The 57,671-nt window shown below is 50.1% G+C and carries 54 protein-coding genes and 1 tRNA gene (1 of these 55 running past the window's edge); 20 read left to right on the top strand and 35 right to left on the bottom strand.

The annotated features are described in order from the left end of the window. A protein-coding gene (locus tag B156_RS29150) for a cation:proton antiporter (protein WP_018620120.1) crosses the window boundary here: on the bottom strand, positions 1-802 show its 5' portion. It extends 482 nt beyond the left edge of the window; the window shows 802 of its 1,284 coding nt (coding positions 1-802); the start codon lies at positions 800-802; the stop codon falls past the left edge of the window. Between the two features lie 88 nt (positions 803-890). Here B156_RS29150 and B156_RS0112780 point away from each other — a divergent pair, with 88 nt between their 5' ends. Further along, the gene (locus B156_RS0112780) at positions 891-2,297 is read left to right on the top strand and encodes a DUF389 domain-containing protein (RefSeq protein WP_026260804.1); all 1,407 of its coding nucleotides are present in this window, start codon (positions 891-893) and stop codon (positions 2,295-2,297) included. 17 nt (positions 2,298-2,314) lie between these two features. Here the strand turns inward: B156_RS0112780 and B156_RS0112775 are convergent, their stop codons facing one another. The 13 genes from B156_RS0112775 to B156_RS0112715 form a co-directional block, all read right to left on the bottom strand. Then, a complete protein-coding gene (locus B156_RS0112775) occupies positions 2,315-2,521 on the bottom strand; it encodes a hypothetical protein (protein ID WP_018620118.1) in 207 nt (68 codons plus the stop codon). Positions 2,522-2,626: 105 nt separating this feature from the next. After that, positions 2,627-3,991: a sensor histidine kinase gene (locus B156_RS0112770; protein ID WP_018620117.1), complete on the bottom strand. Its 1,365-nt coding sequence runs from the start codon at positions 3,989-3,991 to the stop codon at positions 2,627-2,629. A gap of 1 nt (position 3,992) precedes the next feature. Next, positions 3,993-4,670 (bottom strand): response regulator transcription factor, encoded by a 678-nt coding sequence (locus tag B156_RS0112765; RefSeq protein ID WP_018620116.1) that lies wholly within the window; start codon positions 4,668-4,670, stop codon positions 3,993-3,995. A gap of 82 nt (positions 4,671-4,752) precedes the next feature. Then, positions 4,753-5,412: a beta/alpha barrel domain-containing protein gene (locus B156_RS0112760; RefSeq protein ID WP_018620115.1), complete on the bottom strand. Its 660-nt coding sequence runs from the start codon at positions 5,410-5,412 to the stop codon at positions 4,753-4,755. A 12-nt stretch (positions 5,413-5,424) separates the two neighbouring features. Further along, the gene (locus B156_RS0112755) at positions 5,425-6,447 is read right to left on the bottom strand and encodes a sugar kinase (protein WP_018620114.1); all 1,023 of its coding nucleotides are present in this window, start codon (positions 6,445-6,447) and stop codon (positions 5,425-5,427) included. A 149-nt stretch (positions 6,448-6,596) separates the two neighbouring features. Further along, complete coding sequence (argB, locus tag B156_RS0112750; RefSeq protein WP_026260803.1) at positions 6,597-7,379, bottom strand: acetylglutamate kinase; 783 nt, start codon at positions 7,377-7,379, stop codon at positions 6,597-6,599. Positions 7,380-7,432: 53 nt separating this feature from the next. Beyond that, on the bottom strand, positions 7,433-8,407 hold the full coding sequence (locus B156_RS0112745; protein ID WP_018620112.1) for an N-acetylornithine carbamoyltransferase: 975 nt from the start codon (positions 8,405-8,407) through the stop codon (positions 7,433-7,435). Between the two features lie 221 nt (positions 8,408-8,628). Then, positions 8,629-9,765 carry an aspartate aminotransferase family protein gene (locus B156_RS0112740; protein ID WP_018620111.1) on the bottom strand — a complete coding sequence of 379 codons (1,137 nt, stop codon included), beginning with the start codon at positions 9,763-9,765 and terminating at the stop codon, positions 8,629-8,631. A 288-nt stretch (positions 9,766-10,053) separates the two neighbouring features. Then, the gene (locus tag B156_RS0112735; RefSeq protein ID WP_018620110.1) at positions 10,054-10,662 is read right to left on the bottom strand and encodes a hypothetical protein; all 609 of its coding nucleotides are present in this window, start codon (positions 10,660-10,662) and stop codon (positions 10,054-10,056) included. Between the two features lie 280 nt (positions 10,663-10,942). Beyond that, positions 10,943-11,569, bottom strand: coding sequence for a hypothetical protein (locus B156_RS0112730; RefSeq protein ID WP_026260802.1), 627 nt, complete (start codon positions 11,567-11,569; stop codon positions 10,943-10,945). A gap of 156 nt (positions 11,570-11,725) precedes the next feature. Further along, positions 11,726-11,902 carry a hypothetical protein gene (locus B156_RS31395; protein ID WP_018620107.1) on the bottom strand — a complete coding sequence of 59 codons (177 nt, stop codon included), beginning with the start codon at positions 11,900-11,902 and terminating at the stop codon, positions 11,726-11,728. A gap of 259 nt (positions 11,903-12,161) precedes the next feature. Continuing rightward, positions 12,162-13,394: an ATP-dependent Clp protease ATP-binding subunit ClpX gene (clpX, locus tag B156_RS0112720; protein WP_026260801.1), complete on the bottom strand. Its 1,233-nt coding sequence runs from the start codon at positions 13,392-13,394 to the stop codon at positions 12,162-12,164. 215 nt (positions 13,395-13,609) lie between these two features. Next, a complete protein-coding gene (locus tag B156_RS0112715) occupies positions 13,610-14,302 on the bottom strand; it encodes a ClpP family protease (protein WP_026260800.1) in 693 nt (230 codons plus the stop codon). A gap of 134 nt (positions 14,303-14,436) precedes the next feature. Between B156_RS0112715 and B156_RS0112710 the strand changes: the two genes are divergently transcribed. Beyond that, entirely contained in the window at positions 14,437-14,865 is a 429-nt protein-coding gene (locus tag B156_RS0112710; protein WP_018620104.1) for a helix-turn-helix domain-containing protein, read from the top strand. A gap of 35 nt (positions 14,866-14,900) precedes the next feature. Here B156_RS0112710 and B156_RS30300 read toward each other — a convergent pair whose 3' ends face one another. From B156_RS30300 to B156_RS30830, 3 genes are read right to left on the bottom strand one after another with little or no spacing between them, the layout of a single operon-like run. Beyond that, positions 14,901-15,896 carry an ImmA/IrrE family metallo-endopeptidase gene (locus tag B156_RS30300; RefSeq protein WP_018620103.1) on the bottom strand — a complete coding sequence of 332 codons (996 nt, stop codon included), beginning with the start codon at positions 15,894-15,896 and terminating at the stop codon, positions 14,901-14,903. Continuing rightward, positions 15,893-16,201 (bottom strand): hypothetical protein, encoded by a 309-nt coding sequence (locus tag B156_RS0112700; RefSeq protein ID WP_018620102.1) that lies wholly within the window; start codon positions 16,199-16,201, stop codon positions 15,893-15,895. The genes B156_RS30300 and B156_RS0112700 overlap by 4 nt, the downstream gene beginning before the upstream one ends. Next, positions 16,194-16,424: a colicin E3/pyocin S6 family cytotoxin gene (locus tag B156_RS30830; protein ID WP_084757726.1), complete on the bottom strand. Its 231-nt coding sequence runs from the start codon at positions 16,422-16,424 to the stop codon at positions 16,194-16,196. The genes B156_RS0112700 and B156_RS30830 overlap by 8 nt, the downstream gene beginning before the upstream one ends. A 260-nt stretch (positions 16,425-16,684) precedes the next feature. Between B156_RS30830 and B156_RS0112695 the strand changes: the two genes are divergently transcribed. Genes B156_RS0112695 through B156_RS0112685 form a run of 3 tightly spaced genes read left to right on the top strand, consistent with a single transcriptional unit; the run spans position 16,685 to position 19,438 of the window. Then, positions 16,685-17,755, top strand: a complete 1,071-nt coding sequence (locus tag B156_RS0112695) for a M42 family metallopeptidase (RefSeq protein ID WP_018620101.1) — start codon at positions 16,685-16,687, stop codon at positions 17,753-17,755. A gap of 58 nt (positions 17,756-17,813) precedes the next feature. Continuing rightward, positions 17,814-18,197: a nuclear transport factor 2 family protein gene (locus B156_RS0112690; RefSeq protein WP_018620100.1), complete on the top strand. Its 384-nt coding sequence runs from the start codon at positions 17,814-17,816 to the stop codon at positions 18,195-18,197. A gap of 50 nt (positions 18,198-18,247) precedes the next feature. Next, positions 18,248-19,438: an MFS transporter gene (locus tag B156_RS0112685; protein WP_018620099.1), complete on the top strand. Its 1,191-nt coding sequence runs from the start codon at positions 18,248-18,250 to the stop codon at positions 19,436-19,438. Positions 19,439-19,508: 70 nt separating this feature from the next. Here the strand turns inward: B156_RS0112685 and B156_RS0112680 are convergent, their stop codons facing one another. From B156_RS0112680 to B156_RS31390, 3 genes are all read right to left on the bottom strand, one after another. Next, on the bottom strand, positions 19,509-20,717 hold the full coding sequence (locus B156_RS0112680; protein ID WP_018620098.1) for an OmpA family protein: 1,209 nt from the start codon (positions 20,715-20,717) through the stop codon (positions 19,509-19,511). Between the two features lie 86 nt (positions 20,718-20,803). Next, positions 20,804-22,666: an ABC transporter ATP-binding protein gene (locus tag B156_RS0112675; protein WP_018620097.1), complete on the bottom strand. Its 1,863-nt coding sequence runs from the start codon at positions 22,664-22,666 to the stop codon at positions 20,804-20,806. A 74-nt stretch (positions 22,667-22,740) separates the two neighbouring features. Continuing rightward, entirely contained in the window at positions 22,741-22,932 is a 192-nt protein-coding gene (locus tag B156_RS31390; RefSeq protein WP_157627026.1) for a hypothetical protein, read from the bottom strand. Between the two features lie 73 nt (positions 22,933-23,005). Here B156_RS31390 and B156_RS0112670 point away from each other — a divergent pair, with 73 nt between their 5' ends. Continuing rightward, positions 23,006-24,037: an NAD(P)H-binding protein gene (locus B156_RS0112670; protein ID WP_018620096.1), complete on the top strand. Its 1,032-nt coding sequence runs from the start codon at positions 23,006-23,008 to the stop codon at positions 24,035-24,037. 70 nt (positions 24,038-24,107) lie between these two features. Next, positions 24,108-24,452, top strand: coding sequence for a DUF4260 domain-containing protein (locus B156_RS0112665; protein WP_018620095.1), 345 nt, complete (start codon positions 24,108-24,110; stop codon positions 24,450-24,452). 1 nt (position 24,453) lies between these two features. On the opposite strand, the gene B156_RS0112660 is transcribed toward B156_RS0112665, so the two are convergent. Together B156_RS0112660 and B156_RS0112655 are read right to left on the bottom strand one after the other, a co-directional pair. After that, a complete protein-coding gene (locus tag B156_RS0112660; protein ID WP_018620094.1) occupies positions 24,454-25,476 on the bottom strand; it encodes an AraC family transcriptional regulator in 1,023 nt (340 codons plus the stop codon). Between the two features lie 5 nt (positions 25,477-25,481). Continuing rightward, entirely contained in the window at positions 25,482-26,225 is a 744-nt protein-coding gene (locus tag B156_RS0112655) for a helical backbone metal receptor (RefSeq protein ID WP_018620093.1), read from the bottom strand. Between the two features lie 121 nt (positions 26,226-26,346). Here B156_RS0112655 and B156_RS0112650 point away from each other — a divergent pair, with 121 nt between their 5' ends. Next, positions 26,347-27,183 (top strand): GLPGLI family protein, encoded by an 837-nt coding sequence (locus tag B156_RS0112650; RefSeq protein ID WP_026260799.1) that lies wholly within the window; start codon positions 26,347-26,349, stop codon positions 27,181-27,183. Between the two features lie 49 nt (positions 27,184-27,232). Then, positions 27,233-30,211 carry an outer membrane beta-barrel family protein gene (locus tag B156_RS0112645; protein WP_040585577.1) on the top strand — a complete coding sequence of 993 codons (2,979 nt, stop codon included), beginning with the start codon at positions 27,233-27,235 and terminating at the stop codon, positions 30,209-30,211. Positions 30,212-30,323: 112 nt separating this feature from the next. Here B156_RS0112645 and B156_RS32155 read toward each other — a convergent pair whose 3' ends face one another. Together B156_RS32155 and B156_RS0112635 are read right to left on the bottom strand one after the other, a co-directional pair. Further along, positions 30,324-30,479 (bottom strand): type II toxin-antitoxin system HicA family toxin, encoded by a 156-nt coding sequence (locus B156_RS32155; RefSeq protein ID WP_018620090.1) that lies wholly within the window; start codon positions 30,477-30,479, stop codon positions 30,324-30,326. Further along, positions 30,476-30,685, bottom strand: a complete 210-nt coding sequence (locus B156_RS0112635; RefSeq protein ID WP_018620089.1) for a type II toxin-antitoxin system HicB family antitoxin — start codon at positions 30,683-30,685, stop codon at positions 30,476-30,478. The genes B156_RS32155 and B156_RS0112635 overlap by 4 nt, the downstream gene beginning before the upstream one ends. Before the next feature lie 190 nt (positions 30,686-30,875). On the opposite strand from B156_RS0112635, the gene B156_RS0112630 reads away from it, so the two are divergent. From B156_RS0112630 to polA, 3 genes are all read left to right on the top strand, one after another. Next, positions 30,876-31,727 (top strand): sterol desaturase family protein, encoded by an 852-nt coding sequence (locus B156_RS0112630; RefSeq protein WP_018620088.1) that lies wholly within the window; start codon positions 30,876-30,878, stop codon positions 31,725-31,727. A 404-nt stretch (positions 31,728-32,131) separates the two neighbouring features. Beyond that, positions 32,132-33,130 (top strand): fasciclin domain-containing protein, encoded by a 999-nt coding sequence (locus tag B156_RS0112620; RefSeq protein WP_018620086.1) that lies wholly within the window; start codon positions 32,132-32,134, stop codon positions 33,128-33,130. 270 nt (positions 33,131-33,400) lie between these two features. Beyond that, complete coding sequence (gene polA / locus B156_RS0112615) at positions 33,401-36,493, top strand: DNA polymerase I (protein WP_018620085.1); 3,093 nt, start codon at positions 33,401-33,403, stop codon at positions 36,491-36,493. A 100-nt stretch (positions 36,494-36,593) separates the two neighbouring features. Here polA and B156_RS0112610 read toward each other — a convergent pair whose 3' ends face one another. Beyond that, a complete protein-coding gene (locus tag B156_RS0112610) occupies positions 36,594-37,265 on the bottom strand; it encodes a response regulator transcription factor (RefSeq protein ID WP_483852519.1) in 672 nt (223 codons plus the stop codon). Continuing rightward, the gene (locus B156_RS0112605; protein WP_018620083.1) at positions 37,252-38,826 is read right to left on the bottom strand and encodes a sensor histidine kinase; all 1,575 of its coding nucleotides are present in this window, start codon (positions 38,824-38,826) and stop codon (positions 37,252-37,254) included. Before B156_RS0112605 ends, B156_RS0112610 begins: the two co-directional genes overlap by 14 nt. A gap of 84 nt (positions 38,827-38,910) precedes the next feature. Between B156_RS0112605 and B156_RS0112600 the strand changes: the two genes are divergently transcribed. Next, positions 38,911-39,405 carry a hypothetical protein gene (locus tag B156_RS0112600; protein WP_018620082.1) on the top strand — a complete coding sequence of 165 codons (495 nt, stop codon included), beginning with the start codon at positions 38,911-38,913 and terminating at the stop codon, positions 39,403-39,405. A gap of 119 nt (positions 39,406-39,524) precedes the next feature. Here B156_RS0112600 and B156_RS0112595 read toward each other — a convergent pair. Then, positions 39,525-39,598, bottom strand: a tRNA-Ala gene (locus B156_RS0112595). 167 nt (positions 39,599-39,765) lie between these two features. Here B156_RS0112595 and B156_RS0112590 point away from each other — a divergent pair. Further along, the gene (locus tag B156_RS0112590; protein ID WP_018620081.1) at positions 39,766-40,020 is read left to right on the top strand and encodes a GIY-YIG nuclease family protein; all 255 of its coding nucleotides are present in this window, start codon (positions 39,766-39,768) and stop codon (positions 40,018-40,020) included. Between the two features lie 76 nt (positions 40,021-40,096). Here B156_RS0112590 and B156_RS29135 read toward each other — a convergent pair whose 3' ends face one another. The 3 genes from B156_RS29135 to B156_RS0112575 form a co-directional block, all read right to left on the bottom strand. Further along, a complete protein-coding gene (locus B156_RS29135; RefSeq protein WP_040585564.1) occupies positions 40,097-40,720 on the bottom strand; it encodes a C40 family peptidase in 624 nt (207 codons plus the stop codon). Positions 40,721-40,787: 67 nt separating this feature from the next. Beyond that, positions 40,788-42,947, bottom strand: a complete 2,160-nt coding sequence (locus B156_RS0112580; protein WP_018620079.1) for a Tex family protein — start codon at positions 42,945-42,947, stop codon at positions 40,788-40,790. A gap of 104 nt (positions 42,948-43,051) precedes the next feature. Next, on the bottom strand, positions 43,052-43,243 hold the full coding sequence (locus tag B156_RS0112575) for a cold-shock protein (RefSeq protein WP_018620078.1): 192 nt from the start codon (positions 43,241-43,243) through the stop codon (positions 43,052-43,054). A 262-nt stretch (positions 43,244-43,505) separates the two neighbouring features. Between B156_RS0112575 and B156_RS0112570 the strand changes: the two genes are divergently transcribed. After that, positions 43,506-44,324 carry a M23 family metallopeptidase gene (locus B156_RS0112570; protein WP_018620077.1) on the top strand — a complete coding sequence of 273 codons (819 nt, stop codon included), beginning with the start codon at positions 43,506-43,508 and terminating at the stop codon, positions 44,322-44,324. Positions 44,325-44,500: 176 nt separating this feature from the next. Here the strand turns inward: B156_RS0112570 and B156_RS29130 are convergent, their stop codons facing one another. Together B156_RS29130 and mutS are read right to left on the bottom strand one after the other, a co-directional pair. Then, positions 44,501-45,295 (bottom strand): hypothetical protein, encoded by a 795-nt coding sequence (locus B156_RS29130; protein ID WP_018620076.1) that lies wholly within the window; start codon positions 45,293-45,295, stop codon positions 44,501-44,503. A gap of 28 nt (positions 45,296-45,323) precedes the next feature. Continuing rightward, positions 45,324-47,984, bottom strand: a complete 2,661-nt coding sequence (gene mutS, locus B156_RS0112560) for a DNA mismatch repair protein MutS (protein WP_018620075.1) — start codon at positions 47,982-47,984, stop codon at positions 45,324-45,326. Between the two features lie 133 nt (positions 47,985-48,117). On the opposite strand from mutS, the gene B156_RS0112555 reads away from it, so the two are divergent. The 3 genes from B156_RS0112555 to B156_RS0112545 all read left to right on the top strand — a co-directional run bounded on the left by B156_RS0112555 (position 48,118) and on the right by B156_RS0112545 (position 50,339). Next, positions 48,118-48,657: an RNA methyltransferase gene (locus tag B156_RS0112555; protein ID WP_018620074.1), complete on the top strand. Its 540-nt coding sequence runs from the start codon at positions 48,118-48,120 to the stop codon at positions 48,655-48,657. 21 nt (positions 48,658-48,678) lie between these two features. Further along, positions 48,679-49,257 carry a hypothetical protein gene (locus tag B156_RS0112550; protein WP_018620073.1) on the top strand — a complete coding sequence of 193 codons (579 nt, stop codon included), beginning with the start codon at positions 48,679-48,681 and terminating at the stop codon, positions 49,255-49,257. Between the two features lie 176 nt (positions 49,258-49,433). Continuing rightward, positions 49,434-50,339, top strand: coding sequence for a sensor histidine kinase (locus B156_RS0112545; protein WP_018620072.1), 906 nt, complete (start codon positions 49,434-49,436; stop codon positions 50,337-50,339). A gap of 106 nt (positions 50,340-50,445) precedes the next feature. Here the strand turns inward: B156_RS0112545 and B156_RS0112540 are convergent, their stop codons facing one another. The 3 genes from B156_RS0112540 to B156_RS0112530 are packed head-to-tail and all read right to left on the bottom strand — an operon-like array spanning position 50,446 to position 56,305. Next, positions 50,446-54,246 (bottom strand): PVC-type heme-binding CxxCH protein, encoded by a 3,801-nt coding sequence (locus B156_RS0112540; protein WP_018620071.1) that lies wholly within the window; start codon positions 54,244-54,246, stop codon positions 50,446-50,448. A gap of 13 nt (positions 54,247-54,259) precedes the next feature. Then, positions 54,260-55,372, bottom strand: coding sequence for a Gfo/Idh/MocA family protein (locus tag B156_RS0112535; RefSeq protein ID WP_018620070.1), 1,113 nt, complete (start codon positions 55,370-55,372; stop codon positions 54,260-54,262). A gap of 45 nt (positions 55,373-55,417) precedes the next feature. After that, entirely contained in the window at positions 55,418-56,305 is an 888-nt protein-coding gene (locus tag B156_RS0112530) for a sugar phosphate isomerase/epimerase family protein (protein WP_052635758.1), read from the bottom strand. A 135-nt stretch (positions 56,306-56,440) separates the two neighbouring features. Here B156_RS0112530 and B156_RS0112525 point away from each other — a divergent pair, with 135 nt between their 5' ends. Further along, positions 56,441-57,313 (top strand): AraC family transcriptional regulator, encoded by an 873-nt coding sequence (locus B156_RS0112525; protein WP_018620068.1) that lies wholly within the window; start codon positions 56,441-56,443, stop codon positions 57,311-57,313. A gap of 131 nt (positions 57,314-57,444) precedes the next feature. Beyond that, a partial coding sequence (locus B156_RS0112520) for a transposase (protein ID WP_018618896.1) occupies positions 57,445-57,671 on the top strand: 227 nt, incomplete at its 3' end.

The following is a 57,671-nucleotide window of genomic DNA, read 5'->3' as shown; positions in this document are numbered from 1 at the left end:
CAAACAGGCCCGTAACCACCATGGCCAGCGGCCCTGAAATGTGAAGTTTCTGCGCCAGCAGATAACCTCCCATAACCCCCGCAATGGTAATAATAACTTCTGTCTGGTAATGATTGATAGTGCGCAGAAGCCAGAACATGCCGTACCCCAGTGCCAGTCCAAACAGGATTCCTCCGCCGGCTTCTTCTAAAAATAACAGGGCAATTTCGCCCGCACTCACACTCTCCGGGCCATTTACCACAATGCGATAGATAGACGCGAATAAAACGACACCCACGCCATCGTTGAACAGCGACTCGCCCACAATGTTGATTTTAACGTTTTCGGGTAGCTTGAATTTGGCCAGAATCCCCAATACGGCAATAGGGTCGGTAGGCGAGATTAAGGCGCCAAACAGCAGGCAAAGCGGGTAAGTAAGTGTAAAACCAAACAAACTGGCCATAAAATACAAACCCGTACCGACCATAGCTGTGCTGAGCAACACCCCAACGAACGCAAAAAGCATGACCGACCGCCGTTCCACCTTCAGCCGGGACGAGTCGGTATGGAAGGCTCCGGCAAACAACAGAAAGCTCAGCATAACGTCGAACAATACCCGCCCGAAATCAATCTGTTCCAGCCCCTCTTTAAGCAGGGTGAATCGGGCCGGATAAATGGCGTTCACCCCAAGGATCAGTACCGAGAAGATGAGTGACAATACCATGATACCAATGGCGTCGGGTAACTTAAGCAGGCGCGTGTTGACGTACGAAAAAAAAGCAGCAACAACAATAAGAAAGGTAATGAGGGTAAATAAGTCCATTGAAAAAAGAAGAATTATACAAGATTGCACTAAATTTCGTTTGAAAAAAACTGCGACAGTCGACACCGCTAGCAGGCTCTACCCTTTTATGATCGTCAAAGACCCTAACAAACCTCGTACACCTCCCCCTAAACGTTCGGCTGTGCTTGTCCGCATTAGTGAGTTCCTTCAGGATCGTTTTAGTCTTGAAGAAGACCGGGAGGATGAAGCAGGCGTAATTCAGTCCATTAGTCGCGGTATTGAATTCAGAGGTATTAGCCTCTGGACCCTCATTTTTGCCATATTTATCGCTTCTATCGGTTTAAACGTTAACTCCACCGCCGTTATCATCGGTGCCATGCTCATTTCTCCCCTGATGGGGCCCATCATGGGTATTGGCCTGGGCGTTGGCATCAACGATTTAACCATGATTGGGCGGGCTCTGAAAAACTTAAGCCTGGCCGTTTTTATCAGTATACTTACCTCAACAGCCTATTTTTTAATTAGTCCCCTGCACATTGCCCAATCTGAGTTACTATCCCGCACATCGCCCTCCGTATGGGATGCCTTCATCGCTTTTTTCGGTGGGCTGGCGGGCATAGTAGCTGGCTCCAGTCGGGATAAAGTTACCAATGTTATTCCGGGGGTAGCCATTGCTACGGCCCTTATGCCACCCCTTTGCACGGCAGGCTACGGCTTGTCTACGGGTAATCTGTATTACTTCGCCGGGGCATTTTATCTGTTTCTTATCAATAGTGTCTGTATCAGTTTAGCTACGCTGCTCATGGTACGCTTTCTGGGTTATCACCAGAAAGAATATCCCACGCCCGAAATTGAACGGCGGGTACGCAGCACCATCTGGATGGCGGTACTAGTAGTAGTGGTTCCCAGTAGTTACCTGGGGGCTCAACTGGTTCGCAAAACTATCTTCGAACAGGAAGCAAAGCAATTTATCACGAACGAATGTAATTTTCAGTATCGGCAACTTATCAACTACACCGCCCATTTTAATCAGGGAAAGGGAAGCACACTGGAACTCTCGCTGGTGGGTGAGTCACTACCTAAGGACTCCATTAATTTCCTGCGGTCAAAAATGCCTACCTATGGCCTGGAGGACACCCAACTTATTGTTAAACAGGGAAACTTCAAAGATGCCGAAGTGGATGTGGATGCCATAAAAACCACCGTTACCGATCAGGTTATCAAATACAGTCAGGCATCCATTGCCCGCAAAGATCATGAGATTGATTCGTTAAAGCGGTATATTGACCTTACCCAAACCTCGCGCCTGTCGGTGGCTGATTTACGAAATGAGTTAAAGACACTTATGCCCGATGTACAGACGTTTACGGCTTCCCGGTCATTAGTGATGACCGGAAACAAAGCGACACCCGATACGGTCATGCTGGTTTACGCTAAATTTTCCCGAAGGCACACACGAGCCGAACGTCAGCGGATTGAGAAATGGTTGCAAAGCCGAACAAAAAGTAAGCGCATCAAGCTGCTCATTGAGTAATCCCGTATTCACTTTTTCTATCGGAACAAGGTAGGGATATCAGCCAGCCACGCGATTAGTAGGGTCAATAGGAAAAGAATACCCACCAGTATCAGCAGCCAGTCGGGTTTGCGGGGTGGCTCTTCATCCGGTGGGCGATGAGCCTGCTTGTGTAGGACATCCCGGCTTGTAATACCGGGGGTAGAAGTGGAAGCGTTAACATAGTCCGTTTTTTTATAGGTCATGGTACTGGTGGATTTTGTACGGGGCAGACTTTATCAATGCCGAAAGTGGCACAGACGACTTAACATTCGCTGATAAACTCCTTAGAATATGCTTAGAGTTGCCCACTATCGGGGTAGTTCTACCCGAAACACGGTTGTCTGACCCTCCTGCGAGAAGACACTTATCTGTCCTCCGTGTAGCCGAACAATTCGCTCTACCAACGATAAGCCTACCCCGTAGCCCCGTACCTCGGCGGTTTGGCGGCTCCGGTAAAACGGCTCGAAAATATACGGCTGGTCAACGGCAGGAATAGCCTGCCCGTTATTCTGAATACGAACCGTTATCCGGTCATCCCCAAAAGCAACATCAATCAGCGCCCGGCCGTCATCAGAAAATTTACAGGCATTCTCTATCAGGTTTTTCAGGGCTGTGCACAGTAGGGTTTTATTGCCATGCAAGGTTAGCTTATCCGGGTCGTCGGGCAGGGTGCCCAGTTCAACGATTACCTGATAGCGGGGGTTGATGGCGGTTACTTCCTGACGGATATCCCACACCACTTCGTCCAGCCGCACTACATCGGTCAGCAAATCCGTTGCATCCTCCTGATTGACCTGAGAGAGTTGCAGCAGCTCCCGGGTCAGTGAAGCCAGATCCCCAACATCGTCCAGCACCGACCGAATGGTTTGCCGATACGCTTCGGGCTGGCGCTGATTCAGGAGACTCACTTCCAGTTGTGAACTGATTTGTGTCAGCGGGTTTTTGAGTTCGTGCGATACATTGGCTACAAACATGCGCTGCATCCGAAAAGACTCCACGACCCGGTCCAGCAGGCGATTAATCGTAGCCGACAAGCGACTTATTTCGTCGCCCTCCCGATTGACTACTAACCGCTCATCCCGATTGTGTGGAAAGATATCGTTTACAATCCGGTCAATCTTCTGCATTGGTTCGAGGGCATCTCCCGCAAAAAACCAACCCGAAAAGGCGGTAATACCGGCAATCAGGCAAAATAAGCCGGTAAGTGCCCAGATAAGTCGCCGTAAAAACGCGTCGCCATACGTATTCTCGGCACTGGCAATCACCACAAACTGGCCCGAAGCAGTCATAAACCGAATGCCCGAAACGTAATATTTCTGCTGTTGAAAATCCTTTCGTTTACGCTGTCTGATTTCCGTTAGTATTTTGGCGGATAGGGGCAAAGACAGCCCTTCATTCGTGGTCAGTATAAGCGAGTCCCGATTGTTAAAAACGCTGATTTTCTGGTTGGGTAACTGGTCCCTCCGTATCCGACTTAGTTGCTGAATAAGAGGGGCGTCCAGACGATGCCGAATGAGCATATCGCCCATTGTGTTGGCTTTGTTATCGAGCCGCCGGTAGAAATCGGACGAAATAAAGTAGGAGCAAAAGGCGTAGATGCTGACAAAAGCCAGCAGGATAATGCTGGATACCAGCCCTGTGAAGCGTAACGCCAGTCGGTTGCGAATTGTCATTTCACTCCTCCTTGAACATATAACCCATACCAAATTGCGTATGAATCAGCTTATTAGGAAAGTCTCTGTCAATCTTTTTACGCAGGTAATTGATATACACCTCCACCACATTCGTCCCCGTATCGAAATTTATATCCCAAACGTGTTCGGCAATGGTTGGCTTCGACAAGACACGTCCCTGATTACGCATCAAAAACTCAAGGAGGGCAAACTCGCGGGCCGTCAGTTCAATTGGTTTATCATCTCGCCTGACCGTTTTGGCATCCAGGTCCATTTCGATACCGCCATACCGTAACGTCTGCGCCGTCATGGATACCTGGGTACCCCGCTTGGTCAGGGCCCGTACCCGCGCCAGCAGTTCGGTAAACTGAAAGGGTTTGGTCAGGTACTGGTCTGCTCCGGCATCGAACCCCATAATCTTATCGTCGGTTTCGCCTAGGGCTGTCAGCATCAGGATAGGGGTCGTTATACCCTCAGCCCGCAATTGTCGACAGAGTTCGTAGCCATTGAGGCCGGGCAAAATAAGATCGGTGATGATGGCAGCGTAATTATTTTTCAGGGCCAGCCGCTTGGCAATCAGTCCATCGTAGGCAATATCGACTTCAAACTGACTTTCTTCCAGTCCCTGCTGGATAGCCTGTAGCGTCTTCGGCTCATCTTCAACGATCAAGAGTTTCATACCGGTAAAAGTACGCGTATTGCTATCAAAATCGAATCCTGTTTATCCGATGCCTTATCAACCAAAAATACCCGTCAGGGGGTCATTTAATGAAGGGCTTCACCTCTTCCATGAGCATAGCCGTGCGTTCTTTCAGCGCGGCATAGTCGCTGCTCTCTCCCGAGAATAGTTGCGACCCGATACCTACCGCCGTAACGCCTGCCTTGAACCAGGTATTCAGGCTCTCACTGGTCGGTTCTACGCCCCCCGTAACCATCAGCTTCAACCAGGGCATTGGTCCCTTGATTGCTTTTATAAAGCCCGGACCGACTACATTGCCGGGAAATACTTTTACCAGATTGGCCCCCAGCAGGGTGGCCTGATAAATTTCGTTCAGGGTGGAACCAGCGGGCATCCAGGGTACGCCCTGTACGCGGCAAACGGCTCCAACAGCCGCTGTAGTAACGGGTTGCACCACAAAATCAGCACCAGCTTTTATGAAATCCCCGGCCTCATCGGCCGTGAGAATTGTACCAATACCCAGCGCCATGCCGTGGCAGTTTTCCCGTACGTACGTAACGAGCTGACCAAAAACAGCCAATGCCTGATCGCCCCGATTGGTGAACTCAAATACGCGTAGTCCACCATCGTAGCAGGCCTGCACAATTTGTTGCGCGTGGTTAATATCGGCATGGTAAAAAACGGGAACGATAGGATGATCGGTTACCAGGGCAAGGATTCTGTCGGGCGAAAATAAAGACATGTTTCAGGAGTATTATAAGGTTATCATAGACGAATTAGCCAGTACATCGGCTACCGTCTGTCGGGTAGCATCACCCAGTTCCTGCAACTTACCAAAAGCTGCGGTAGCGGCAAAATCAACGACGGCCTGTGGAGCGTGCTGGTTATACAATCCATAAATCAAACCGGCCATAAAGCAGTCTCCACTCCCAACCCGGTCAATGACGGAGTTTGTCCGTAACTCCGGGGAAACATACTGCTGTCCATCCACATACAGGGTGGTATAGTAGCGAAGTCCGGTGGGCGGCACATCGAACCGGAATGTATTGGCCACCACCCGGCAGCGGGGAAATCGTTTCTGAATGGCTTCCGCAGTGGTCGTAGCGTGGGCAAGATAATCGGCCTTCTGTCCCTTTTGATGAATAGATTCATCGACCGGAATGCCCAGCAGGGCGTTGGCGGCCCAAAGATTACCCATAACTACATCGCAGTGCGCCAGTATAGCAGGCATAACATCAGTAGGCACTTTGCCATACTGCCATAACTGCGCCCGGTGATTCAGGTCTATGGACACCGTAATGCCCCGAGCGGATGCAACAGTTACCAATTCCAGGCAGGCCGCTGCTACGTTGGCATTAAGTGCCGGACTAATGGCGCTGATATGCAGCCAGGTTACGTCCTGCAACACCACAGCCCAGTCGACCTGGCCAACGGTCAGTTCCGAGAAAGCGGAGTAAGCACGGTCGTAAATGACGCCCGCGTTTTTGAGGTCGGTACCCTGTGGTAAAAAGTAACTGCCTATGCGCTGACCAGACCGGGCGATTCCCGACGGGTTAATGCCTAAATCGGCTACGTACCCAATAACATCATCGGCCAGGGAATTTCCGGGTAATACTGTACTGTAGCTGACCGGAACGCCCCACTTTGCCAATGCCGTTGCCACATTCAATTCTGCCCCACCCACAAAAACGGGCATGGATGCCTGCTGAATCCACTGGCCATTAGCCACGGGAGAAAATCGCAATAGTAATTCGCCGAAGCAACAAACGCTGGTCATAAATGAACGATGTATAGAAGGATACAGGTTCTCGCTGCTTTACTGATTACTTCCACTACGGGACCTGCTTAGAAAAGAGCAGCTTCGGCTTATTTTATACCCTTCTAAAAAGACGAACGAACAGGCAGGTAACCAGTATCCCTTTGCACTCACAGCATCAACGTCGTACCGGCTCCCTGATTAACAGCCGCAGCAACTTCATCAGCATGGCAGATGATGACCTTAGAAACTCCTTTTTTCAGGGCACTGAAGGCATTATCCAGTTTGGGAATCATGCCTTTGCTGATTATTCCGGCCGTTTTGTACTCGTCATACAGGGCAGGGGTGAGTTTGTCGATAACGCTGTTATCGGCTGCCGGGTCTTTTAAAACGCCCTTCTTCTCGAAGCAGTAAATTAGTATTACCTCATTGTGCGTCACCATATCGACAGCAATGGCCGATGCCATGGTATCGGCATTGGTATTCAGCAAGTCACCGGCACTATTGTAGGTAATGGGGGCAAAAACCGGGGTCAGGTCCTGACGAAGAAAAAACTGGATTTGCCCGGAATCTACCTCCTCAATATCCCCCACCATGCCATAATCAATATCCTTAACGGGGCGTTTTCTGGCCAGTACCGTACTACCGTCGGCTCCAGTCAGGCCGATGGCGTTTACATCCAGCGCCTGAAGTTTGGCCACGATTTGCTTGTTCACCAGGCCACCATACACCATTGTCACTACATCGAGCATGGGTTGGTCGGTAATGCGCCGACCGTCTACCATATTGGTTGGGATACCCAGTTTTTCAGCTACCTGCGTGGCAATTTTCCCTCCGCCGTGGATGAGGATTCTGGCTCCTTTCAACCCGGAGAAAGCCGTTAGAAAGCGTTTTAATGCCGTGGGGTCGTCAATGATATTTCCCCCGATTTTGATTACCAGTAAAGTAGCCATGTTGAAAGCTGAACGGTAAAAACACAGGCACAAAAGCCCTGTTGCCTTTCCTTTTATAAACTCGTTAAAATCTCTTTCAATACCGCCTGTGCCGACCATTCTCGGTTGGCCGCCTGCTCAATCACCAGCGATTGCGGACTATCCAGTACCGCATCGGAAACTTTCAGGTTACGCCGAACTGGCAGGCAGTGCATAAACTTTCCGTTGTTGGTCCGGTTCATGTGCTCCATTGTAACCGCCCAGGAGGGGTCCTGCGTAAGCACTTGTCCGTACTGCGTGTAGGATGACCAATTTTTGCCGTAGATAAAATCGGCCCCGTCGAACGCTTCCTGCTGATTATAAATCACCGGAGCCGTACCCGCAAATTCGGTTGCCAGTTCGTACCCTTCGGGGTGCGTGATAACAAACTCGATCTGACCAGCCTGCGCACGGGCGTTCATCCACTCGGAAAAGGAATTACCAACGGCCTGCGGCAGTGGTTTGAAATGCGGGAGCCAGGTGAGCACTACCTTCGGGCGTTTGGGCAAGCTGACGTCGGCTCTCCTTACTTCCTCAATCGTAATACAATCGGCCAGCGATTGCAGCGGGTGCCGTGTAGCCGATTCCAGGTTTACGATGGGGACGCGGGCATATTTGGCAAACTGATGCATCACCTGCTCACGGTAATCTTTGTCGCGATCCTGCAGTTCGGCAAAAGCCCGGATGCCGATGATGTTGCAGTAGCGCCCTATTACGGCAGCCGCTTCGCGGATATGCTCTGCCTTATCGCCGTTCATTAGAACGCCCTCTTCCATTTCAAGCCCCCAGCTATCCTGCCCAACGTTCATGATCATCACGTTCATGCCAAGATTTTGAGCCGCCTTCTGCGTACTCAGACGCGTTCGCAAACTGGAATTGAAGAAAATCAGTCCGATAGTTTTGTTTTTGCCCAGGTGCTGACTGGCAAACGGATTTGCCTTCGCATCAAGGCCGGACTGGATGAGCGCGTCGAGGTCGGTAACGTCGGCGAGGGAAAGGAAATTAGTCATTTTATGATAAAAGGCAGGGGTAGTTCGGATAATCGGACTTATTCGGGAGTAATTTTCAGATAAGGCCGTTTAAACTTTCTAAACTCGAACGAAGCGGAAGCTTTTTCTGTCATTTCGACCAGAGGAGAAATCTCACCATTACGTGTCAGTCAAGCATAAGATTTCTCTTCTGGTCGAAATGACAGAAATGGTCGTTGACTATATCTACCGAGTCATAGCTATCATGCGTGTTGCAGGTGCAAAACCCTTTGCAGGGCTTCCAGAAACTGATCAGCTTCGTCAGTACCTATGGCCAGCGAGGGCAACAATCGGATGGTGCTTTTACCGGCCACTCCCGTAAACTGCTTATGTCCGAACAACAACGTCTTCCGCAGTTCATCAACCGGGAAATCGTATTCGATACCAATCATCAGACCCCGGCCGCGTAACTCTTTGTAGCCGCCCACCTGCCGGATGCCATCCATCAGATAATTTCCCATGCGCGTGGCGTTTTCGAGTAAGCCTTCGTCACGCATGATATCCAGTACCGCAATACCCGCCGTGCAGGCCAGATGATTGCCGCCGAACGTTGTACCCAGCAGGCCGTAACTGGCTTTGAATTTGGGCGAGATGAGAATACCTCCAATCGGGAAGCCATTACCCATGCCTTTTGCCATCGAAATAATATCAGCTTCGATACCACTGAACTGATGGGAGAAAAACTTCCCCGACCGTCCGTAGCCGCACTGAACGCCATCCAGAATCAGCACCGCTCCGGTTTCATCGCACCGCTGACGGAGGGCTTTTAGAAAGTCGTCGGTAGCCACTTGAATGCCTCCTACGCCCTGAATACCTTCCACAATGACCGCACAGGTATCCGGCGAAATGCCAGTCCGGGCCGCTTCGGGGTCGTTATAGGGCAGAAACGTGACGTGCTCTTTGTAGTTGATGGGTGCTACGATGGATGGATTGTCCGTAACCGCAACCGCCCCGGCGGTACGACCGTGAAACGATTTTGTAAAGGCAACCACCTTTGTGCGACCGGTATGAAATGATGCCAGTTTCAGCGCATTCTCGTTGGCTTCGGCACCGGAGCTGCACAGGAAAAGGGCGTAGTCGGGATGGCCGGATAGAGTACCCAGTTTATCAGCCAGTTCCTGTTGCTGCGGAATCTGGACGGAGTTGGAATAAAACGAAATTTTATGCAGTTGATCCGTCAGTGCCTGCACATAACGAGGGTGCGTGTGTCCAACCGAAATAACGGCATGGCCACCGTACAGATCTAAATAACGGGTGCCATTGGCATCCCATAAGTAGCTGCCCTGCGCCCGAACAGGTTCGATGTCGTAAAGCGGATAAACATTAAAAAGCGATGCCATTGGAATATGTCGTCAAAAGTTATCAGGAACCAGCGATTCCTGACCTTGAATGAGGTGCAAGTTTACGGATAATCAGGGTAAAAACTGGGCTTAAAATGTAAAAAGGAAGCCGGGTGACTTCCTTCTTTAAGCACTAACCGCTACGTATGCTCCATCAAAAACAGGGTTCACAAAGCCAGCATACGTTAGTATCGGGGCATCAAAAACCAGATCAGCGCAGACGCTATTCCAACTGGAAGTGTCTGCGCTGATATGGTTTCAACCTTATAGGATCACCTTGCCTAGATGTTACCCATTGATAATACCGAGCAGGATAAGTACCAGGCCGGCAACAAACCCAACCAGACCGATAACACCCAGTACGCTTCCCCCGCCGAGAACAAGGAGTAGAAGACCAATGATACCAACAATAAGGCCCAACCGAATATTGCTGTTCATAGCATCCGTTTTATCGGGGGCTACGTGGTTCTTTATTTTTTTGTCCATTTTCTTGAGCATCGTCCGCTCCATGAGCGTCATCTTCCGGGTAGAAGCCGCCTTCGTCGAAACGGTTGCTTTATCGGTAGCCGTTGTCAGCAGTTTGTTCAGACGAGCCATGCGTTTGTTCAGCGCCTTGTTAGTAGCCAGTTTGCTGTCGTTGCGTACGTAGGCTTCTACCTGGCTAACGGCCTGCTTAACCTGGTCTACCTGCACGGCGGTTACAGCAGGCGTTTCATGGGCTACGGCTACCGGTTCAACTAGCACTTTTGCCGGGGCGGTTACGACAGCTTTTTCAGGCTTATTTGCCGTAAACTGCTCACGGGCTGTTGGCTGAAAATAAGCAACTGGACGGCTACAGGAAGCCAAAAGAGCGGTGCCTAACAGGGCCGCGAAAAGATGGTTGGTACGTGTTCTCATAGATGAGATGGTTAGAATGATAAAAGGTGAGTTTTTAACTATTATTATCAATGGATGCAACTTTATCAGTTTATTCGGGAAAAATCAACTTTATTTTGAACTGGGCAGGCAAATTATACAAAAACAGCCAATACAGACCTGAAGATGCCCGGTTCGGATATCGTTATTGACACCACTGGTATGCAGGGCGCACCAAAAAGTCAATCGGCGCAGTGCATCCTGACTGGATGTATCTGCGCCGATTGACTTTTGTTGATTATCAATGAATAGGTTACTGAACTTATCGAAGTAGATCGACCAGAACAAGGGCTAAGCCAACAATCAGGGCAATAATACCCAGCGGAGAAGCCACGTTCAGCAGAAGCAGGATCAGACCGGCAACACCCACAATCAAACCAATCGTCAGCAGTGACTTGGCCATGGTCCGTTCGGGCGATAAGTGATTCTTTATTTTCTTATCCATCCGGTTCAGCATTACTTTCTGGATAAGCGATGTTTTCTGAGCGGATGTCGCTTTCAACGACGTAGCGTCATTAGCTGACGTGTTCGACAGCAGTTGTTTCACGCGATCCATGCGCTTCACCAGCTTCTTGTTCGACGCCAGTTTGTTGTCGTTACGAACGTACGCTTCTATCTGACTTACGGCTTGCTTAGCCTGAGCAACCTGCTCGGCAGGCGTAGTAGTTTGTACTACTGGAGCTGCTTCCGATACCGCCACTTTTTCCGATACTGGTTGCATGGTCGAAACGGGTGCTACTGCAACGTCCGTTGAGGCAACGGTTTCCGATTGAACCGATTTGAACTGCTCACGGGCTGTCGGCTGGAAATAAGCAACTGGACGGCTGCAGGAAGAGATAAGAGCAGTGCCTATCAGGGCGGCCATCAGGGACTTGGAAAGCATTCTCATAATAGAAGAAAGATTAAGTGAAAAAATAGAGTAAAGTGAGCAATTGGTATTGTCATCATCAACAACTATAACCCAATTAATTTGTTAAAAAAAATTTTGAATTAAGTTAGTTGTTAGTAACCAAAACTACTGATTGTACAGATTTACAGCTAGTTATTAAACGTAAAAAAAATGGTGGAGAAGGGTAAAAAACGGTAAGGCATTAACTAATAAAAGTCCGATGAGTAAGAGAGCTAATCCATCCATAACGCCAACAACACCACTAGTAGCCCCCGTTGCACCGACAAAACAAATCAGCAGGATAATAATACCCGCCAGCAACTCAACTGCCATAATGCACTTTATGTCCGTTGCGTTTTCCGGATTAGCGGGCGCCAATTGCTTGCTAACGGTTCCGTTTCGTCACCATCAATCGCTGCATCAGTCTGTTAAGCTACACTGCTGGGCGGCTACAGGCCGTAAACGACGTAGCCTTTTAGAGAACCGAAAGCGTATCGTTTTGTTAACAGCCAGATAAAAAACGGATGCGCAAAAAAAGTGTCGGCAATTTCAAACTGAAATTGCCGACACTTTTTTTGCGCATTTAGCTAAATCAGGCTACTGATCGCAGTTGTACCGTACTGGATTTGCCAAACTTCTCACGGGCGTATTCCAGACTAACGGTTAGCTCTTTGATGCCCGTTTGGGAGGGCATTTCAAACATAGCGTCGGTAATAATAGATTCGCAGATGGAGCGCAGACCACGGGCACCCAGGCCATACTGTAATGCCTGGTCAACAATGTAATTCAGGGCGGTGGAATCCCAATGGAGCGTAATGCCCTCCATCTGGAAGAGCTTGTCGTACTGCTTGGTGATGGCATTTTTCGGCTCGGTCAGTATCTGCATCAGGGCATCTCTATCCAGTGGTTCCAGGTGCGTCAGGACGGGCAGACGGCCAATCAGTTCGGGAATCAAGCCAAACGACTTCAGGTCGAGGGCGGATATATACCGCATCAGGTGCCCCTTCTCAAACGTATCGTTCAGCCGACGATCCCCCGAAAAACCAATAGGGCGCGTATTGATGCGCTTGGTAATATGGCGTTCGATACCGTCAAAGGCTCCTCCGCAGATAAATAGAATATTTTCGGTATTCAGCGCGATGAGTCGCTGATCGGGGTGTTTGCGTCCGCCCTGTGGGGGTACGTTCACGACGGAGCCTTCCAGTAACTTTAACAGCGCCTGCTGAACGCCCTCTCCGCTCACATCGCGGGTAATGCTGGGATTATCCGACTTACGGGCAATTTTGTCAATCTCGTCGATGTACACAATACCCCGTTCGGCGGCTTCCACGTTGTAATCGGCGGCCTGGAGAAGTCGGGTTAAAATCGTTTCTACATCCTCGCCCACATACCCGGCTTCGGTAATGACAGTAGCATCGGCAATACAGAAAGGGACTTCAAGGATTTTGGCAATAGACTTGGCCAGATACGTTTTCCCGGTTCCGGTTTCACCCACCATGATAATGTTCGATTTCTCAATCGTAACGTCATCATCCGTCTTGGCCTGCATCAACCGCTTATAATGATTATAAACGGCTACGGTAATGGACTTCTTGGCATCATCCTGACCAATAACATACTGATCGAGGTGCCGTTTCATATCAACGGGCTTGATAAGGTTGATTTTTATTTCAGCCGGTTCGCTGCGTTTTGGGCGCATTTCTTCCAGCACCACCTGATGTCCCTGCTCAATACAGTAATTACAGATATGTGCGTCGATGCCGGACAGCAGCAGCATCACTTCGTTTTTGCGTCGTCCACAGAAGGAGCAACTGATTTGTGGCATGAAGGGTTGCAGGAGAGTTGATTGGTTTTCCCGGGCTTCAGAACGGACAGTTCGTGTTCCCCGGTTTTGGTTAAACGGTTCATTGTATTTTTTGTTGAGGTTTCATTCAACAAAAAAAATGACTCAGGCGAACCCGAGTCATTCGTTACTAGCAAAGTTATCCATTACCGGCCAAACGGTCAAATCCGTTTAATCGGTTATTTCTTGGGTTTCTCTTATTTTTCCCGACGAAGTACCTCGTCAATCATACCATATTCTTTGGCTTCTTCGGCACGCATCCACTTGTCGCGGTCCGAGTCTTTTTCGATTTCCTTAACGGTTTTGCCCGAGTGCAGCGCCAAAATTTCGTACAGTTCTTCGCGGAGTTTAACGATTTCGCGGGCGGTGATTTCAATATCGACCGACTGCCCCTGCGCACCACCTGATGGCTGGTGAATCATAATCCGGGCGTGGGGCAACGCCGAGCGTTTGCCCGCAGCACCACCGGCCAGCAGTACAGCGCCCATCGATGCCGCCAGGCTGGTACACACGGTAGCCACGTCGGGCCGAACGTACTGCATGGTGTCATATATACCCAGACCGGCATAAACCGAACCGCCGGGGCTATTCAGGTACATCAGGATATCTTTCTTGGGGTCGGCCGATTCCAGAAACAGCAACTGTGCCACAATGATGTTGGCAATGTTATCATCAACGGGAAGGCCCATAAAGATGATACGGTCGGCCATGAGCCGCGAGAACACGTCTACCTCCCGGAAATTCATCGGACGCTCTTCAATAACCGAGCGGGTCATGTTCTCAACCGTATGGTGGTTGTTGATGGTGTGGTTTACGTAACCATCTACTGTCAGGCCATTCAGGCCCATGTGGTGGACAGCGAAATTGCGGAATTCTTTTTCGTAATTCATAAGTAAGTTTACTTCGTTCCTATAAAAACCAATAGTGTTTGGTGTAAGTTCGAGAATTGTTTCGATACAAAATTGCGTTATCATCCCGAAAAACCCTGTCGGTTTTAATTAATAATTTATCGTTGCTACTTGATATGAATACGTCCAATGCGAATCGCGGACCGGCAGAACGAATCCGTTTAGAGCGACTACAGCGTGGTTTATCGCAGGAAAACATGGCCGATTTGCTCAATCTGTCCACCACGGCCTACGGCGACATCGAGCGAGGAAAAACCGATTTGACCCTCTCCCGCCTGACCCAGATTGCCGAGGTACTGGGTGTTTCGCCCCTCGCTTTGCTGTCCGACGAAGCCCTTCCGGCACAGGTTATCGAACCCAAAACCGACGAGTTAGTCAGTCACGAACTGGAAACGCTTCGGCTTACGGTGGAGAAGCAACAGGTTGAGCTGGACAAACTACGACTGGAAGCCGATTACTGGAAACGCAAACACGACGACCGCGTAGCGATGGAAGTACTTCGTTCTATGGGCGTAGAGCAGAAACGCGAGCGGATTGGGTTTTAGGGGGGAGAGGGGATAATCCTGGACGTTGCCCTGATTCACTCAGATTTGTTCTGATATATCTCATATACAGGAAGCAATTCTATTAATCGTAAGTTTAGAAATTCGTCAAAGTCAGGGTGGTTTCTTAGTAATGCGTGTCGCTCTACATTAAATCGTTGGTGACACGCTTCCAAGAGGTGAGGGAATGTATGATTGCCTTCTATACGCTTTCTGCCATTTGCATGGGCAATGATCGCATTGACTGATAGTTTGTACCTATCTTTTTCCTCCTTTATATCAATCGAGGACACTATATCATCCAAAATTTTTCTCCAATCCCTTTTACTCTTTGCGGTAGTCGATGTCATGTCGTCTGTCATTTCCCACCAATGAATTGACAATCCGTTAATATTCCAGGATGAGTGCTTTCGCGCCCTTGGATACCAATCTTCGTTAAAAATTTCGTTCCTGAACGGTTTGCTTTCGGATGTACCCGCAGTACAACCAGAATAAACGACTGTTCCGTCTTCAACAGCGCAATAGATTGCACCCGGTGGAAATGTATTTCCAACTTGAAGGGCTGCTGCTTGAGGTGATACTCTAAGCCGTCTACAAGTCTCTTTGTGCGCTTTGGCCATATCAGTATTATTAGCAGCAATTTGTCGAATGATGGAAGACGGCATCAATAACTCTGCAGCAAATCGATTGGCTTCCATTTCAAAAAGAGAATATGATTCTCCTGACTCAAACTCATACTTGTCTTCGTCTATACGTATGCCGATATGCCAAGGGATTACAAGGTGTCCCAATTCATGGGCCATTGTGAATGTCTGCCGTGTCTCCGATGAGTTCTGGTTAACAATTACCGTTGGTGTTTTACCTAGTACTTTAATGTTGATTGCAATGCCATCGACTCCATCGATCGGAATAGCTTCTGTAAGTACAGTAGCGTGCAATTCAAGAAGATGGCGAACTTTGAAAGGCGGTGTTAACTTGTGCCTATCCAAAATCCGGCGGGCCAGTTTAACTTCTGGATATTCATTCCAAATCATCTGTCGATTCCTTTTTCGTCAAGCCAGCGTTCAATTTCAGGTAGTTTACTCATCGACAGCGAACGTGCTGCCATAGTAGCAGCACTGCTAACTGCCTCTAGATACGAAATATTGAATTTGCGGGCTGCCACTATATATACTAAACTATTGGGCGACTCAATCCAAATAGCATATTCGTCCCAACTCATACCCAAATAAGCATGTAAAGGAATTTCAAAATCCCCATCATGCCACTGATCAATATAATCATCTATCTCATCAGGCAGTGCATCGCCAACAAGACAGTCCTGGATGAAATTAGACATCTATCTTTCTTCCTTTTACGGCTTCCTTTATAAAATCTCCTTGAGCGTTCATCACGCCAATGTGCTTGCCTCGTTTATTAAACACTTCAATTTCACCATGTAAAGCATCCCAGGTAAATAATCTGTCATCATGTATATTTCGCCATCTTTTTACACCGTTGATTGCCCCTAAAGACTCGCAGCCGTCTAAAAAACAAGGATTTGGAATTGGTTTACCCGCCACAAATAAAGTTTAAATAGTAATCCAACACATGACAATTGATATGGGGCAAGACCGTTTTTTTGTTCACACACCTCATTTACAAAGCTACCGAAATTCAATGAATCGATAATCGATTCCCTTTAATATGCCCACTATGTAAATGCAGTCAATGAGTAGCTGTCCGCAAAATTATTGGGTTTATTTTTGCGGAGACCTTCTTAGTCAGCCCACCCGCCTTTACAACCACTAAAAGTTTTCTTAGACCAATTTTTTAGCACCCAATGAACGAGCAGAGTAAAGAATTTCTGTATAAATACCTTAATAATGCCTCCCCCACTGGTTTTGAATCGTCGGGGCAGCAGATCTGGCTGGATTACCTCAAGCCCTACACCGATGAGTACATCGTGGATACCTACGGCACCGCCGTTGGGGTTATCAAAGGAACTGGCGACTATAAAGTCGTTATTGAAGCCCACTCCGACGAGATTTCCTGGTTCGTCAATTATATTTCCGATGATGGTTACCTGTTCGTTCGGCGTAATGGCGGTTCTGATGCGCTCATTGCGCCGTCTATGCGGGTAAACCTGCACACGAAAAAAGGCGTGGTAGAAGGTGTATTCGGCTGGCCCGCCATCCACGTCCGCGACTTAGCGAAAGATGCAGCCCCTAAAGTGACCGACCTGTTTATCGATGTGGGTGCCGCTACCAAGCAGGAAGTGCTGGATATGGGTATCCACGTGGGTACGGTCTGCACATTTGTGGATGGACTGCGGGAAATGAACAACCGTTACTTTGTGGGCCGGGCACTGGACAACCGAATGGGCGGGTTTATGATTGCCGAAGTGGCCCGGCTCCTGAAAGAAAATAACATCACGCTGCCTTTTACGCTGTACATCGTGAATGCCGTGCAGGAGGAAATTGGCCTGCGTGGTGCCGAGATGATTGCCCGTCGGCTTCGCCCCGACCTGGCTATTTGCACCGACGTAACCCACGATACGCAATCGCCAAAGTACGAGAAAAAAGAGCAGGGCGACCTCAAATGTGGCGACGGACCCGTACTCTGCTACGGGCCGGCGGTGCAGAACAATGTGCTGGAATACGTCATTGCCGTAGCCGAACAGAATGAGATTGCTTTTCAGCGGCAGGCCGTGAGCCGTTCCACCGGCACCGATACGGATGCTTTTGCCTACGCCACGGAAGGTATTGCCTCAGCCCTGATTTCGCTTCCCCTCAAGTACATGCACACCACGGTCGAAACCGTACATATGGACGATGTGCAGAACGTTATCAAGCTGATTTATTCAACCCTGCTTTCCCTGAAAGGCAACGAGGATTTCCGGTACATCAAATAGAGACATTGATGTGTGGTCAGGCTCTTGAACCTGACCACACTAACAACTAGATATTCCCATGATGACCCCTGCCCAAAATAAGCAAAATGCCATTGCATTCTATGACCTGATGTTCAATCTGTGCCAGCCCGAAGCAGCGATTGAGCAATACACAGGTGATGTGTACATCCAGCACAATCCGCACGTGGGCGATGGGAAGGAAGCATTTATCAACTATTTCAACCGCATGGCCAGCGAATATCCCGGCAAAAAAGTAGACGTCAAACGGGCAATTGCTGAAGATAATATGGTGGTGCTACATTGCTACCAGACCTGGCCGGGCGATAAGGATTACGCCGGTATTGACATTTTTCGGTTCGACGATAAGGGCAAAATAGTAGAGCACTGGGATGTGCTTCAGGTGATACCAGATGAGTCAGCGAATGAAAACACGATGTTTTGAGGGGAGCACCATCGTGTAAAATCAAGCCCGTACCGGTGACTCAGCAACCTATGGAACAAGTAACGACCTCGAAGTGGGTGCTGCCGGTAATCGTTATTTCGCAGTTTTTCTGCACATCCCTTTGGTTCGCGGGGAATGCCGTCATGCCCGACATCCTGTACCGTTTTCAGCTTGAACCGGGTTTTCTGGCGCATTTAACCAGCGTAATTCAGTTTGGTTTTATTACCGGTACGTTCATTTTTGCCCTGCTGGCCATTGCCGACCGCTTTTCTCCTTCACTCGTTTTCTTTGTCTGCGCTGTTTTAGCGGGGTTGTTCAACCTCGGAATTGCTGCACCCGATGTTGGTCCGACGGGGATTCTGTTCTTCCGGTTTTTGACCGGTTTCTTTCTGGCCGGCATTTACCCGGTTGGCATGAAAATAGCATCGGATTACTTTCAGAAAGGCCTCGGCAAATCGCTGGGGTTTCTCGTTGGCGCGTTGGTCCTCGGCACGGCCTTTCCGCATTTACTCAAGAACATAACCACGCATTTTCCCTGGGTATGTGTTGTGTACCTGACAACTCTCCTCTCGATAACGGGTGGCTTGTCAATCTGGTTGCTTGTTCCCGACGGCCCTTTCCGAAAAGCAGGGCAGCGACTAATTTTCCGTGAATTTTTATCGGGGTTTAAAAGCCAAAACTTCCGGGCCGCTTCGTTCGGCTACTTTGGCCACATGTGGGAGTTGTACGCGTTCTGGGCGTTTGTTCCCGTCATGGTAACCGGTTACGGAGCCCGATATCCGGAAGCGGGTCTGAACACCTCCCTTTTGTCTTTCCTTATTATTGCGTCGGGTAGCCTTGCCTGCGTGAGTAGCGGTTACTTATCGGGTTATTTTGGCGTAAAAAAGGTGGCGGCCATTTCACTGGCATTATCCTGCCTGTGCTGTCTCGTTTCGCCGTTTTTTTTATCCCGCCCATCACCATCATTTTTTGTTAGTTTCCTGTTTTTCTGGGGCGTAGTGGTTATTGCCGATTCACCTTTATTCTCAACGTTGGTAGCTCAAAACGCACCGGAGCAGTCGAGGGGGACATCACTTACTATTGTGAACTGTATTGGTTTTTCCATCACCATCATCAGTATCCAGTTCATCAATCTATTGTCAGAAAGCATAGACGGTCGGTATGTGTATATGGCGCTGGCACTGGGGCCGGTATTGGGGCTTGTCAGCTTACTTAAAAAGCGGACATCACCGGGCGTTTAGCAATGCATCGCCCTGAATCGACCATTTATACTCATGAGTTTCCACGTTTCCGGGCGGGAAGCGTAACTGGCTAGAGCACCAAGAACTCGACCCGCCGGTTTTTCTTTCGGTTTTCCTCGTTATTGTTTGGGGCTACTGGGTCAATAGGGCCGCGCCCAACGGCCTTCAGGTGATTTTTGGCGATTCCTTTATTAACCAGGTAATCAACAATAGCCAGGCATCGGTCGCGGGAGAGTTTTACGTTCAGATCGAAATCTCCCTGGTTATCTGTATGGCCGCGAATTTCAATTATCAGACCTGGATTCGTTTTCAGGACATCCGCTAACTGGTTGAGTTCGGTATAGGATTCCGGGCGCAACACGGGACTGCTCTGGTCGAAATAGATGTTTGGCAGGGCAATTGGCCTGCCTTTCTCAAGCAGTGCCACGGGTTTGGCGGCTGCAACTGGTGCGGATGCGGCATTCGTCGCTATGGGCGCGGAAACAGGTTTTTTTGCAGGAGACGATATTACCGGAGCTTCCCTGACTATGGCTTCCCGGACTTCGGGTTTCACCCCGACCGGCATCCGTTTTGCGGTTAAAATAACCCGTGCTTCGTTTTGAGCACTATCCAGCTTTATGGATTTTGCGAAATCGTCGTAGCCGTTGGCCGCGCAGCTTAACGAATAGATGCCTTTACCCGGCAACTCTACCCTGACCAATCCGGTAGTGGAATCGGGGACGAGTTTGATCGATTTATTACCCGTATTTATGCCGCTGATCGTGAAATGAACACCCGGTATCACTAGGCTGGTTTGTCGGTCAACGGCCAGAATAGTCAGGCTAATTTTTACTCGGTCCAGCTCGGCATCAAACTCATAGCGATTACCCTGTGGGGATACCGGTATGGTCATTTTGCGATTGACCGATGTGTAGCCCGGCGCACTGATGTCGATGGACAACTGGTCGGCCTTTGTAAACGTGCAGTAGATCTGCCCCGTAGGCAGGGCAAACCGTTCGACTTTACCGGTGAGGGTGGAGGTGATGACCGCCGTAGCTGACGTAAGGGGCGTTGTAATATTATTAGCAAAAACTTTGATAACCAGCGTACTGGGCTTTGTTTTCTGCGCTGAATCCCCGACAAAAACGGGTATAGTACCCTGATTAAAAACCGAGCGTTCGTTAGGCAAATCACTATTGCCGATACCCGTATTATAGATAAAAAACAGACAATACCAGGTAAAAAAGAGTACCACAAGCCTGTGGCGGTCAATAGATTGACTTGTCAGGCCGTTAGTCATGAATACAAAAGGTTGACTTGTGCACTTACTAACGCATGGGTACGAAAAAAATGGCTGATTACAGCTAATTTCTGCCAGCAAATGAGTTACTGATATCCCCGCGCCTGCAAGCCAAACAACTCGGCGTAACGACCATCTTTCTCCAGTAATTCATAATGACTGCCAATTTCGAGCAGGGTGCCGTTTTCCAGCACCAGAATACGGTCGGCCATACGAACGGTGCTGAACCGGTGCGAGATGATGACTGACGATTTGCCCTCGGTTAACTGGGCAAAGCGCTGAAACACTTCGTACTCGGCCCGGGCATCGAGGGCGGCCGTGGGTTCGTCCAGAATGATAAGCTGGGCATCACGCATGTACGCCCGCCCCAGGGCAACTTTCTGCCACTCCCCTCCCGACAGTTCGACGCCTTTACCGAACGAACGCCCCAGCTGCTGGTCGTACCCTCCAGCCAGTTTGGCAATAACGCTGTCGGCCAGGCTACGCTGCGCGGATACCTCGATGCGCGGCTGATTGGTACGTTCGTCGATATCCCCAACGGCAATGTTTATCCCGGCCGACATTTTGAAACGGGTGTAGTCCTGAAAAATTACGCCGATGTTACGCCGGAGTTCGAGCAAATCATACTCCCGCAGGTCGTACCCGTTGAGCAGAATCCGGCCCTCGGCGGGGTCGTAAAGCCGGGCCAGTAGTTTGACCAGCGTAGTTTTTCCGGCCCCGTTCTCGCCAACCAACGCCAGTTTTTCGCCCGGTTCGAGGGCGAACGATAGATTGCGCAAGGCCCACCGTTCGGAGTTAGTGTACTTGAAACCGACATTCTCAAACTCGAATCGGAGTGCCGCTTCCCCTTCTCTGATGGGCTGGGGAAAGGGGCGGGTTGTTTTGGCCGAATGGATAAGGGGTTCAATGGCAAAGTAATCGAACAGATCCTGCAAATAGATGGCTTCCTGCGTCAGGCTGCTGAACTGCAACAGAATGCCTTCCAGCGAACCACGCACCTGCCGGAACGACCCTGCCAAAAACGTTAGGTCGCCAAGGGAAATTTGGCCCGTTGTAGCCCGTAGCACAATCCAGACATAAGCTCCGTAGTAACCCGCCGTGCCGAGGGCCGTGAGTAACACACCCCATCCCGCCCGGCTCAGCGCGAGCGCTTTGTTCTTCTGGTAAAACCCATCCGACAGGGTCCGAAACCGCTCGACCAGAAACCCCGACAGACCGAAAATTTTGACCTCTTTCGCCGTTTCATCACTAGCCCCCACGTAGCGCAGGTAATCCAGTTCCCGCCGTTCGGGCGTCCAGGAGCGGGACAGGGAGTAACTGCGCTGATTAAAATAATTATCGCCGATAAACGAAGGGGTCACCGCGACCAGAATCAGAAGCAGCAGCCAGGGATTGTAAACCGCCAGACCAGCCGCCAGGAAGGCGACAGAAATAAGCTCCTGTACCTGGCCAAACACCCCCGACAGCAATACCGTACGGCCCGTCGTCTGCCGCCGGGCGCGTTCGAGTTTGTCGTAAAACGTAGCGTCTTCAAACTGTTCCAGGTCAAGCGTGGCTGCGTGTTCCATGAGCCGGACAGAGGTGCTGTTGGCAAATAAATCGCCCAGCAGCCCATCCATGAGCGAAACGGCCCGGGCCAGTGCCGTTGACAGAATAGCCAGCCCGAATTCAGCAGCTACCAACTCCCACAAAAAAGTCGTGTCTTTGTCAGTTTGCCCGGCCAATCGCACCACTTCGTCGATAAGCAGCTTGCCAATGTACAGCACCGATGCCGGAATAGCCGCCCGCACTAACCGCAGGGCTGCGTTGCCTATAAACAGGCCCGGCGAAACGGCCCAGACCAGTTTGAAAAAAGCGGGCAGATTACTCAGTGCTGCAAAGCGTTCGCGCCAGCTTAGCTCGTCTTTTGCATTGGCGACGCTGCTCCGCGCATTTTCAGATTTTGCCATATTTGAAAGGACAAGACGAGCGGGAGATTAGTTCATTGGTCGGAGCCCCTTGAACACGCCTGAAAGGGGCCCTATCAGTACTTTTTCGCTCCATCCCGCCGGGCGTAAATGTAGCGTAACGCTATGTCGCCCCCCATCCGGAGCCATTGGCCGTAAGGGTACTTTTTAGTTTCGGATGCATTATTTGAGGTGTAGACCCTATCGGAGCGAACAACAACCTTTCTGGCTACGGAAACACGCCGATTTTCGTTATTCGTCACTCCCATTTTCGTCGTTCGTCAGTAACTGAATAAGCGGGTAGCCTGACCTTTGTAGCGTACTAATCAACGCAAAAACATAATGAACACCACCAACCCTACTGTCCTTATTCTGGGCGCTACCGGCAGCATCGGCTATGCCGTAACGGCCAATCTGCTGGCCCGGCAATGGCCCGTTACCATCCTTGTCCGCAATCGGGCCAAAGCTGAAAAACTATTTCCAAATGCGCCAACGCTCACGATTGTGGAAGGCGATGTGCAGGATGCTACGCTGCTCGACCACCTTGCTGCCGATAAACAGTTTATTTTTCACGGCATCAACTATCCGTACAATCAGTGGTTTGGGAATATGGATACGGCCACGCAGAAAATTATCGACGCTGCCAGTCGAAGCGGATCCAATTCGGGCGGGACTACCATCATTTTCCCCGGCAATGTGTACAATTTCGGTAATACCAAAGAGCCAATTCGGGAGGATAGCTCTGCCCGACCCTGTACTCGAAAGGGACAGTTGCGGGTCGAAATTGAAACGATGCTGGAGCAGGCTGCCGAAGCCGGGAAGTGCCGCGTGCTCAACGTACGGTTACCGGATTTTTGGGGGCCAAATGTTCTCAACGACGGCGTACGTCCTATTTTCGAAAATGCCCTGACTGGCAAGGCACTCCCCTGGCTTCTAACTACTGACATACCCCATCAATCCGTGTATACCAATGATGCCGCTGAACTTATTGCCCGGCTGATATTGCGGGACTGGAACACGAGGGGAACCGTAAAATCGAACCCCTACGAAGTCTGGAATTATGGCGGAACAACACTACCATCCATGCGGGCGTGGTTTGGGCATATTAGCGGGCTGACGGGAAAACCTCTCAAGATTCAGGTGTACAGCCGGTTTCTTATTAACGCATTGGGACTATTCATGCCTGTGCTTCGGGAAGTAAAAGAGATGCTCTACCTCTACGAAAACACAATTGTGCTGGATGACCAAAAAGTACGGTCACTCTTCCCCGATTTTCAGCCAACCCCCATGAAGCAGGCCCTGAACGACACGCTGACCTGGTTTTCGGAACGCCAGCTGAAAAAGCCATTTACGCCCGTCGAGAACAAACGTTAACCGCAAAGAACGCAGAAGGTAAAGGCGCAAAGAGCACAAAGTACATTATAAACGACAAACTATTAATCCAATGAAAACGCTATTGAAGTCCGAAGAATTAATTCAGTTTCTGGGTGCTATTTTCCTGTTCTCCCGCCTTGATTTCGCCTGGTGGTGGTTTCCGGCCCTCATTCTGGTACCTGATATAAGTATGATTGGCTACCTCATCAATCCTGCTGTGGGCGCGGTTTTGTATAATATTGCGCATCATAAAGGATTGGGCATCGTCATTGGTTTACTGGGCCTGATGATAGGTAGCCAGATACTGATCCTGATGGGTGTTATCCTCTTCGCTCATTCGAGTATGGACCGTATCATGGGCTACGGCCTGAAATATCCGGATAGCTTTAAACACACCAGTCTGGAAAGTTTATGAATCAGGCGGTTGCCTGCGCCAGCCGAAAGGCACCCGGCGTTTGCCCCGCCCACTTCTTGAATGAGCGAAAAAAGACACTAGGCTCGGCAAAACCCAGCAGGTAGGCAATGTCTGTGGTACTCATGTGCTGTTCACGCAGGTGGCTGACTGCCAGTTCATAGCGGGTTTCATCAAGGATGTGCTGATAGGAGGTCCCCAGTTCCTTCAGGTGTAACTGCATTGTACGGACACCCATAGCCAGCCGGTCGGCAACGGTGGCCAGGGTTGGTTCTTCTCCCCTCATGAGCAACATGATCTCCCCCTTCACCCGCGACGGTAAGGTTGGCGTTTTGAGCTGTTTAAGAATGGTATCGGCGTGTTTCTCAAACAGTATCGATAAGCTTGGATTGGCATTCAGAACGGGGATGTTCAATAGACTGACATCGAGAATCATGGCCGTTTCGGGCGCATCGAAGGTAAGTTTGGCAGGCGCAAATACGCGCTCATGTTCCCGGGTATCAACCGGCTTTGGGTATGCGAAGTGAATAGCATCGGCCGTGATTCGCTGCCCCGTCAGGGCCCGCATGGCGGATAGGTATATGGATAGTTCGGAGTTGAGCGTGTGTTGCGGATAAATGATATCGGCACTGATGATGTGTAGCGACAGAACGAACTGATTACCAGCCGGGGTCAACTGTCCGGTTGTGCGGATCCCCTCACAAACAATGTCCTGGTACCGGCACAGTTTTTCGAAGGCACCACCCAGTGTAGGGCTATGCATCATGACATACGCCAGCACACCGATGGAAACCGGATTGACCAGTTCACCCAGTTGCAGGGCAATATTCGGGTCGCCGGTGGCGGCAGTGATCTCCCGCCAGAGAGCCTGTATCTGCCGGACAAGCACGCGCCCGTCGGGGTCGCGCAACTGTTCGGAACTGATGCCCACAGCACGGGCCAGCGCATCGGCATCGACCCCGCGTTGCCGTGCGACAAAAAGCAGCAGATTGACCGAAGCAATGGAGAGTGTATCGTTGGTTTTCACTTGAGTTATACAGTAACAATTCCGGTACGCAAGTTCCTGAAATAGTCCGAAGCCCGCAACAGCCGACTCCCGTACCACGAAAATACTTCGCCATCCACCAGCCGTATCCGCGCCGACGGGCAAATGGCTTGTAACTCCGCTACATGTTTTTGACCAAATGGATACGGCTCCGACGACAGAAAAATAAGGTCGGGCTGAGCCGATTTCAGCGCATCGGCCGACACAACCGGGTAGCGCGTTTGTCCCGCAAAGGCATTCTGGAAACCTGCCTGTTCGAGCATGGCGTGGATGAACGTACCCGCAGCCGCCACCATGTACGGCTTTCGCCAGATGAGGTACGCCACTGTAAGACCGGGGACCGGCGGAAACGGAAGCAGGGCATTTTCAATTTGGTTTGCCAGTGCTTCGGCTTCGATACGTTTCCCAACCAGCGTTCCTACTTCCCGAATCATAGCCAGCGCATCGGGCAGGGTGTTTACATCGGTAACGTGTACGGTGTACCGTTGCTGGAGTGCCTCTATCTGTTCCCGCGTATTCTCCTCCTTATTGGCCAGGATAAAATCAGGATTCAGCGTATGAATAGCGTTGATATTCAGTGTTTTCGTGCCACCAACCAGCGTCTTTTGTTTAACTTTATCGGCCGGATAAATACAGAACCTGGTAATGCCAATGACTTCCTCATCTAACCCCAGGTCGAAGAGCAATTCGGTCTGCGAGGGCACTACGGAAATAATGCGTTTTGGAGCCATACGAATGTAATTCAACGGCTAAAATTCGCCATTGGATTACTAGTTAACCGCATTTAACAAAATTTTAACGGTGAGTTAAATAAAATGTGCAACGTTTACTAACACAAGCCCTCATTCAACCATGAAACAAGTTCTTTGCCTCACATTGGCCGCTGGTTTGTCGCTGACAAATTTATTCGGCCAATCGCCCACATCGGGCAAAATCACTTACGAAGGTATGCGCCAGATTGACCGTTCGCAGATGCGGATGGTCATCAACGGACAGGAGGTTCGTCCGGGTAGCCCCGGTGCACCCGATGCCCCGGAAGGTACACCGGAAGTGATGTCATTTACGCAAAAACTGGTCTTTTCCGGGACGATGGCCAAGGAAGAGCGCGACCGGCCGCAGAATATGATGATGACCCGGACGGTTGGCGGGCCGGATGGCGCGGGTAGTCCTGGTGGCGGAGACCGGCCCCGTACAACGCGGAGGACACCCCCATTTGAGCAGCAGACATACCTGGATTTGGCGAACCGACAGCACATCGATGTACTGACGGTAAAGAAAGATTCGACGACGCAGGTCTACCGTTCCGAAAAACCAATGCCGGAGGCAACCGACTGGCAAACCGCATCAAAGACGAAGAAAATTGCGGGATACACCTGCCAGAAAGCCACCGCCACGCGACGCAAACAACCGTACACCATCTGGTACACCACAGAACTGCCCTTCACCTACTCGCCCGTGGCCGACCTGACCCCGCCAAAAGGTGTAGTGCTACAAATTGAGTCGGACACGGAATCCTTTAAGGCAACGGGCGTCTCGACGGAAGCCGTTGCCGAAACGGCCGTTCAACCACCTAAAGATGCCAAAGTTGTATCGGCCGATGAACTGGAAGAAATGCGCCGAAAGGGCATGGCCGATTTTCGGCAGAAAATGATGCAGGAAGGCGGATTTCAGCGACGGGGTAACAACTAATAAAATGCACCATGAAGAATGTATAGTGTACGGTGAAAAACTACTTACGATGAAACGCCTGCTGTTGAGCACATTATTCATTGTGCATTGTACATTTTTTGTTAATGCGGCTTTCGCGCAGCGTATCAGTGGAACGGTGGTCGATTCGCTGACCCGAAAGCCACTGATGGAAGCATCGGTGTCACTACTGTCAGCCCGCGATTCGTCGCTGGTAACGTTTGGCATTACCGATGGGGACGGCAGGTTCGTTTTTCCAAAACTAGCGGTCGGTCAATACCGGGTGTTGGTCACCTACGTGGGTTACAAGAGCCGCGCCAAACGAATATCGGTTACCACCGAAAGACCCGATGCCGATGCCGGAACAATTGACCTGGTGTCGCAATCACAGACCCTGATGGAAGTAGCGGTACAGGGGGAAAAAGCACCCATTGCCGTAAAGGGCGACACGCTGGAATTTAATGCGGGTTCATTCAAAACCCGGCCCAACGCGCAGGTGGAGGACTTGCTCAAGAAACTGCCGGGCGTGGAGGTAGACCGTGATGGGAACATAAAAGCCCAGGGGCAAAGTGTGCAAAAAGTACTGGTCGATGGCAAACCCTTCTTTGGCAATGACCCAAAAATGGCTACCCGTAACCTTCCTGCCGACATCATCGACAAAGTACAGCTCTTCGACCAATCCTCGGAACAATCGGCTTTTTCGGGCGTGGACGATGGCGATCGGGAGAAGACAATCAACATCACCACCAAAAAAGACAAGCGTAAAGGCTCCTTTGGGCAGCAAACCATCGGCGCCGGACCAAAAACTGGTGACGATTTGCGCTATTCCGGCCGGGTGAGCCTGAACCAGTTCAATAACGGTCGGCAGATTTCGATGCTGGGCATGGCTAATAATATCAATCAGCAGGGTTTTACGGCTCAGGACCTGGGTTTGGGCAGTAACTTCGGAGGGGCCGGGCAGGGTCAGGGCGGTGGTAGAGGGGGCGGTGGAAACGTGGTGCGCGGTGGACCGGGTGGCGGAAACGTCAGCAATCAGGGGCAGGTGGGCAGCAACGCCATTACCCAGTCGTGGGCGGCTGGTATCAACTACCGCGACGGCTGGGGCAAAAAAATTGACGTGGTGAGTAGCTACAACGCCAGTAATACCAACACACTCACAAGCCAGAGCAGTCGCCGGCAAAACGTGTTGCCCAACGTCGGTACTGCGGGAACACCCGCCCGTGTCGACTCCTCCTTCGTGACAAACAGAACCAATGGCTCCGATAATACTAACACCAACCACCGGGTCAACCTGCGGCTCGATTACCGGCTCGATACGCTGACTACCATTCGGGTCATTCCGAGTCTGTCGTGGCTGAACGCTAACTACAGCAACCAGAGCCAGTCGCAAACCGTGAGTGCCGAGGGCGTACAGGCCAACTCCAGTATAACCAACTACAACTCGACGGGCAACGGCTTTACGGGCAATAACTCGCTGCTGCTGTTCCGGAAGTTCCGAAAAGCGGGACGGACGTTTTCGGTGAACTGGAACGTGGCGATGAACAACCAGAACAACGACGGCATCAATCAGTCGGAAAACAGATTTGCCCGGTCCAACGCCCCCATTTCCAGCACTGCCGGTTCAGGAACGGCCGTTACCGGTGCGGATAGCAGCGGTTTGTTTACCCAGCGTATCAACCAGCTAAACAATCAGCTAACGCGCTCCATGACGAACAGCGTCAACATCAGTTATTCCGAACCCCTCTCGCTGCGGCAAACACTGGAATTTCACTATACCCTCTCTAATAACCACAATACCTCAAACCGGGCCGTCAACGATTTTAATGAATCAACCCGGCAATACGACGTACTCAACACGACCCTTACCAACCGGTTTGTGAACGACTACGTAACCAACCGGGCGGGGCTAACCTGGCAAACCAAACGGCTGAAATACACCTATGCGTTTGGGGTAGATGGGCAGCAGGCAAGCCTGAACTCTAACAACCTCAGCCGCGAAACCAACCTGAACCGGGCGTTCACCAACATCCTGCCCAACGCCCTGTTTACCTACAACTTTGGCAAGAATCGCCGACTGCGGCTCAACTACCGTACCCGCGTCAATGCACCATCGGTCAGTCAGCTACAACCAGTTCCGAACAATACGAATCCGCTAAATATTCAGCTTGGCAACGAGGCTTTACAACCCGAATACAGCCACAATCTCTCGCTGAATTTCAATCGGTTTGAGCCCTCTACGTTCCGGAATCTGTTTGTCTTTCTGAACGCCAGCCGGACAGATAACAAGATTGTTAACTCAACCACATTTACCCCGTCGGGTGCCCAGACGACCCGGCCCGTCAATACCGATGGTTATTATACCGTCAATGGCTCGTTTGTGATCGGGCAACCCGTTAGGTTCAGCGAGCAGAAAGCAAACCTGAACCTGACGACTAACCTGACCTACAATACAGGTACGAGCTTTGTGAACAGTCAGTCGAACCGGGCCAAAAACTGGCTTATTGGGCAGGGGGTGAGCATAAGTTCCAATTTTACGGAGAAACTGGACCTTAATCTGGGGGGAAACATCAACTGGCAATCGGCGAAGTATTCGCTGCAACCTCAGCAAAACACGACGTTTTTAAATCAGACTGTTACGCTGGATGTGTATTACCAGCTCCCGCTTCATTTTACATTCTCCACCAATGTGTATTACAACCACTACGGCGGCAGTTCAGCTAGCTATAATCAGTCGTTTACGCTCTGGAATGCTACTTTGGCCCGGCAGTTGTTCAAGCAGAATCAGGGGGAGATACGCTTTCAGGCGTTCGACTTACTGAACCAGAATCAGAGCATCGTACGGAACGTAACCGACACCTATACGGAGGAAGTCAGAAGCCGGGTACTGAACCGGTATTTCATGGTAAGCTTCGTGTACAACCTGCGCAAATTCGGTGCGGGCATCACCCCTCCCCGCGACCCCTTTCAGGAACGGAATAGGGGTAATGGCAATGGCCGGGGACAGGGGGGCGGGTACCGGCGGAATGGCTAACGATTTTAAAAAACCGCCCCGCTTTTTATCCAAATAATTCATTGGCCAATGCATCTTTGCTTAAACCAAGATGCTCGGCTATATTTTTCAAAATATTGTTTAGCGTACCAATCTAGATGGGGTCGTGCCGGGGTATCGTTTCATAATGTTGCCCATTTTGCAAGGTCTGAATTCGGATATGACTACCCGTTTGTCGAACCACTTCGTAGCCAAACGGTTTTAGCCGTTTTATTAAGTCCAGCCCGGTCAGACTGCGTGGAATTTTCATAACGCGAACACTTCCTCTTTCACAAAATGCAATCGTATCAAGGTAGGTTGTTGTTCGGTTGAGTCATAATGGCAGGTTACTGCGTCTCGAATCATGGATTTTAGTTCAGCCATCGTTTCTCCCTGCGTAAAGATGTTCTCTCCAACAGCTTGGGCAGTATAGCCCCCTTCAGGATCTTCTTCGACTAAAAAAAATAGTTCTTTCATCGGTACGCTTCGGTCTGAACGGTTTGTTGTCAAACCTACTAAAATATAGCCGAAGTTATGACAGCAGTGGAGCGATGAGTATGGCCAAACGTGAACACTGTAAGTTGCCATGACTCATCACTTCCCACAAAATAATCTCTGTACAACTGCGTATATTTGTACAATAGCCAGAAAAAACAACACAACGTTTATGGAGAAGATCATAGACTATTTTGGGCATATTCCTTCATTGCACCGGAGTTTGATTCTGGTGGGAGGCATCACTATTTTCTGGCTGATTGAAAGTGCAATTCCCCTGTTTCGATTCAACTATCATAAGTTTCGGCATGCGGGTATCAATATCTTCTTTACGCTGACGACTATCGTTATCAATTTCGCCCTGGCTTTTATCCTGCTCAAAACCAGCGACTGGGTCGTTCAGCATCGGGTGGGGTTATTACAGTGGGTCAGGCTGCCGCTGTGGGCTGAGATGCTGACTGGCTTGCTGGCGCTGGATTTTGTAGGCGCGTGGCTGGCCCACTGGACGCAGCATAAGGTTACGTTTTTGTGGCGTTTCCACCTGATTCACCACTCCGATGTGCATATGGATACGACCACGGCAAACCGGCATCACCCCGGCGAAAGCGTTGTCCGGTTTATTTTCACGACGCTGGCTATTTTGCTCACGGGTGCGCCCATGTGGCTGGTGTTTATGTATCAGGCCCTGTCTGTATTGCTGTCGCAATTCAACCACGCCAATATTGAACTTCCCCGCTGGGCTGATCGGGTGCTCAGTCTGTTTATCGTAACGCCGAATATGCACCACGTTCATCACCATTACGTATTGCCGGTTACGAACACCAATTACGGCAACATTTTTCCGTACTGGGACTGGCTGTTTGGTACGTATCACGAAATGGCCGGTATGGACCTGCACTATGGCATCGACACCCACCCCGAACCGCACGAGCACAACCACATTGGCAGCTTGCTCAAAATGCCGTTTCAGCCCTATCGACCACCCGTTGGGGAGCGGGTTCCCGAAAAGGAGCTACAGCAATGAAGTAGCCGGACAATCAATTTTGTTAAGCGTATGCTGGTAGTTTATGTCATGGTCTTCCAGTTTTCATTTTCCCTGTTGCTCAATGCGTTCACCCTCCTACCAGAAAATAGTATCGCCGTTTATGGTGAGGTCAAGTGTATAAGGTCAGGCAAACAGCAGCGTAAGGATAGAAAATAGTAAATGGGCAACACTGGGATAAAGGTGTTTTCGGGGAAAACAGCGAACAGATCGTTTATTCATATCGGGCATCTTTCCTTGTCTCACAGCATTTTGACTGAATAGTTGTCCCGGATATTCTGGTATTCAGCGTTACTCACGAAAGTGGAAAACAATACCATGATTAGGGCGTTCTCCAATCAATCGGTTTCTTCTTCCATAATACACAAAACAACCTGTAATTAATCATGCCTAGTAATCGGTATACCCTGATGCTGCAAAAACGTGGCTTGTTCGTCCTCCTGCTGACTGGTTTAACCATCACCTTTTCAGCCTGTAGCAAGCAGGACAGTACAACCCCAACCCTAACCTCAATTACTGACCTAATTAATGGTGGAAGTAAGTTTACATTACTCAAAGCGGCACTGGTCCGGGCCGGTCTGGATGGCACACTAAGTCAACCCGGAACCTACACCGTGTTTGCCCCAACGGACGACGCGTTCAGAGCTTTCGGCTACGTTGATGCGGCAGCCGTTAATGCTGCCCCTGTCGATTTGCTGAAATCCGTTTTGCAATATCACGTACTTGGCAGCCGGATTGGGTCAACTGATGTACCACTGGCCGTGAATACCGTACAAAATACGTTATTACCCACCGGGGTCATCTATATCTCGAAAGTGGCATCGGGAACGTCCACAAACGCCACTAAATTATCCGTCAACGGCGCGCACGTGGTACAGGCCGACGGACAGGCCAACAATGGCGTAGTTTATGCCATTGATCGGGTGTTGATACCGCCTGTTTTTGGCAACATTGCAGCTACGATTCAGAGTATCCCCCTTTTGCTACCTACAGCTTCGTTTAAGCTATTACAGGCTGCCGTAACCAAAGCGGGCATTGGCAGTTCGCTGACGGCCACAACACCGTTAACCGTTTTCGCGCCAACGGATGCCGCTTTTAAAGCCGTCGGGTATGATTCAACGACTATCGCCAATGCGTCTGTACCGGCTCTGACCAGTCTACTAACCTACCATGTACTGAACGGCCGGACCTATACGCCGTTGATTACCGCTGGTTCCAGCCTAAGTACATTACAGGGTGGAACAATTACTGCCGGTACCAGCACCACGGCCTTAACGGTTACGGGGAAAGGGAACAGTACTACACCCTCCAACATTATTGGGCCGGACATTACAGCCACGAACGGGGTGGTCCATATTATCGACAGACTGCTGCTGCCACAGTAAGCACCTTACAAGGTCTATTAACCCACGACAAAAAACAGGCCATCCTTAGCAGGGTAGCCTGTTTTTTGTCGTGATTCCAGAACCGTAGTATTGATTTCAAGAACCCCACACTACGGAGACTCTACGACAGGGCAGGAATCAAAAGCCCCCGGGTTCTGTTCTATTTAGACAGGAATTAGCCTGTTTAAATCCTCAATTTGTCGGGTCAACAATGCGTGATTGTCCGTAAGACTTTCGACCTTTGGCCTATCGACCTGTGACTACTTTCGAATGGCTAAACCACAAAAAAAACTGTTTTTGTTAGACGCGCTGGCTCTTATCTACCGCGCTCATTTTGCCTTTAGCAAATCTCCCCGCATCTCCTCACGTGGCATCAATACCTCGGCCATCTTTGGCTTTATGAATGCCATGATGGAGGTATTGACCAAAGAAAAGCCTACCCATATCGGCGTAGCATTCGACTCATCGAAGAAGACGTTCCGGCACGAGCAGTTTCCGATGTACAAGGCCAACCGGCAGTCGCAGCCAGAGGATATCAGTGTGGCCATGCCCTACATCAAGAAAATTGTGGAAGCCATGCACATTCCCATGCTGATTCTGGATGGCTACGAAGCTGACGATATAATCGGGACCATCGCAAAGAAGGCGGCATTGGCTGATTTTGAGGTGTATATGATGACCCCCGATAAAGATTACGGGCAATTGGTAGAAGAGCATATTCACATCTACAAGCCCGCCTTTATGGGTAAACCCGCCGAAAAACTGGGAGTGACCGACATACTGGACCGCTGGCAGATTGAACGCATCGACCAGGTAACGGACATGCTCGGCCTCATGGGCGATTCGGTCGATAACATTCCGGGGATTCCGGGTGTGGGCGAAAAAACGGCTCAAAAGCTTGTTGCTGACTTTGGCTCGGTCGAAAACCTGATTGCTCGCGCCGACGAACTCAAAGGGAAACTCAAAGAAAACGTGGTCAATTTCGGACAGCAGGGATTACTGTCGAAACAACTGGCAACTATCCACCTGGACGTGCCCATTCCGTTCGATGAAAATCATCTGCGGCATACCGAATACGACAAACCACGGCTGGCGGCTTTGCTGGATGAACTGGAATTTCGGCAAATAAAAACCCGGCTGCTGGGAGCTGGTTACGACGAAAAACCATTGCCCGATGCTTTCAAAACCGGACAGGAACGGCCTGCTTCGGCCCAGATGAATCTATTCGATTCTCCAGATGCGCCCGCTTTCCTGCCGTTTCCCAATATGGGAGCAGTTAACCCGTCGGGAGCGGAGGATTTGCCGTTCGATTTTGGGTCAGACAGTGCGCCCGAAAAACCGAAGACGGCAAAGAAAACGCCGGTTCGTGTACCGGTAGCTTCCGCATCTCAGGCGACACCCACCCAGGTAACCGACACCGTAACGACGGACGATGGCGTTGGGCAGGAACGATCCGTCGTTACGGCGACCGAAGCACCGGACAGTGGTACCCCCGCGTACCTCGATGTTTATCCCGACTACGAACTAGACGAGGTGCAGCCGGAGCGACGCAAAACGATTTTATCCGTCAAACACGATTACCGGCTGGTCGACACGCCCGAACTGCGGGCTAGTCTGGTGCATTACCTGAGTCTCCAGACCAGCATCTGTTTCGACTCCGAAACAACGGCCATTGACCCCGTTGAAGCCGATTTAGTAGGCTTATCGTTCGCCTACCGGGCCGGGGAAGCCTTTTATGTGCCCGTACCCGAAAACAGGGAGCAAGCACAGGCTATTGTTGATGCGTTCAAGCCCGTATTCGAGAACCCGGCCGTTGGTAAAATCGGGCAGAATCTAAAGTATGACCTGCTCATGCTGAAAAAATACGGCGTGGAGGTAGCGGGAAAACTTTTCGACACCATGATTGCCCACTACCTGATTGAGCCGGAGATGCGGCACAACATGGATATGATGGCCATGACGTACCTGAACTACAGCCCGGTTGAGATTGAAGCCCTGATTGGCAAAAAAGGCAAAGGGCAGTTGACCATGCGCGATGTAGACGTGCAGAAAGTGGTCGAGTACGCGGGCGAGGATGCGGATATTACGCTTCAGCTTAAAGAAACATTTGCTCCACGACTCGAAAAGGATAGCCTGCATAAGTTGTTCGAACAGGTAGAGATGCCACTCGTGCAGGTATTGGCCGACCTGGAACTGGAAGGTATCACAATAGACACCAATGCCCTGGCCGAACTGTCGGCCACGCTCGATGTGGATATGAAGCAGGTGCAGCAGGAGATTTTTGCCATTGCCGGTGAAACCTTTAACGTCGGCTCCCCGAAGCAACTGGGCGAAATCCTCTTCGATAAACTAAGGCTGGACAACAACGCCAAAAAGACGAAAACAGGTCAGTACGCTACGGGCGAAGAAATTCTCTCGAAACTGGAAGCGGAACATGAGATAGCCCGTAAAATTCTGGACTATCGCGAACTAATAAAACTCAAAAATACCTACGTCGACGCCCTACCATTGCTCATCAGCAAGCGTGATGGCCGGATTCATACATCGTTCAATCAGGCAGTAGCTTCCACCGGGCGGTTGTCTTCCACCAATCCTAACTTACAGAACATTCCCATTCGGACCCCGCGCGGTCAGGAAATCCGCAAGGCCTTTGTGCCCCGTGGTCCTGAATTCCTGATTATGTCGGCCGACTATTCGCAAATAGAGTTGCGGATTATGGCAGCCTTCAGCGGGGATCAAACCATGCTGGAAGCCTTTAACAACGGCGTTGATATTCACACCCAAACTGCCAGTAAAGTGTTTCACGTTGGGCTGGATGAGGTAACAGGCGAGATGCGCCGACAGGCCAAAACCATTAACTTCGGTATTATCTACGGTATTTCCTCCTTCGGGCTGTCACAACGGCTCAAGATTCCACGTAAGGAAGCCGGGCAGATTATTGAGGAATATTTCGCCGGTTTCCCGGCGGTGAAAGCTTACATTGAGCAGTGTATAGAAAAGGCGCGGGGCTTTGGTTACGCCGAAACCATTCTGGGCCGTCGGCGGTACCTGCGCGACATTAATTCCCGCAACCAGACCGACCGCATGTTTGCCGAACGCAATGCCGTGAACGCCCCCATTCAGGGCAGTGCCGCCGACATGCTCAAGATTGCCATGATCCGTATTCACGAATTCATGCGGCAGGAACGGCTGAAATCCAAAATGATTCTGACGGTACACGATGAACTGGTCTTCGACGCCCACCGCGACGAAATCGAACTGCTACGCACCCGTGTCGACGATATTATGAAAAACGCCATTCCGATGGGCGTAAGGATGGAAACGGGTATCGGCATCGCCGAAAACTGGCTACTGGCGCACTAGATTGGCAGGCGATAGCTCACACCCGATTACTCGTGAGTTACTGCTCGATAAGGAAAGAATTATTCTGCCTGACCCGAATTGCCTCGGGTCAGGCAGAAAGTCAAATCAACTTATCCTCAACCGCCATCCGAACTAATTCAGCCGCGTTGCGTACCTGTAGCCGACGCATCATATTGGCCCGGTGATTATCGACCGTCCGAACGCTGAGCTGGAGTTTCTCGGCAATTTCGCGGCTGCTCATGCCATCCACCAGAAATTGAAGAATTTCTTTTTCTTTGTTGGAAAGTTTCGACTGTCGCTCGGTGCGGCCGTGCCGACTTCCTTTTTTCAGTTGTTGCATGTAGCCACTCAGAATGATGGATGCAACGGGCGAACTGTAGTATTTTTCTCCGCTGGCAATGGTGCGGATCGCTTTAATCATTTCGTCGGACGATGAGTCCTTCAGTATATATCCATAAGCACCAGCCTCAACTGACCGTAGGATATAGTCTTCATTGTTGTGCATGGACAGCATGAGTACCCGCACACTTTTATACAACCGGCTGATAACCTGCGTCGTCTGAATTCCCGACATGCCGGGCAGCGAAATATCCATCAGAATCAGTACGGGTAGTGTAGTATTTGCCTGATGTATTTTCAATTTATCCAGTGTCTCTTCCCCATCATTGGCCTCATCGATAATTTCCAGCCCTTCGGCTTGCTCCAACAAGAGACGGATGCCGTCACGAACGATTGAATGATCGTCTACGAGCATTAATTTAGTAGGTGTCATACTGAGCAAAACTCGTTTGATAAGGTACGGTAATTTGTATTTTTGTCCCTTTCCCCGGACTGGAATTGATCTTAAACTTGCCGTTAACCAGTTTGGTTCGTTCCTGAATATTCTGCAAGCCCTGAGAGGGGGGGCGCGATTTATCGATTCGACTAAATAAATTGTTTAACTCCTGAACCGATTGTACTGGTTCACTGAGCTGTTTTTTTTCAGGCATCTGAAAACCCGTTCCATCGTCACTTATCACTAACTGCAAAGAGTGTCCCCGTTCCTTTAGTTCAATCGTTATGTGGGTCGGATTGGCATGCCTGACGGCATTGCTAACCGCTTCCTGGGTTACCCGGTACAACATAATTTCAATGTTTTTATCTAAGCGAGGGCCGTTGGTTGCCAGATTCGTTTTAAACGTAACATCCATCGTTTCACTGCGATCATGATCGGCCAGCATTTTAATGGCGGGTACCACCCCAAAATCGCTCAATACACTGGGCATTAAATTGTTGGATATCGTACGGGTTTCCTGAATGGTTTGTGTCACTAAGCTCTTCAGCGTTTTCAGATTGGCCGAGTACGTTATTCCGGTATTCTGTTCGCTGGCGGCCCGGGTGAGCCCGGCTTCAAGTCCTTCTATCTGTAATTTAATAGCCGTTAGCATTTGCCCAAGACCGTCGTGCAGTTCACGCGACAGCCGTTTGCGTTCCTCTTCCTGACCGGCAATCAGGTAGGATGTTCGGATTTTCTGCTGATCTATTTGTTGCTCATACTGTTGTTTTGTGGCATCAAACAGTTTCTGCCGGGTCACTTTCAACGATCGATTTGCACTAAGCAACTTTTTGTTGGCGGCCGTTGTCTGGCTTTCGGCTTCTACCAACTGCTCAAATGCCTGTTTCAGTTTTTGAGCAGCGGGCCGAAAAATCAACCAGCCAATACCAATAAGCACTAATCCCGTAAACAGGTAAAGGTAGAACTCAACGGATTGCATTGAGTTAAGTTTATTTCTCAATTCAGCGTTATACTCCAGAACAATGCCATCCATTTTTTCCAGAAATGGCTTTTCATTCGCCAGCAATAGCTTCAGGCTAGCCTGTACATCGGGCCGTTTAATTTCATCGGGGTGCTGCAACTGCATCAGCCGACGGTTACTTTGCTGAAATGCTTCAAATTGTGGTCGAATTCCTGCATAAAGTTGCTGTACTGCATCCGAATTGATAATCCTGACTTTAGGATTGCTGATATTACCTACCCGGCTTTGCAGGTGGTATTTTTCGAAAATGGGAAACAGTCGTCGTAATTCGCCCACGTTTTCAACGAATCTGTTCTGCTCGCCGGGATCAGCCAGCAGCAGGGCCTGTTTCACAATCTGCTGGCTTTGGTGTCTTTGCAGGGCTGCGTGCCGGATAACCAGCAGTTCCTCCTGGATAGACCGAATGCGCGATTGGGTCAATACCTGCCCCATTGTCAGCAAAACAGCCAGAATTATAAGCCACGTCATGTACAGATGCGTGAACCGGACGGGAATTCCCAGGCCATTTTTTTCGTTATCGTCGGGTAAATCAGTCAATGGAATTGACGCAAAGTGAGTTAGTAAAAGTAATCTTTTTTGTAGTTTTACCTCTATCTTATCCTGTTAAAGCATTTGAACGCTATGAGCCGTATCGTGATTCCTTTCCTTTTCGTGTTGTTTTTTGCTTCGGCTTTCCGGCCAGCTACATTGCCGGTTGAGCACATAAGTACAACCAAAGTAACCCTTCATACGGCTGAGCCTGTAAAGTTATCATGGGAGATTCTGCGCGATGTAACATTCAAGAAAAAATGGTACGCTGAAGAGTCTGTTTATATGCTCTACCCCACCTTTGGGCAAAGTATACAGAAACTGAGTGGCAAAACGGTCGACCTGACGGGTTATGTGTTACCAGTTGATCTGGAATCGAATACGTACGTACTGTCTGCTTTCCCGTATAGTGCCTGTTTTTTCTGCGGAGGTGCCGGACCGGAGTCGGTCGTATCACTCAAGTTCAAAAAGACCGATAAGAAATTCAAAACCGATGAGCGGCATACGTTTCGGGGTACGTTCAAACTCAATGCCGACAATATTTACGAGCTAAACTATATTCTGGCCGATGCCGACGTATTGCCGTAATTGCTCAAAACATTGATTAACGATAATAGCCGCTACCTGTCTGGATAGCGGCTATTATCTTTTGGGGTACAGTAGTAAAAGAAACAGACCAGCCCCAAAACGGAACTGGTCTGTTAAGGTGGAGAATATCGGAGTCGAACCGATGACCTCTTCCATGCCATGGAAGCGCTCTAGCCAGCTGAGCTAATCCCCCATCAAACCGCTGTTATGCGTTTTGTGGGTGCAAATATGAGAAAAAAATCAACGCACCACAAACCTGCACCTGTTTTTTTGGGTCAATCAACATACTTTCCCGCTCAACAGGTTAAACTTTGTTTTGTATTACCTATTGTGTAGTTTTGACAATAGTCCCTTACCAGTATGCATACCGTTTATATTATTTACAGCCCATCTACTGACAGGTATTTCATCGGTCAGAGCAAAGACCTGAAAATCACCCTTTGGCAGCATAATGCCAAAACGAACCCCGCTACGGCTGATGGGAAGCCGTGGGAAGTTAAATTTACCCAGCCATTCGCTACCCGCAACGAAGCACTAAGTCTGGAAATGAAGTTAAAGAAGAAAGATCGCGCTCACTGGGAAGAACTCATTAACAATACTCAACCGGCTACCTGACGGTTTATCCATATAAACAGAAAAACCGCCTTGAGGGCGGTTTTTCTGTTTAAAGCCTGTCGTTGACTGTCATGCGCTAAAAAGGGCGCAGCGCCTTCACAAAACGGCCTTTAAAATAGTCTGCGTACAGGTTGTCTTCCCGAACCCCCCGCGATGATGACGCATGAATGAAGCGGATATTCTGTGCACCGTTTACTTCGGTTACAATGCCCGTATGCGACACATAACCCGCCTGACCTTTGTCGGGCACGAAAAAAATCAGGTCACCCGGCAGAATTTCGTTTACCTCCACTTCGTGCCCCACTTCTGACTGTTGCCAGGAAATACGGGGCATTTTCAGCCCTACTTCGTTAAAAACGGCGTAGACCAGACCGGAGCAGTCAATACCGGTTGTAGTGTTACCCCCCATCCGATACGGTGTTCCGGTGTAGGTACGGGCTATTTTTACCACTTCGGGTACGTACCGATTCTCGTAAGTACGGCCATCAACCACTTTACTGGGTGCCTTAACGTTAGTTTTGGGTGAGCGAGCTGATGATTTCCCCGTTGTTGTTCGCCTGGCAACCGGACGGGATGAGGAAGAGCGACGACTAACCGATGGGCCGGAGGAACGAAGAACCTCGCAGGCCGTTAGTAAAGAGAGTAGGCAGGCGCTCAGCAGTACGGGACGTGCTAGTTCCCGAAACCAGCGTAGTTGCATACGGGATGGGGTTAAGTTAACAAGTACTTTATTGTAACGCAAAAGCATATAAGACTAATGCAACCTATTAAATTTTCATGGATAATGCAATGCGTTTCCGGGCCTTATCGACCTCCAGGACCTTAACTTTTACTTTCTGGTACACTTTCACCACCGTTTTTGGGTCGGAAACGTAGTGGTTGGCCAGTTGAGAAACGTGAACCAATCCGTCCTGCTTGACACCAATATCCACAAAGGCCCCAAAAGCTGTAATGTTGGTAATGACCCCATTCAAGAACATCCCTTCCTGCAAATCATCCACGGTCCGAACGCGGGCATCGTATTCAAATACCGACAACTGCTCGCGGGGGTCACGGCCCGGTTTGGCGAGTTCAGCCAGAATATCGCGCAGTGTTGGTAAACCTGCCGTATCACTAATGTACCGGTTTGGGTTGATGGACTGGCGCAGGTCGGGATTCTGAATAAGGTCCTGAATTGTACTGCCGGTATCAGTCGCCATCTGCTCAACGATAGCGTACCGTTCGGGGTGAACGGCGCTGTTATCCAGCGGGTTTTTTCCCCCTTCGATCCGTAAAAATCCGGCGCACTGCTCAAACGCTTTCGGCCCCAGCCGGGGCACTTTCCTGAGTTGATCGCGGGAGGTAAACGCACCATGTTCGGCCCGGTAGTCAACAATATTTTCTGCTAACTGTGGCCCCAGGCCCGAAATGTACCGCAACAAGTGGGCACTGGCCGTATTGAGCGAAACACCCACCTGATTGACGCAGCGTTCCACGACGGTATCCAGACTCGTTTTCAGATTCGCCTGGTCAACATCGTGCTGGTACTGCCCCACCCCAATAGATTTAGGATCGATCTTGACCAACTCGGCCAATGGGTCCATGAGTCGGCGGCCAATACTAACGGCTCCCCGCACGGTAACGTCGTGGTTGGGAAACTCCATGCGGGCCACCTCCGACGCCGAATAGATAGATGCTCCCTGCTCACTAATTATGTAAGTAGGTATCGACTCGCCCGACGGTTTTGTCAGGCCTAAACTACGGACAAATTCTTCCGTTTCGCGTCCGGCGGTGCCGTTTCCAATGGCGATAGCGTCAATTTTGTATTTTGATACCAGGTTGTTTACGGCGAGGGTTGCCTGTTGCCGCTGCGCGTCGGATTGCGCCAGATAAAGCACCGTATCGATCAGTAAATTGCCCTGGGCATCCAGACAAACTGTTTTGCAACCTGTCCGGAAGCCAGGGTCGATGGCCAGAACCCGCTGCTGGCCGAGGGGCGGGCTGAGTAACAGTTGCTGGAGATTATCGGCAAAAATCTGGATAGCTTCCATATCTGCTTTTGCCTTCGAGTGCTGGGCAAATTCGGTTTCGAGCGAGGGTTTGAGCAGGCGTTTGTATCCATCCCGGATGGCAAGGGACATCTGCTCTTTACAAGCCGGCGTACCGGAGCGCTCAGCGATAAACTGCCGCTCAAGCCGCTCGATAGCTGCTTCTTCGCCAGGGCTGATAGTAACGCTCAAAAAGCCTTCTGCCTCTCCCCTGCGCATAGCCAGCAACCGGTGCGAGGGTACGCGTTTCAGGGATTCTTCGAACGTAAAGTAATCGGTGAATTTTGCGCCCTCTGCCTCTTTCCCTTTTTTGACGGTGGAGCGAACAGTAGCTTCCCGCTCAAACAGGTTACGGATACGCTGGCGGGCATCGGCGTCCTCACTGATTCGTTCGGCCAGAATATCGCGGGCACCCTGCAAAGCGTCAGCCACGGTTGGAACCGTATCCGACAGATACCGCTGCGCTATTCGTTCGATACTGGTTTCCCGCTGGGCAATAAGTACATTGGCGAGTGGTTCCAGACCCCGCTCGATAGCCATGGTGGCGCGGGTTTTGCGCTTTTGCTTATACGGCAAGTACAAGTCTTCCAGGTCCGTAAGGAAATTAGTATCGGCTATTTTCCGACGCAGTTCGGGCGTTAGTTTGTCCTGTTCGGCAATGGACTTCAGGATAGCCTCCCGGCGTTTGTCGAAGTCCAGCAATTTCTGGTAGGTGTCCTTAATCTGGCCAATTTGTACTTCATCGAGCGGGCCACGGTCGGCCGATGCGGTAGCTTCTTTGCGGTAACGGGCAATAAACGGGACCGTTGCTCCGCCGTTAAGTAATTCGATGGTGGCTGTTACTGACTCTAGATTGAGGCCAAGCTGGGCTGCCACCCGTTGTTCGGGCAATTGGGTCATAGACGATTTGTTCTACCCGCAAAAATGGCTCAACGAACTGACAGGGCAAAAAAAAACATGCCTCGCGGCATGTTTTTTACAACGGTTGTCTTTATATCTTACAATTAAGCTATTTCGACGTTCACGGCGTTTAAGCCTTTCTTACCGCGCTCGACATTGAATTTAACTTTGTCGTTCTCACGGATTTGGTCGATGAGACCGGAAGCGTGTACAAATATGTCTTCGCCACCTTCATCGGGTTTAATGAAGCCAAACCCTTTGGTTTCATTAAAGAATTTTACAGTTCCTGTTTGCATTGTTTGTTTTAAATTTGGGCGAATAACGACACTAAAATAATACTTTCCAAATCTACGCGTAAAATAAAAGCGATAATTACTAAATATTTTCAAAAGGCCCGTTTTTCGGGCTAAATCACGCCGAATTTGTGCTGAGTCATGCAACCGTGCCTGTCCCAAATCGTTTTTATTTTATTTGTCACAAACAATCAGTGATTGCTGTTGCCTATAATTTCACTCACTTGTTTGCGTAATTTTGGCCACTTAATCAAAATTTGGTGTAGTGAAGATTGATCTGACCTGGTTCATGCGAGTAGCGGGCATTATAGGAGCGTTATTTATTGGTGGGTTGAATGTAGCTTCATCACAAGTCGTTAGTGGTAACGACGCCAGTCCTACGTTGTACTCCTACTGCCAGCAGTTTCAAATCTTATACATCCAGGTTAGAGAGCAGACGATTACCCCCGACTCCGCCCGGTTGCAGTTTAGCCACATCATGCATGGGTTGCAGGACCGGTTTCACAGCCAGCAGAGTTACCATCAGGATTCATTGCAGCAGGATAGCCTCCGCCGGACGGGCTTGTATTTTTCATTCCCTATCCGGGGTTATACAACCAGCGCTATTGGCGGTACACACGGTGAAGGCTACAGAGGCAGGGGCTTCGATTTGTTCGATTATACCGTTAAAGGGAGCCATCCGGCGCAGGACATTTTCATTGCCGACCGTAACCAGAATGTTCTTGACGATGTGACCGGGAAACCAGCTGACATCCTGTCGATGAGCAATGGCTTGGTACTGGCTATTGAAACCGCCTGGAAACCTGGTTCCGATTACCGGGGGGGCAACTGGATTTGGGTATATGATCCCATTCTTAACGGGCTTTTTTATTACGCCCATAATAACGAGGTAATAGTAAGACCCGGCCAATGGGTAGCCTCTGGGCAAAAACTGGCCGAAATGGGACGAACAGGCTTCAACGCCTATAAAGCACGCTCTCCCACGCATTTACACCTGATGTATCTGCAAATCCAGCCCAATGGTCTTCCAGAGCCCCTGGACACCTATAAGTGGCTACTAACTGCTAAGCTGACAAAAAAATGAGCTGAGAGCAGTTCGTTTAGTTTAATCTTTCTCGCTCGAATTAAATTAACTATTTACTTTCTTTTAAACGGCTTCGAAAGCGCAACTGGCGATTTTCGAAAATCTATGTTACTACAGGCCCAGTTATAGTGTTATTAGGCTAGATCTCACAACATTTGATGAAAGTGGTGGTCACTTTACTCCTCCGAATCAATGTATAAATAGTCTCCATACCGCAATTCATGACCATAGGCAGGATATGATGATCGCCGATAATAGTTGGGATCATCTAAACTAACTTCACTCAATTCTTTTATTGACTCTACATAAGTATTGATTTTCAAGTTCATAATTCGAGCGCCGTGAGACTTTCTGCCAGATATTGATCTTAGCGAACCGCTATCAAACACGATGACTTTTCTTGTGCTACTTACCAATACAAAATCCTTGTTATCAGAAATTTGCGTTATAAATACGCATTCTTCTCCTCTAAAAACTCTGCTCAGTTTTCTACGATTCGTTAGAAAACTGTTCGTATATATTTTAGCGACGTAACCATCTTTGAATCCAAAGATCAAACGGTGGTCTGATTCGTCGTCATTTGATATACCAATTATAGCAATACATTTTTCCCCACGGTCAAATTCTATACTTGCCTTCAACTGCCTTTCAGATTTGTATCCTTGATTATATGTTTTGTAAACATTACCAAAAGACGTGAATAGAAGAATTTCAGGGCAATCATACCATTCTTTAAGCTCGTTTATCACTTGGCTACCTACAATAGCATTAGAAACATCATAGTTCGTTGGCTGGAATTCAACCAACTGTTTCACTGTCTCTTGCTGGGTTGTTATTTTCCCATAGAGCCTAATGTCGCTTAGTTCTTTCAACTCGTCAAGAACCTGTAGCCAATCTTGAATAGGCAACACAACTGAGGTACGGCTGCCATGCTCGTCGATTATGTATTGTGGATAAAGTGTTTTATTCATGGCAAATATTTCTAAATTTCATCTAGTTTCATTCCGCCATTTTGAGCAGTTCATTCAGTTTCAGCAGGGCTTCAATTGGCGTCAGGCGGTTGACATCGATGTTACGGAGTTTCTCTTTAATGGCTTCCGATTTTGGATCGCCGGATTCGATGATGCGCAAGGCTAATTCCCGTTCCTGGGGGACAGCGTCCCGGATTCGTTCTTTATTGTTTTCCCGATTGTGCGATGATTCCAGTTGTTTCAGAATCTCGTTAGCCCGGTTCACAATCTGAGCGGGCATACCAGCCATCTGCGCCACGTGAATCCCGAAACTGTGCTCCGAGCCGCCCTCTTTCAACTTCCGCAGAAAAATTACTTTATTGCCCAACTCCTTGACCGACACGTTATAGTTTTTAATGCGCGGGTTATCAGCCGCCAGGTCATTCAGTTCGTGGTAGTGAGTAGCAAACAGCGTTTTGGGACGACAGTCGGTTTTGTTGTGCAGGTACTCCGTTATGGACCAGGCAATCGAGACACCATCGTAGGTACTGGTGCCCCGCCCGATTTCATCCATTATAATCAGGCTCCGTTCGCTCAGGTTGTTCAGGATACTGGCCGTTTCGGTCATCTCGACCATAAACGTACTTTCGCCCCGAGATAGGTTATCCGAAGCCCCAACGCGGGTAAAAATCTTATCGACAATGCCAATTTCGGCTAGTGATGCCGGTACGAAACTTCCGGCCTGCGCCATCAGCACAATGAGTGCCGTTTGCCGTAACAACGCCGACTTACCAGCCATGTTCGGGCCGGTGATAATGATAATCTGCTGGGTTTCGTCGTCCAGAAAAACATCGTTCGGGATGTACGGTTCGCCGGGGGGCAGTTGCTGTTCAATGACCGCGTGCCGCCCGTCTTTTATGTTCAGCACTTTGCTTTCGTTGATTTGCGGGCGAACGTATTTACTTTTCACGGCTACCCGCGCAAAGGAAGCCAGCACATCCAGCACCGACAGTACCCGGGCATTTTGCTGAATGGCACCAACGTATTCGCCAGCCGCCAGGACCATCTCATTGAACATCCGGGCTTCAATCTGAAAAATCTGCTCCTCAGCGTTCAATATTTTCTCTTCGTACTCTTTCAATTCAGGCGTGATATACCGCTCAGCATTCACGAGGGTCTGCTTCCGAATCCAGTCCTCCGGCACCCGGTTTTTGTGGGCGTGGGTCACTTCCAGGTAATAGCCAAACACCTTGTTGTAGGCTACCTTGAGCGAAGTGATACCTGTTCGCTGCACTTCGCGCTCCTGCAACTGCACCAGGTAATCTTTGCCCGAATAAGCGATGGCCGTCAGTTCATCCAGCTCTGCATTGATGCCCGATTTAATCATGCCACCCTGATTGGAGAGCGTTGGCGGGTCTTCGCGTAGTTCGGCCTCGACCCGGTCAATCAGGAATGAAACCGGGTTGAGCTGGTCGGCGTACTTTTTCAATGAACCGGAATGCTGACCGGGTAATTCCTGTTGGCTCAATGCCGTAATGAGCAGTTCCTTTATGGGTAAAACGTGTTGTAGTGACCGTTTTAGTTGCAGTAGTTCACGAGGGCTTATTCGCCGAACGGCTACTTTGGACACCAATCGTTCAAGGTCACCAATTTGCCGGAGATGATTCGCCGTCGCATCGGCAAAGTCACTATCCGCCACAAACTGCCCGACCATGTTCAGCCGTTCGTCAATCAGGGCTTTTTCTTTCAGGGGCAGGTTGAGCCATTTACGCAACAGGCGGGCCCCCATCGGCGTAACGGTCTGGTCCAGAATCTGAATCAGCGGAACGCCCCCCTCCTGCTGGGCGGCCGTCAGTTCCAGATTGCGGATGGTAAAGCGGTCAAGCCACACATAGCGGTCTTCTTCCAGCCGGGTAACGCGGGTAATATGCTGAAGGTCTTTGTGTTCCGTTTCGTTGAGGTAATGCAGAATGACCCCGGCTGCGATGATGCCATCGGGCATCCCTTCAATACCAAAGCCTTTGAGCGAGGTAGTCTGAAAATGCTGCTTCAGGAAATTGTAGCCAAAGTCGTAGGTAAAGGCCCAGTCTTCCAGCGTGTAGGTGTGAAACTTATCGCCGAAGAGTGCGCCAAATTCCTGCCGGTTCCGCTTGCAGTACAATACTTCTGACGGGTTGAAACTCTGGAGCAGTTTATCAATATAGGCCCCATTACCCTGCGACGCCAGAAACTCACCCGTAGAGATATCCAGGAACGATATTCCAAATGTGTCATCCGACTTACCAAAATGAACGGCTGCCAGGTAATTATTGCGCCGGGTATCGAGTACGTTATCGTTGAAGGAAACGCCGGGCGTGACCAGTTCGGTAACACCCCTTCGCACAATGCCTTTAGCCAGCGCAGGGTCTTCCAGTTGGTCGCAAATGGCCACCCGCTCTCCCGCCCGAACCAGCTTAGGCAAGTGCGTGTCGAGCGAATGATGCGGAAAACCAGCCAGTTCTTCGTTCGATCCGCCGTTGTTTCGTTTGGTCAGAGTAATACCCAGAATTTTACTGGCCCGGATGGCATCTTCCCCAAACGTTTCGTAGAAATCCCCCACGCGAAAGAGCAATAGCGCACCGGGATATTTGGCCTTTATCTGGTTGTACTGGCGGTTGAGGGGCGTTTCATTCTTCTTTGATTGAGGTTTTACGGACGAGACTGATTTCACTAAAGTACGGGTATTAGTTTACACAAATTTACCGAATTTGGGCGTAAATCGCACAGCTATTTCTACCCGCAGCCGGTCGGTGGTTAGGTGTTAAACCCTCTTTTATTGGTAGCTGGTGTTGTAAGTTTGCGCTATGAACAAGGACACCCCCCGTAAGCTGACCCTCCACGAACTCAATCGCCTATCCGTCGATGCATTTAAAACGGTCGAAAAATTCCCTTACTGCCTGATTTTAGAAAATATCCGAAGCCTGAACAATGTGGGTTCGGTATTTCGCACGGCTGATGCGTTCCGGGCCGAAAAACTATATTTGTGCGGCATTACGGGGCAACCACCCCACCGCGACATTACAAAGACGGCCCTGGGCGCTACAGAATCGGTAAACTGGGAGTACGTACCCGATGCGTTGACGCTGGTTAAACAGCTGCAACTGGATGGCTGGCTCGTAGCCGCCATTGAGCAGGCAGAAGGCAGCACATCGCTTACCGATTTTTCACCGATTGCCAACAAATCCTACGCGTTTATACTGGGCAATGAGGTTACGGGTGTGGGAGATGAAGTGGTTCAACTGGCCGATTTAGTGCTCGAGATTCCGCAGTTTGGCACCAAGCACTCCCTGAATATTGCCGTTACGGCAGGTATCGTCTGCTGGGATTTCCTACAAAAACTGTAACGAAAACTTAATATTGAATTTTTGATTGTCCCGAAAATTCCGTATTTATTTGTAGATTTTTTCTCTATAAAGCATATGGCAAACAAAGCCCTAAAAACCAAACAAAAATCGCTGGCGTCGGAAATCGTCAGTTCACTCGAAGCTAAACTAAGTGAACTAGGTGCTGCTTCTAAAAAAATGAAGAAGTCCATCGAGAAGTCGGCGGAAAAGCTGGCTAAGAAGTTGGCAAAAATGGCGCACAAGGCTGAAAAGAAAGCGGCAAAACCAGCAAAAGCGTCTGAAAAGAAGGCTAAAAAAGAAGCGTCGAAGACGAAGAAAAACGCGGACAAAACGGCTAAAAATGCAGCCCGTACAGCCAGAAAAGCAGCAAACGCAGTGAAGAAGACACCAGCGCCAGCAGCACCAGCTTCGACGTCAAAACCAGCCACTTCGGCCAAGAAACCAGCTTCGACGTCAAGACCAACTCCTGCGCCAAAACCAGCGGCTACTGCCAAAACACAAGCTCCCACGCCAAAGCCGAAGGCTGATCAGCCTGCCCGTACCAGCGCAACACCGGACGCTACACCAGAATCAGCAGCCGAAGCACCCACCGGGAAATAGCAGTCACCTCTCCTAACGCTCGTCTAATAAAAAGCCCGTTAATGGCGGGCTTTTTTGTTGGCTGTTTTTAGTTTTTAGGGTAATTTCGTGTGACATTTACAACGTAAATACATCCAACGGGCAATGCATTTCATTCGCTCGTTCAGGCTTCTAGCACACCCATAACAGATAGCCTTATGCCACCTCGTTCTGTTGCCTACTCATTATTTGGGCTTACGGTACTGCTCTTTCTGATTGCAGCAGGGTTTGTTTACGGCAATTGGTCCTCCATCTCCATCCCGGTTCCCTCCATAGGCTGGCTCCCTTTATTCGGACTTCTGTTAACGTCGCAACTGTTGATGGGGTATTCAATCTGGTGGTTACTGCGCCGGGAGAAACCAGCCGAGCAGACCGAAGTGCTGCATTCCATTGTTCACGAATTTCAATCACCTATCACGGCTATCCGCATGGCAGCCGATATTCTGGATTCCCCCATTGCCCGGAATCAACCCGAACGAACAGAGAAATATGTACGCATCATTCGGGAAGAAGCGGAGCGCTTACAGCAACAGGTAGAAACGATGCTGACCCTGGCTCGTGCGGACAAAAACACGCTGGTCCTTAACACCGAGCCTATTCATTTGAACCAGTTGCTCCATTCGGTAGCGGAGCGGCACGGTACGTACCTGAAATTAAATCTGGCCGGTAGTGACCCCCATGTACTGGCCGACCGGTTGCACCTGACCAACGTTTTCTATAACCTGCTCGACAATGCAATTAAGTATAGTGCCGGTGAGCCGGAAATAACCATCTACACCAGGAACACTGCCGACGGATTAACGATTGCAGTGCAGGATCGGGGTATTGGCATTGCGCCCAAAATAATAGCGCACATTTTCCAGCCATTCTTCCGGGTGCATGACCGGAACCAGCCCAGCGTGAAAGGTTTCGGCCTGGGACTAAGTTATGTACAACGCATTATCCAGTCGCACAAATGGACAATATGGGTAAAAAGTGAATTGGGTAAAGGTAGTGAGTTTCTGATTCAGGTGCCACCGTCTGCCCTCCTGCCCTCAACGGCGGTACTAAGCGATGGGGAGTAGGCAGGAGTAGACTAACGTATCCTGTAAGCAGAAAAGCCGGACGACTTTCTCATTGAAAGTCGTCCGGCTTTTCTGCTTACAGATTGCCCGTCAGGTAGTGACCAGGTTACTTCGCGTTCATTGCCTGACCGGATTTCACTACTTTCATCACACCGTTCATAATCCGCCAGTGACCGGGGAAGGTACAAACGAACGGGTAGTCGCCGGGGGTGTTGGGAGCGGTGAATTTGAGCCGATACGTCTGGTCGGGATTTACCAAAGGTGTAGCGGCAATAACCTGCGAAATAGAGGGCACGTAGTTCTTTTCCGCCCCATCTTTAGCCGTAATCAGCTTGTCGGCAGCGGCCCCGATAATCTCCATCGTTTTGGGTTTACCAATCACCAGGTTATGCTGCATGGCATCGGGATTTTCGAGCACAATTTCAATGGTCTTACCCGCCGTAACGGTGAATTCCTTTTTGTCGTAGCGCATTTCCTCCCGTACGGTTTTCAGTCGTACCACCTCTACGTTGGGGTCAACAGGTTCTTCTTTCGTCAGCCCCCAGGCTTCGTATAGTCGGCCTAACCGTTCGCGGTTATCGGCAGATACGGTCCCATTCAGGCTGGCTAAGAACGACCGGTCCGCTTCCGGCACCGTTGCCTTCTGCTTCAGGTTCCACCCTTCCGACACGCCCTTCACAACGGCTTCGCTCTCCGCCGGACTCAGTTTCTGCGTTTGCCGAAGCATGTCTACCACCGCTTCAATGGGGGCTACAGATGCGTAGCTGCGCGTAGCCCGTTCCAGCGTATAAGCGCTCAGACTTTGCGGAGCGCGGTAGATCAGGGTATGGGTAGCGTTGTTGTTTTGCTCGTTACTTTCCGCAATCTTATTCTCACGGTCGAGCATGACCGATATGATATAATCACCGGACTGCTCGAATAGTACACCCATATCGCCCACCCACGGTCCATTGTTCGATTTCGTAATCGTAATGGTTTCTCCGGGCTTAATTCCGGTGTCATGCGTAACGCTGATAAAGTCAATTTTAGACGCATCCGCCATTCCTTTCGGCCCTTCAACCCGCACTGACATCGGAATGGGTGTTCCTGCCGGAATAGCAGCCCCCCCCGCATTAGTCACGTCGATGAAGACTTGTGCCCGCTCCCGAACCGCCGGAGAATTGGGTGTGGTACGAACAGCCGCCACAATCAGGTCTGGCAGGTTGCTTACAGGCGGAGTTGACGCCATAGAGGCCGTCATGACGGGTGCTGATGCCTTGGCCATGTCCGCGTGGTTATGTGCCGACATAGCCGAACCGGCCTTAGCTGGTGTATTCACCGCCAGTTGGTTTACGTACGTTTTCAACAACCGTCCGTTCTGGCTCGTCAGCATACTGGCGAACGCATCGGGCAACCACCGGTCATTCACTTCCTGCGCTCCGGCAGTGCTGTTTAGTCGGGCCAGTACAGCGGCATCGGCGGTGGGATTCGATGGCAGTTTTGACAACGCCAGTATGGTATTCAGCACCACCAGCGGTTCTTTGTCGTTCAGCATGTTCGCTTCCAGCAACGTACCAGCCACTTCGCTAGTGGTCGGCATTACCTGAATAGCCGTTTTACGAACTGCTGGTGCCGGGTGTTTCAATGCCTGTTTAACGGCCATCAACGCATTCCGGTCAGCGCCATCCAGTACGTTTAATCCATTTAATATCCACAGCGCGTGAATAGCCGCCGGGTTGTTGCCAATCTCATCCAGCGACTGGTCATTGACCAGGGCAATCAATTGCGGCACTACGTCCTTGTTGTTTCGTTCGATGAGCAACCGCTGGGCGGTCGTGCGCCAGAACATGTTGGTGTTCTTCAACGCGGCAATCAACTCTGCCGGACGGTCTTTGCTCAGGGCCATTGGTGTATAGGCAGGTGCTCCTTTGTAGCCTACGCGGTAAATGCGGCCATGCGTGAAATCCCGAAGGGAGGTTTCGTAGGCATTACCCGAACCGTTGGTGGCTCCTTTGGGCGTGGGGTTATGCTGGATAATATAGCTATACCAGTCAACAACCCAAACAGCTCCGTCTGGCCCCACTTCGGCAAACACGGGCGCAAACCATTCATCGGCACCGGCCATCAGGTTAAACCCAACGGCATCCGAAAAATCGGTTCCACTTTTCTGCATCACGTTCTGGTGGACAATGTGGCCCGTTGGCTCCGACACGAAAGCAATCTGGTTCCAGTATTTTTTCGGGAAAGCACGGGCAGTGTAGAAGTTATGCCCGGCGGCAGCGGTAAACCCACCAAACACGTCCACCTGTCGCACCTTTTCGGTGATGGGTTTCATGTCTTTATGGGTATCCGTACTGCGACTACCGTTTTCCCGGATGTGGGGTGCTCCGTTGAAGTACCGGTTTGGGATGGCCATGTACCAGCCGTGTGAGTTGTTGGCCGTTGAACCAAAAATGTCACCGGTTTCCGTGAAGCCCAGTCCCCAGGTATTATTGGATGTTCCCGTTACATATTCCAGTTGCGAGCCATCCGGTTTGAACCGGAAAAAGCCCTGACCGAATTTCACACTATCGGCTCCCACTTTCCCTTTGAAACCGGAATAGCCAACGCTGCCCCAAATCCAGTTGTCGAAACCATAATGCAAGTTGCTAGGACCAGCATGCGTATCGAACGTACCAAAACCGGTGAAAACAACTTTCTTCACATCGGCTTTATCGTCGCCGTTGGTGTCCTGCAAAAACAGCATGTGGGGCGCCTGCGATACGTACAACCCGCCGTTGCCAAACGCCATTCCGGTAGGAATACTTAGTCCTTCGGCGAAGTTGGTGAACTTGTCGGCCTTGCCATCGTTGTTCGTGTCTTCACAAATGACGATGTAGTCAGATCCTCCTTCGGGTTTACGCTCGTTGGGATAGTCTTTCGTAACAAGGGCGTAGAGCCGTCCACGCTCATCCCAGGCCATCGCGATGGGGTGCATCACGTTTGGCTCATGAGCGAACAAATCGAGGGTAAAATCAACCGGCACCTGAATGTGCTTCATGGACTCCTCCGGCGAGAGTGGTTTCTGCTCTCTTTGAGGACCAGGCCGCTTTTCGTAGTTAGGAAGCTGTGGGGCTTCCTGATAGGCAAAAGGCTGTGGATTCAGGTCATCATGCAATTTTTTCACCTTGTCGCCCACGGCCCACAGGATACCACGCTCCAGCAGTTGCTGAAACCCGGGTTGCAACCAGGTGCGCTCATCGTGCCCGTAGGCCGTATAAAACATGCGTCCTTTGCCATACTGCCGGGTCCAGGTATAAGGCTCCTCTTTAGCATCAGGACGGTCTTTTGTCTGGTCGGCTTTAATGTCCCGAACGGCCAGCACGTTATTGTCCGGTTGCAAATGGTTGTGCAAATACGTTTCATCGTAGGCTTTGAATGAGGGCAAACCTGCTACAATTGGATTAGCAGGCTGCGTGAAGCGGGTTTGGATGGTGTCCATCCGATGCCGCCAGAACTGACCACCCACTACCTTATCGACGTACTCCGGCGAATTGCGGAAACAATAGGATGCGCAATGCACCGGAATGATGCCGTGACCTGACGATACGTAATCGAGCAACGCCTTTTCCTGCGGTTTGCCAATACTGTCCCAGTTGGCATAAATAAGCAGACCATCATATTTGTTCAGATTTTCGGTGTTGAGGTCTTCCAGCTTATCGGTATACGTAAAGTTGATACCCTTAACCCCCAAAGCCGCCATGATTTCCGGCACCCGCTCAATGGGTTTGTGGTGGCCGTTGTCGCCGAGGAACAAAATCTCCGTCCGACGCGGTTGAGCATTGCCAGACGAAGAGGTTCCTTGTCGGACGGCCGTTTGAGTTGTCGACTGGCGGGCGCACTGGGTAAGCACTACAACCAAGGCAAACGCGGTAATTAGTTTTTTCATGATACCATGTTGTCTACACGTTAAAATCAGGTAATTGAATCAATTTTCCGCCCTGCATAGCCGACTCGTGCGCCAGAATACCGACGCTGGTCCAGTTGGCCGACTGGGCTGCATTGGGGAACGGGTCACGGTCTTCGACCAGAGCCGACACGAACTCATGCACCATGTGCGGGTGCGACCCACCGTGGCCTCCCCCCTGCGTGAACGATAAGTGCTGGGTTTCGTCGGCATCATACACACCTTTGGTCGTGAATCGCTGAATTTCTTCCGGCAGGTAATGGGCGTAGTCAGGGACGGCTACTTTCGCCGGAATTTCGGGTTCAGGCTTTTTAGCGGTGTGAATTACCGGTTCTTCGTCTTCGATGAGTTGCCACTCGAATGATTTCTTATCGCCGTACACCTCGAAGCTCTCGCGGTACTGCCGCGCTACGTCAAACAATGACCGATACACGTACGCCGACAAATCACTGTTCTTGAACTTGATATGCGCCGACTCAACCGCAAAGGGCGAGTTGTGAATCTTTGCCAACTCCTCCCGAATCGTACCCGACCCAAAACAGGACACGTAATCGGCTTCCAGTTTGAGCAAACCCGCTACCGGCCCCACGCAGTGCGTAGCGTAGTGCATGGGCGGCAGACCAGGCCAGTAATCGGGCCAGCCGTCCATATCCTGCTGGTGACTGGCTTTCAGAAACTGCACCTTTCCAAGCTCTCCTTTTTCGTACAATTCTTTAACGAACAGAAACTCGCGGCTGTACACCACCGTTTCCATCATCATGTATTTTTTACCGTTTTCCTTCGTGGCACGTACGATTTCCATACACTCCTCCACCGAGGTAGCCATGGGCACGGTACAGGCAACGTGCTTACCGGCCCGTAATGCTTTCAGGCTTTGCTCGGCGTGGTTTGGAATGGGCGAGTTAATGTGCACGGCATCAACATCAGGGTCAGCCAGTAGTTCATCGTAGCTGCTATACCGCTTTTCGACGCCGTAAGCGTCCCCAATTTCATTTAACTTTTGTACGTTACGCTGGCAAATAGCGTACATGTTTGCCTGCGGATGCCGCTGGTAGATAGGAATAAATTCGGCCCCGAAACCCAGGCCAACGATTGCGATGTTTATCATTTTTAAAGAGCGAAAGGGTAAATGAGCGAACGAGGGAGTGTACGTTTAAACCAGAGCGCTTTGCCCGGTGACCCGGTTTGGCTCTTTCACTCGTTCACTCTTTATTTTTATAAATGCCAGTCCGTCCACTGCCAGTTGCTCCGGCGACTCGAACATGGGTCGGAAAATATGGGTAGCGGCTGCCAGTTCGGGCGGGTTAGGCCCAAATGCTTCGATGGCGATGGGTCCATCGTACCCAATCTCGTTTAGTGTACTGAACACTTCGTCGAAGTTGATATGCCCCTGTCCGGGCGTGGAACGGTCGTTCTCTGAAATCTGAACGTGAACCAGATAAGGAGCTACTTTGCGTAAGGCATCAGCCACGCTCTTCTCCTCCATATTGGCATGAAAGGTATCGAAAGCCGCCCGGCAATTGGGGTGATTAACCTCCTCAATGTACCCCACCAGTTCGTCGGCGCAGGTAAGCAGATAAATTTCAAACCGGTTCAGGTATTCGATGGCCAGTGTCACGTCTTTCGTTTGAGCGTGTTCGGCCACCTCCCGCATTCCCGTTACCGACCAGTTCCACTCCTCGGCCGTGGCAGGCTTTCCGGTAAAGGTTTTGAAACCCGCATACATGGGTCCCATCAGAAGCTTTGACCCAACCGCGGCCGCACAGTCAACCACCTGTTTCAGGTAATCGATGCCGGCCCGACGTACGGTTTCGTCGGAACTGATAAGGCTATATTCGGGGCCGCAGATAGTGCAGGTTTGCACACCCAGGCCCAGTGCTTTTGCCTGATGACCCAGGCGCTGCCATTTGGCCAGATTAGTGTCATTAATGGGCATTTCGACAAAGTCAAAGCCATTCGTTTGTAGGAATGACAACGTATCAGACAGATCTTCGTCCATAGTCATCGTCCAGACAAACATATTCATTCCTACCTTATTCATATTCATTCCATAAAAAATCAAACAAATATAAACAGCTTATATCTTTGTATATTAGCTTTTATTAGCGAATACTAACTTTATTTTTGCTTATATTAGAAATATAATTCACTATTTGCGTTAAAAATCAGCAATTAGATGAAACAACCGCTACGAAAAGACCTTGAGCCTGTTTCAGCCTCGTTCGTTGTAAAGGAGTTGGTTGAACCGCATTTCGATCCAAACTGGCACTTCCACCCTCACTTCCAATTGTTTTTGGTAGAAGAAGGTAGCGGTACCCGTTTTATTGGTGACTCAATCAAGCCATTTAACCCTGGCGATCTGGTTTTCCTCGGGCCAAACCTTCCCCATCTCTGGCGTAGCGATCAGGCTTATTTCGACAGACAGTCGACGCTGGCGACGAAGGGCATTGTGGCCTATTTTACGGAAGATTTTCTGGGCCCCAGTTTTTTCGAAAAACAGGAGATGGCCCCATTGCGCCAACTGCTGAACCACGCCCGACAGGGACTGGAGTGGACGGGCCCTACCCGTAAACGAGTAGCTACAGTGCTCCGGAGTCTGGCAACACAACCAGTCAGTTTCGAGCGGGTGCTGAATTTTCTGACGTTACTGAATGAGCTTTGTTATGCCACCGACTACCGGTATCTGACTAGTGTAAGCTATACCAATACCGTTAAGCCAAATGAAACCGACAGGATGCAGTTGGTCCATGATTATGTACTGGAGCATTTCCCGGACGAACTGAGTCTGGACCGGGTTGCTGATTTGGCGGGTATGACTTCCCCCGCCTTTTGCCGCTATTTCAAGACCCGCGCCAATAAAACATTTTCGGAGTTTGTTTCGGAAGTGCGCATTGGGCACGCCTGCAAGTTGTTGATGCATGGCAAACTCAACATTACTCAGATCAGCTTCGAGAGTGGTTTCCGTACGCTCTCGAACTTCAACCGACAGTTCAAGGACATAACGGGCCAAACGCCTTCAGCTTACGTGAAAACCTATCGTCAGTTATAAAAGAAGGGCAACCCCCCCAGGAGCTGCCCTTCTTTTATAACTGACACCTACGATAGTAGGCTAAGAACGTGTTTGGGAATTGAAGAGGATTGAGAATCGTGTCAACTTTGTATCGACCAAAATGCAAAGTAATGACCAAACAGTGGGAGCCACTGACCGACCCTCAATGGGCCGCAATTTCGCCTTTTTTTAATCTCAAACGCAAACGAAAAGTTGACCTTCGAGAGGTTGTGGACGTCATCTTATGGTTGCTGCGTACGGGCACACAGTGGCGTAACCTGCCCGCTACATGGCCCCACTGGCAGGCCGTTTATTATTACTTTGACCAATGGAAAAGTAATGGAACCTTTGAGCGAAT

Source organism: Spirosoma luteum DSM 19990 (assembly GCF_000374065.1).
Lineage (GTDB): Bacteria > Bacteroidota > Bacteroidia > Cytophagales > Spirosomataceae > Spirosoma > Spirosoma luteum.
The sequence above is the reverse complement of the archived record's forward strand: the minus strand, read 5'-3'. Positions and strand labels throughout refer to the sequence as shown.

Bases quoted from the DNA above. Each gene is read 5' to 3' on its own strand.
- B156_RS0112735 (WP_018620110.1), bottom strand. From the start codon at position 10,662: ATGAGAACACGTACCAACCATCTTTTCGCGGCCCTGTTAGGCACCGCT.
- B156_RS0112730 (WP_026260802.1), bottom strand. From the start codon at position 11,569: ATGAGAATGCTTTCCAAGTCCCTGATGGCCGCCCTGATAGGCACTGCT.
- B156_RS29130 (WP_018620076.1), bottom strand. From the start codon at position 45,295: ATGAATAAAACACTTTATCCACAATACATAATCGACGAGCATGGCAGC.
- B156_RS0112770 (WP_018620117.1), bottom strand. From the start codon at position 3,991: ATGACAATTCGCAACCGACTGGCGTTACGCTTCACAGGGCTGGTATCC.
- B156_RS0112685 (WP_018620099.1), top strand. From the start codon at position 18,248: ATGGAACAAGTAACGACCTCGAAGTGGGTGCTGCCGGTAATCGTTATT.
- B156_RS0112680 (WP_018620098.1), bottom strand. From the start codon at position 20,717: ATGACTAACGGCCTGACAAGTCAATCTATTGACCGCCACAGGCTTGTG.
- B156_RS0112545 (WP_018620072.1), top strand. From the start codon at position 49,434: ATGCCACCTCGTTCTGTTGCCTACTCATTATTTGGGCTTACGGTACTG.
- B156_RS29135 (WP_040585564.1), bottom strand. From the start codon at position 40,720: ATGCAACTACGCTGGTTTCGGGAACTAGCACGTCCCGTACTGCTGAGC.
- B156_RS0112630 (WP_018620088.1), top strand. From the start codon at position 30,876: ATGGAGAAGATCATAGACTATTTTGGGCATATTCCTTCATTGCACCGG.
- B156_RS0112530 (WP_052635758.1), bottom strand. From the start codon at position 56,305: ATGAATAAGGTAGGAATGAATATGTTTGTCTGGACGATGACTATGGAC.
- B156_RS0112620 (WP_018620086.1), top strand. From the start codon at position 32,132: ATGCCTAGTAATCGGTATACCCTGATGCTGCAAAAACGTGGCTTGTTC.
- B156_RS0112765 (WP_018620116.1), bottom strand. From the start codon at position 4,670: ATGAAACTCTTGATCGTTGAAGATGAGCCGAAGACGCTACAGGCTATC.
- B156_RS0112670 (WP_018620096.1), top strand. From the start codon at position 23,006: ATGAACACCACCAACCCTACTGTCCTTATTCTGGGCGCTACCGGCAGC.
- B156_RS0112535 (WP_018620070.1), bottom strand. From the start codon at position 55,372: ATGATAAACATCGCAATCGTTGGCCTGGGTTTCGGGGCCGAATTTATT.
- B156_RS0112690 (WP_018620100.1), top strand. From the start codon at position 17,814: ATGATGACCCCTGCCCAAAATAAGCAAAATGCCATTGCATTCTATGAC.
- B156_RS0112745 (WP_018620112.1), bottom strand. From the start codon at position 8,407: ATGACTAATTTCCTTTCCCTCGCCGACGTTACCGACCTCGACGCGCTC.
- B156_RS31395 (WP_018620107.1), bottom strand. From the start codon at position 11,902: ATGGCAGTTGAGTTGCTGGCGGGTATTATTATCCTGCTGATTTGTTTT.
- B156_RS0112665 (WP_018620095.1), top strand. From the start codon at position 24,108: ATGAAAACGCTATTGAAGTCCGAAGAATTAATTCAGTTTCTGGGTGCT.
- B156_RS0112590 (WP_018620081.1), top strand. From the start codon at position 39,766: ATGCATACCGTTTATATTATTTACAGCCCATCTACTGACAGGTATTTC.
- B156_RS0112740 (WP_018620111.1), bottom strand. From the start codon at position 9,765: ATGGCATCGCTTTTTAATGTTTATCCGCTTTACGACATCGAACCTGTT.
- B156_RS0112780 (WP_026260804.1), top strand. From the start codon at position 891: ATGATCGTCAAAGACCCTAACAAACCTCGTACACCTCCCCCTAAACGT.
- B156_RS0112710 (WP_018620104.1), top strand. From the start codon at position 14,437: ATGAATACGTCCAATGCGAATCGCGGACCGGCAGAACGAATCCGTTTA.
- B156_RS31390 (WP_157627026.1), bottom strand. From the start codon at position 22,932: ATGGGAGTGACGAATAACGAAAATCGGCGTGTTTCCGTAGCCAGAAAG.
- B156_RS30300 (WP_018620103.1), bottom strand. From the start codon at position 15,896: ATGATTTGGAATGAATATCCAGAAGTTAAACTGGCCCGCCGGATTTTG.
- B156_RS0112600 (WP_018620082.1), top strand. From the start codon at position 38,911: ATGAGCCGTATCGTGATTCCTTTCCTTTTCGTGTTGTTTTTTGCTTCG.
- B156_RS0112715 (WP_026260800.1), bottom strand. From the start codon at position 14,302: ATGAATTACGAAAAAGAATTCCGCAATTTCGCTGTCCACCACATGGGC.
- B156_RS0112635 (WP_018620089.1), bottom strand. From the start codon at position 30,685: ATGAAAGAACTATTTTTTTTAGTCGAAGAAGATCCTGAAGGGGGCTAT.
- B156_RS0112775 (WP_018620118.1), bottom strand. From the start codon at position 2,521: ATGACCTATAAAAAAACGGACTATGTTAACGCTTCCACTTCTACCCCC.
- B156_RS0112575 (WP_018620078.1), bottom strand. From the start codon at position 43,243: ATGCAAACAGGAACTGTAAAATTCTTTAATGAAACCAAAGGGTTTGGC.
- argB (WP_026260803.1), bottom strand. From the start codon at position 7,379: ATGGCTACTTTACTGGTAATCAAAATCGGGGGAAATATCATTGACGAC.
- B156_RS0112555 (WP_018620074.1), top strand. From the start codon at position 48,118: ATGAACAAGGACACCCCCCGTAAGCTGACCCTCCACGAACTCAATCGC.
- B156_RS0112580 (WP_018620079.1), bottom strand. From the start codon at position 42,947: ATGACCCAATTGCCCGAACAACGGGTGGCAGCCCAGCTTGGCCTCAAT.
- B156_RS0112650 (WP_026260799.1), top strand. From the start codon at position 26,347: ATGAAACAAGTTCTTTGCCTCACATTGGCCGCTGGTTTGTCGCTGACA.
- B156_RS0112525 (WP_018620068.1), top strand. From the start codon at position 56,441: ATGAAACAACCGCTACGAAAAGACCTTGAGCCTGTTTCAGCCTCGTTC.
- B156_RS0112655 (WP_018620093.1), bottom strand. From the start codon at position 26,225: ATGGCTCCAAAACGCATTATTTCCGTAGTGCCCTCGCAGACCGAATTG.
- B156_RS0112760 (WP_018620115.1), bottom strand. From the start codon at position 5,412: ATGTCTTTATTTTCGCCCGACAGAATCCTTGCCCTGGTAACCGATCAT.
- clpX (WP_026260801.1), bottom strand. From the start codon at position 13,394: ATGCCACAAATCAGTTGCTCCTTCTGTGGACGACGCAAAAACGAAGTG.
- polA (WP_018620085.1), top strand. From the start codon at position 33,401: ATGGCTAAACCACAAAAAAAACTGTTTTTGTTAGACGCGCTGGCTCTT.
- B156_RS0112540 (WP_018620071.1), bottom strand. From the start codon at position 54,246: ATGAAAAAACTAATTACCGCGTTTGCCTTGGTTGTAGTGCTTACCCAG.
- B156_RS0112755 (WP_018620114.1), bottom strand. From the start codon at position 6,447: ATGACCAGCGTTTGTTGCTTCGGCGAATTACTATTGCGATTTTCTCCC.
- B156_RS32155 (WP_018620090.1), bottom strand. From the start codon at position 30,479: ATGAAAATTCCACGCAGTCTGACCGGGCTGGACTTAATAAAACGGCTA.
- B156_RS0112645 (WP_040585577.1), top strand. From the start codon at position 27,233: ATGAAACGCCTGCTGTTGAGCACATTATTCATTGTGCATTGTACATTT.
- B156_RS0112700 (WP_018620102.1), bottom strand. From the start codon at position 16,201: ATGTCTAATTTCATCCAGGACTGTCTTGTTGGCGATGCACTGCCTGAT.
- B156_RS0112610 (WP_483852519.1), bottom strand. From the start codon at position 37,265: ATGACACCTACTAAATTAATGCTCGTAGACGATCATTCAATCGTTCGT.
- B156_RS0112695 (WP_018620101.1), top strand. From the start codon at position 16,685: ATGAACGAGCAGAGTAAAGAATTTCTGTATAAATACCTTAATAATGCC.
- B156_RS0112675 (WP_018620097.1), bottom strand. From the start codon at position 22,666: ATGGCAAAATCTGAAAATGCGCGGAGCAGCGTCGCCAATGCAAAAGAC.